Annotated in this window: 54 protein-coding genes and 2 pseudogenes (2 of these 56 running past the window's edge); 42 read left to right on the top strand and 14 right to left on the bottom strand. The window is 62.5% G+C overall.

The genetic code is table 11. The features are described from left to right. Both AMK02_RS02010 and murJ read left to right on the top strand, forming a co-directional pair. A protein-coding gene (locus AMK02_RS02010; RefSeq protein ID WP_064800448.1) for a [protein-PII] uridylyltransferase crosses the window boundary here: on the top strand, positions 1-2,872 show its 3' portion. Its footprint begins 32 nt before the window's first position; only the last 2,872 of its 2,904 coding nucleotides appear in the window; its start codon lies off the left edge, out of view; the stop codon is at positions 2,870-2,872. 10 nt (positions 2,873-2,882) lie between these two features. Continuing rightward, entirely contained in the window at positions 2,883-4,463 is a 1,581-nt protein-coding gene (gene murJ / locus AMK02_RS02005) for a murein biosynthesis integral membrane protein MurJ (RefSeq protein ID WP_064800447.1), read from the top strand. A 211-nt stretch (positions 4,464-4,674) separates the two neighbouring features. On the opposite strand, the gene AMK02_RS02000 is transcribed toward murJ, so the two are convergent. Beyond that, positions 4,675-5,103 carry a YcbK family protein gene (locus tag AMK02_RS02000; protein ID WP_064800446.1) on the bottom strand — a complete coding sequence of 143 codons (429 nt, stop codon included), beginning with the start codon at positions 5,101-5,103 and terminating at the stop codon, positions 4,675-4,677. A gap of 186 nt (positions 5,104-5,289) precedes the next feature. Here AMK02_RS02000 and AMK02_RS01995 point away from each other — a divergent pair, with 186 nt between their 5' ends. The 17 genes and pseudogenes from AMK02_RS01995 (at position 5,290) to AMK02_RS01915 (ending at position 19,763) form a co-directional block, all read left to right on the top strand. Further along, positions 5,290-5,697: a VOC family protein gene (locus AMK02_RS01995; RefSeq protein WP_064800445.1), complete on the top strand. Its 408-nt coding sequence runs from the start codon at positions 5,290-5,292 to the stop codon at positions 5,695-5,697. Between the two features lie 87 nt (positions 5,698-5,784). Continuing rightward, positions 5,785-6,849, top strand: coding sequence for a tryptophan--tRNA ligase (trpS, locus tag AMK02_RS01990; RefSeq protein ID WP_064800444.1), 1,065 nt, complete (start codon positions 5,785-5,787; stop codon positions 6,847-6,849). Between the two features lie 111 nt (positions 6,850-6,960). Continuing rightward, entirely contained in the window at positions 6,961-7,452 is a 492-nt protein-coding gene (locus tag AMK02_RS01985; protein WP_011423764.1) for a universal stress protein, read from the top strand. Positions 7,453-7,561: 109 nt separating this feature from the next. Then, entirely contained in the window at positions 7,562-8,128 is a 567-nt protein-coding gene (locus tag AMK02_RS01980; protein WP_064693562.1) for a NifU family protein, read from the top strand. An 89-nt stretch (positions 8,129-8,217) separates the two neighbouring features. Continuing rightward, positions 8,218-8,880 carry a tRNA (adenosine(37)-N6)-threonylcarbamoyltransferase complex dimerization subunit type 1 TsaB gene (gene tsaB, locus AMK02_RS01975; protein ID WP_064800443.1) on the top strand — a complete coding sequence of 221 codons (663 nt, stop codon included), beginning with the start codon at positions 8,218-8,220 and terminating at the stop codon, positions 8,878-8,880. A 2-nt stretch (positions 8,881-8,882) separates the two neighbouring features. Then, positions 8,883-9,377: a GNAT family N-acetyltransferase gene (locus AMK02_RS01970; RefSeq protein WP_064800442.1), complete on the top strand. Its 495-nt coding sequence runs from the start codon at positions 8,883-8,885 to the stop codon at positions 9,375-9,377. A gap of 81 nt (positions 9,378-9,458) precedes the next feature. Beyond that, positions 9,459-9,887: a Fur family transcriptional regulator gene (locus tag AMK02_RS01965; protein ID WP_064800441.1), complete on the top strand. Its 429-nt coding sequence runs from the start codon at positions 9,459-9,461 to the stop codon at positions 9,885-9,887. Positions 9,888-9,914: 27 nt separating this feature from the next. Continuing rightward, positions 9,915-10,712, top strand: a complete 798-nt coding sequence (locus tag AMK02_RS01960; RefSeq protein WP_064805853.1) for a lysophospholipid acyltransferase family protein — start codon at positions 9,915-9,917, stop codon at positions 10,710-10,712. A gap of 48 nt (positions 10,713-10,760) precedes the next feature. After that, positions 10,761-12,170, top strand: a complete 1,410-nt coding sequence (miaB, locus tag AMK02_RS01955; RefSeq protein WP_064800440.1) for a tRNA (N6-isopentenyl adenosine(37)-C2)-methylthiotransferase MiaB — start codon at positions 10,761-10,763, stop codon at positions 12,168-12,170. Between the two features lie 18 nt (positions 12,171-12,188). Then, positions 12,189-13,241 carry a PhoH family protein gene (locus tag AMK02_RS01950; protein ID WP_064800439.1) on the top strand — a complete coding sequence of 351 codons (1,053 nt, stop codon included), beginning with the start codon at positions 12,189-12,191 and terminating at the stop codon, positions 13,239-13,241. After that, complete coding sequence (ybeY, locus tag AMK02_RS01945) at positions 13,241-13,756, top strand: rRNA maturation RNase YbeY (protein ID WP_064800438.1); 516 nt, start codon at positions 13,241-13,243, stop codon at positions 13,754-13,756. The genes AMK02_RS01950 and ybeY overlap by 1 nt, the downstream gene beginning before the upstream one ends. Continuing rightward, on the top strand, positions 13,753-14,898 hold the full coding sequence (locus AMK02_RS01940; RefSeq protein WP_064800437.1) for a hemolysin family protein: 1,146 nt from the start codon (positions 13,753-13,755) through the stop codon (positions 14,896-14,898). Before ybeY ends, AMK02_RS01940 begins: the two co-directional genes overlap by 4 nt. 110 nt (positions 14,899-15,008) lie before the next feature. Then, entirely contained in the window at positions 15,009-16,613 is a 1,605-nt protein-coding gene (lnt, locus tag AMK02_RS01935; protein WP_064800436.1) for an apolipoprotein N-acyltransferase, read from the top strand. Between the two features lie 147 nt (positions 16,614-16,760). Continuing rightward, positions 16,761-17,180, top strand: a complete 420-nt coding sequence (locus tag AMK02_RS01930; RefSeq protein ID WP_011423753.1) for a helix-turn-helix domain-containing protein — start codon at positions 16,761-16,763, stop codon at positions 17,178-17,180. A 178-nt stretch (positions 17,181-17,358) separates the two neighbouring features. Then, on the top strand, positions 17,359-18,612 hold the full coding sequence (gene metK / locus AMK02_RS01925; protein WP_064800435.1) for a methionine adenosyltransferase: 1,254 nt from the start codon (positions 17,359-17,361) through the stop codon (positions 18,610-18,612). After that, positions 18,609-19,310, top strand: a complete 702-nt coding sequence (gene trmB / locus AMK02_RS01920; protein WP_064800434.1) for a tRNA (guanine(46)-N(7))-methyltransferase TrmB — start codon at positions 18,609-18,611, stop codon at positions 19,308-19,310. The genes metK and trmB overlap by 4 nt, the downstream gene beginning before the upstream one ends. Before the next feature lie 189 nt (positions 19,311-19,499). Then, positions 19,500-19,763 (top strand): annotated as a pseudogene (locus AMK02_RS01915) (DUF2277 domain-containing protein). 293 nt (positions 19,764-20,056) lie between these two features. Here the strand turns inward: AMK02_RS01915 and AMK02_RS01910 are convergent. Next, positions 20,057-20,935 (bottom strand): alpha/beta fold hydrolase, encoded by an 879-nt coding sequence (locus AMK02_RS01910; RefSeq protein WP_064800433.1) that lies wholly within the window; start codon positions 20,933-20,935, stop codon positions 20,057-20,059. Positions 20,936-21,148: 213 nt separating this feature from the next. On the opposite strand from AMK02_RS01910, the gene AMK02_RS01905 reads away from it, so the two are divergent. Beyond that, entirely contained in the window at positions 21,149-21,703 is a 555-nt protein-coding gene (locus tag AMK02_RS01905) for a methyltransferase family protein (protein WP_064800432.1), read from the top strand. Positions 21,704-21,790: 87 nt separating this feature from the next. Here the strand turns inward: AMK02_RS01905 and AMK02_RS01900 are convergent, their stop codons facing one another. Together AMK02_RS01900 and AMK02_RS01895 are read right to left on the bottom strand one after the other, a co-directional pair. Further along, positions 21,791-22,048: a DUF1150 family protein gene (locus AMK02_RS01900; RefSeq protein WP_008524631.1), complete on the bottom strand. Its 258-nt coding sequence runs from the start codon at positions 22,046-22,048 to the stop codon at positions 21,791-21,793. Between the two features lie 47 nt (positions 22,049-22,095). Beyond that, a complete protein-coding gene (locus AMK02_RS01895) occupies positions 22,096-22,521 on the bottom strand; it encodes an Hsp20 family protein (protein WP_010032703.1) in 426 nt (141 codons plus the stop codon). Positions 22,522-22,802: 281 nt separating this feature from the next. Between AMK02_RS01895 and AMK02_RS01890 the strand changes: the two genes are divergently transcribed. After that, on the top strand, positions 22,803-23,747 hold the full coding sequence (locus AMK02_RS01890; RefSeq protein ID WP_064800431.1) for a nucleoside hydrolase: 945 nt from the start codon (positions 22,803-22,805) through the stop codon (positions 23,745-23,747). Between the two features lie 38 nt (positions 23,748-23,785). Here AMK02_RS01890 and grpE read toward each other — a convergent pair whose 3' ends face one another. Both grpE and hrcA read right to left on the bottom strand, forming a co-directional pair. Continuing rightward, positions 23,786-24,421, bottom strand: coding sequence for a nucleotide exchange factor GrpE (gene grpE, locus AMK02_RS01885; protein ID WP_064800430.1), 636 nt, complete (start codon positions 24,419-24,421; stop codon positions 23,786-23,788). A gap of 111 nt (positions 24,422-24,532) precedes the next feature. Continuing rightward, on the bottom strand, positions 24,533-25,621 hold the full coding sequence (gene hrcA / locus AMK02_RS01880; protein ID WP_064800429.1) for a heat-inducible transcriptional repressor HrcA: 1,089 nt from the start codon (positions 25,619-25,621) through the stop codon (positions 24,533-24,535). 126 nt (positions 25,622-25,747) lie between these two features. On the opposite strand from hrcA, the gene rph reads away from it, so the two are divergent. The 4 genes from rph to hemW are packed head-to-tail and all read left to right on the top strand — an operon-like array spanning position 25,748 to position 28,746. Further along, positions 25,748-26,467, top strand: coding sequence for a ribonuclease PH (gene rph, locus AMK02_RS01875; RefSeq protein ID WP_064800428.1), 720 nt, complete (start codon positions 25,748-25,750; stop codon positions 26,465-26,467). Beyond that, the gene (locus AMK02_RS01870) at positions 26,464-26,889 is read left to right on the top strand and encodes a VOC family protein (RefSeq protein WP_064800427.1); all 426 of its coding nucleotides are present in this window, start codon (positions 26,464-26,466) and stop codon (positions 26,887-26,889) included. Before rph ends, AMK02_RS01870 begins: the two co-directional genes overlap by 4 nt. After that, positions 26,890-27,534: an RdgB/HAM1 family non-canonical purine NTP pyrophosphatase gene (gene rdgB / locus AMK02_RS01865; RefSeq protein WP_064800426.1), complete on the top strand. Its 645-nt coding sequence runs from the start codon at positions 26,890-26,892 to the stop codon at positions 27,532-27,534. Positions 27,535-27,543: 9 nt separating this feature from the next. Next, the gene (gene hemW / locus AMK02_RS01860; RefSeq protein WP_064800425.1) at positions 27,544-28,746 is read left to right on the top strand and encodes a radical SAM family heme chaperone HemW; all 1,203 of its coding nucleotides are present in this window, start codon (positions 27,544-27,546) and stop codon (positions 28,744-28,746) included. Between the two features lie 61 nt (positions 28,747-28,807). On the opposite strand, the gene AMK02_RS01855 is transcribed toward hemW, so the two are convergent. The 5 genes from AMK02_RS01855 to mutM all read right to left on the bottom strand — a co-directional run bounded on the left by AMK02_RS01855 (position 28,808) and on the right by mutM (position 34,599). After that, the gene (locus AMK02_RS01855) at positions 28,808-29,890 is read right to left on the bottom strand and encodes a saccharopine dehydrogenase family protein (protein ID WP_064800424.1); all 1,083 of its coding nucleotides are present in this window, start codon (positions 29,888-29,890) and stop codon (positions 28,808-28,810) included. Positions 29,891-30,053: 163 nt separating this feature from the next. Next, positions 30,054-31,604 carry a chromosomal replication initiator protein DnaA gene (gene dnaA, locus AMK02_RS01850; RefSeq protein WP_011423742.1) on the bottom strand — a complete coding sequence of 517 codons (1,551 nt, stop codon included), beginning with the start codon at positions 31,602-31,604 and terminating at the stop codon, positions 30,054-30,056. Positions 31,605-32,441: 837 nt separating this feature from the next. Continuing rightward, the gene (gene rpsT, locus AMK02_RS01845) at positions 32,442-32,720 is read right to left on the bottom strand and encodes a 30S ribosomal protein S20 (RefSeq protein WP_064800423.1); all 279 of its coding nucleotides are present in this window, start codon (positions 32,718-32,720) and stop codon (positions 32,442-32,444) included. Positions 32,721-32,911: 191 nt separating this feature from the next. After that, positions 32,912-33,685 (bottom strand): enoyl-CoA hydratase, encoded by a 774-nt coding sequence (locus AMK02_RS01840; RefSeq protein ID WP_064800422.1) that lies wholly within the window; start codon positions 33,683-33,685, stop codon positions 32,912-32,914. A gap of 23 nt (positions 33,686-33,708) precedes the next feature. Next, complete coding sequence (mutM, locus tag AMK02_RS01835) at positions 33,709-34,599, bottom strand: bifunctional DNA-formamidopyrimidine glycosylase/DNA-(apurinic or apyrimidinic site) lyase (protein WP_064800421.1); 891 nt, start codon at positions 34,597-34,599, stop codon at positions 33,709-33,711. 147 nt (positions 34,600-34,746) lie between these two features. On the opposite strand from mutM, the gene ubiE reads away from it, so the two are divergent. The 10 genes from ubiE (at position 34,747) to AMK02_RS29880 (ending at position 46,283) form a co-directional block, all read left to right on the top strand. Beyond that, positions 34,747-35,523: a bifunctional demethylmenaquinone methyltransferase/2-methoxy-6-polyprenyl-1,4-benzoquinol methylase UbiE gene (gene ubiE, locus AMK02_RS01830; RefSeq protein WP_064800420.1), complete on the top strand. Its 777-nt coding sequence runs from the start codon at positions 34,747-34,749 to the stop codon at positions 35,521-35,523. Between the two features lie 48 nt (positions 35,524-35,571). Then, positions 35,572-37,146, top strand: a complete 1,575-nt coding sequence (gene ubiB, locus AMK02_RS01825; RefSeq protein WP_064800419.1) for a 2-polyprenylphenol 6-hydroxylase — start codon at positions 35,572-35,574, stop codon at positions 37,144-37,146. 88 nt (positions 37,147-37,234) lie between these two features. Continuing rightward, positions 37,235-38,803 carry an aromatic amino acid lyase gene (locus AMK02_RS01820; RefSeq protein WP_064800418.1) on the top strand — a complete coding sequence of 523 codons (1,569 nt, stop codon included), beginning with the start codon at positions 37,235-37,237 and terminating at the stop codon, positions 38,801-38,803. Positions 38,804-38,940: 137 nt separating this feature from the next. After that, complete coding sequence (locus tag AMK02_RS01815; RefSeq protein WP_064800417.1) at positions 38,941-40,320, top strand: dihydroorotase; 1,380 nt, start codon at positions 38,941-38,943, stop codon at positions 40,318-40,320. Then, positions 40,317-41,597: a Zn-dependent hydrolase gene (locus AMK02_RS01810; protein ID WP_064800416.1), complete on the top strand. Its 1,281-nt coding sequence runs from the start codon at positions 40,317-40,319 to the stop codon at positions 41,595-41,597. The genes AMK02_RS01815 and AMK02_RS01810 overlap by 4 nt, the downstream gene beginning before the upstream one ends. Next, a complete protein-coding gene (locus tag AMK02_RS01805) occupies positions 41,578-42,675 on the top strand; it encodes a DUF917 domain-containing protein (protein WP_064800415.1) in 1,098 nt (365 codons plus the stop codon). Before AMK02_RS01810 ends, AMK02_RS01805 begins: the two co-directional genes overlap by 20 nt. 3 nt (positions 42,676-42,678) lie before the next feature. Next, positions 42,679-43,008: a TfoX/Sxy family protein gene (locus AMK02_RS01800; protein ID WP_064800414.1), complete on the top strand. Its 330-nt coding sequence runs from the start codon at positions 42,679-42,681 to the stop codon at positions 43,006-43,008. Positions 43,009-43,380: 372 nt separating this feature from the next. After that, positions 43,381-44,331 (top strand): IS110 family transposase, encoded by a 951-nt coding sequence (locus AMK02_RS01795; RefSeq protein ID WP_064800413.1) that lies wholly within the window; start codon positions 43,381-43,383, stop codon positions 44,329-44,331. A gap of 59 nt (positions 44,332-44,390) precedes the next feature. Next, entirely contained in the window at positions 44,391-46,052 is a 1,662-nt protein-coding gene (locus AMK02_RS01790; RefSeq protein ID WP_064800412.1) for a urocanate hydratase, read from the top strand. 54 nt (positions 46,053-46,106) lie between these two features. Further along, positions 46,107-46,283, top strand: coding sequence for a hypothetical protein (locus AMK02_RS29880; RefSeq protein WP_442966361.1), 177 nt, complete (start codon positions 46,107-46,109; stop codon positions 46,281-46,283). A gap of 15 nt (positions 46,284-46,298) precedes the next feature. Here AMK02_RS29880 and AMK02_RS01785 read toward each other — a convergent pair. Further along, positions 46,299-47,538, bottom strand: a pseudogene (locus AMK02_RS01785) (MFS transporter). Between the two features lie 33 nt (positions 47,539-47,571). Next, the gene (locus tag AMK02_RS01780) at positions 47,572-48,477 is read right to left on the bottom strand and encodes a LysR family transcriptional regulator (RefSeq protein ID WP_064800411.1); all 906 of its coding nucleotides are present in this window, start codon (positions 48,475-48,477) and stop codon (positions 47,572-47,574) included. Positions 48,478-48,599: 122 nt separating this feature from the next. Between AMK02_RS01780 and AMK02_RS01775 the strand changes: the two genes are divergently transcribed. Continuing rightward, positions 48,600-49,364 (top strand): SDR family oxidoreductase, encoded by a 765-nt coding sequence (locus AMK02_RS01775; protein ID WP_064800410.1) that lies wholly within the window; start codon positions 48,600-48,602, stop codon positions 49,362-49,364. A gap of 219 nt (positions 49,365-49,583) precedes the next feature. Beyond that, the gene (coaBC, locus tag AMK02_RS01765; RefSeq protein WP_064800408.1) at positions 49,584-50,792 is read left to right on the top strand and encodes a bifunctional phosphopantothenoylcysteine decarboxylase/phosphopantothenate--cysteine ligase CoaBC; all 1,209 of its coding nucleotides are present in this window, start codon (positions 49,584-49,586) and stop codon (positions 50,790-50,792) included. 35 nt (positions 50,793-50,827) lie between these two features. On the opposite strand, the gene AMK02_RS01760 is transcribed toward coaBC, so the two are convergent. Beyond that, positions 50,828-51,640, bottom strand: a complete 813-nt coding sequence (locus AMK02_RS01760) for a class II glutamine amidotransferase (RefSeq protein ID WP_064800407.1) — start codon at positions 51,638-51,640, stop codon at positions 50,828-50,830. Between the two features lie 505 nt (positions 51,641-52,145). Here AMK02_RS01760 and AMK02_RS01755 point away from each other — a divergent pair. From AMK02_RS01755 to AMK02_RS01735, 5 genes are all read left to right on the top strand, one after another. Continuing rightward, positions 52,146-52,823 carry a FadR/GntR family transcriptional regulator gene (locus tag AMK02_RS01755; protein WP_064800406.1) on the top strand — a complete coding sequence of 226 codons (678 nt, stop codon included), beginning with the start codon at positions 52,146-52,148 and terminating at the stop codon, positions 52,821-52,823. Next, a complete protein-coding gene (locus tag AMK02_RS01750) occupies positions 52,820-54,109 on the top strand; it encodes a CynX/NimT family MFS transporter (RefSeq protein ID WP_064800405.1) in 1,290 nt (429 codons plus the stop codon). The genes AMK02_RS01755 and AMK02_RS01750 overlap by 4 nt, the downstream gene beginning before the upstream one ends. An 87-nt stretch (positions 54,110-54,196) precedes the next feature. Next, a complete protein-coding gene (locus AMK02_RS01745) occupies positions 54,197-55,729 on the top strand; it encodes a S10 family peptidase (RefSeq protein ID WP_064800404.1) in 1,533 nt (510 codons plus the stop codon). 10 nt (positions 55,730-55,739) lie between these two features. Next, on the top strand, positions 55,740-56,141 hold the full coding sequence (locus AMK02_RS01740; protein ID WP_064800403.1) for a GFA family protein: 402 nt from the start codon (positions 55,740-55,742) through the stop codon (positions 56,139-56,141). Between the two features lie 632 nt (positions 56,142-56,773). Continuing rightward, positions 56,774-56,835, top strand: partial view of a DUF5801 repeats-in-toxin domain-containing protein gene (locus AMK02_RS01735; protein WP_064800402.1) — the 5' end (the start) only. 3,511 nt of this gene lie beyond the right edge of the window; only the first 62 of its 3,573 coding nucleotides appear in the window; it begins with the start codon at positions 56,774-56,776; its stop codon lies beyond the right edge, outside the window.

The raw sequence follows: 56,835 nt of genomic DNA, 5'->3' as shown, positions 1-56,835 counted from the left end.
GGCAGCCCGGCATGAACAGGAAACCAGCCCTGTGAGCGCGACGCGCAACCTCGATTTCTCGGAGATCCTCGACGCCGAGCTCTTGCAGAAGCAGTGCGACGCCGTTGCCGAGGCCAATCGGAACCGGCCCGACATCATGCGCGCCGATCTTCTCGCGGCGCTGAAAAAGGCGAGCACGGACGGCCGGCAGAAGGCGCGCGCGGCCCTTGCCGCCGACGGCAGCGGTCTCAATTGCGCCTATCGGATTTCCTGGCTGCAGGACCAGATCATCACCGTCCTCTATAATTTCGCCACTGCCCATATCTTTCCGCTGCAGAAGGACAAATTCGCGGTGACCGCCGTCGGCGGCTACGGCCGCGACACGTTGGCGCCGGGCTCCGATATCGACCTGCTCTTCCTCTTCCCGCCGAGGCCGGCGGAGGAGACGCACAAGGCGGTCGAATTCATGCTTTACGTGCTCTGGGACATGGGCTTCAAGGTCGGCCACGCCACCCGCACGGTGGAGGAATGCATCGCGCTGTCCAAGTCCGACATGACGATCCGTACCGCGATCCTCGAGATGCGCTATATCTGCGGCCTGCAGCGGCTGGAAACCGAGCTCGAGGCCCGCTTCGACAAGGAGATCGTCACCGGAACCGGCCCCGAATTCATCGCCGCCAAGCTGGCGGAGCGCGACGAGCGCCACCGCAAGGCAGGCGACACGCGTTACCTGGTCGAGCCGAACGTCAAGGAAGGCAAGGGCGGGCTGCGAGACCTGCACACGCTGTTCTGGATCTCGAAATATTACTACCACGTGCGCGACCAGGCGGAGCTGATCAAGCTCGGCGTCTTGTCGAAACACGAATATCGCCTGCTACAGAAAGCCGACGATTTTCTCTGGGCGGTGCGCTGCCATATGCACTTCCTGACAGGCAAGGCCGAGGAGCGGCTGTCCTTCGACATCCAGCGCGAGATCGCCGAGGCCTTCGGTTATCACACCCGCCCCGGCCTCTCGGCGGTCGAGCGCTTCATGAAGCATTATTTCCTCGTGGCCAAGGATGTCGGCGATCTCACACGCATCCTCTGCGCCGCACTCGAAGACCAGCAGGCGAAATCGATCCCGGGTCTCACCGGCGTTATCAGCCGCTTTACCCATCGCACCCGCAAAATCGCCGGCAGCGTCGAATTCGTCGAAGACCGCGGCCGCATCGCTCTCGCCGACGCCGATGTCTTCAAGCGCGACCCGGTCAGCATCCTGCGGCTCTTTCACGTCGCCGACATCAACGGGCTGGAATTCCATCCCGACGCGCTGAAACGCGTCACCCGTTCACTCGCGCTGATCGACAACAGCTTACGGGAAAACGACGAGGCCAACCGCCTCTTCATGTCGATCCTGACGTCGAAGCGCGACCCGGCGCTGATCCTGCGCCGCATGAACGAGGCCGGCGTGCTCGGCCGCTTCATCCCCGATTTCGGCAAGATCGTCGCGATGATGCAGTTCAACATGTATCACCATTATACGGTCGACGAGCATCTGATCCGCACCGTCGAGGTTCTCTCGGAGATCGACAAGTCGCGCTCGGAGGATCTGCATCCGCTCGCCAACAAGCTGATCTCGGGAATCGAGGATCGCGAGGCGCTCTATCTCGCCGTTCTCCTCCATGACATCGCCAAGGGCCGCCAGGAGGATCATTCGATCGCCGGCGCCCGCGTCGCCCGCAAGCTCTGCGCCCGCTTCGGACTGTCGCAGAAGCAGACGGAACTCGTCGTCTGGCTGATCGAGGAACATCTGACGATGTCGATGGTGGCGCAGACCCGCGACCTCACCGATCGCAAGACCATTATCGACTTTGCCGACCGCGTGCAGTCGCTCGACCGGCTGAAGATGCTTCTAGTCCTGACGATCTGCGATATTCGCGCCGTCGGCCCCGGCGTCTGGAACGGCTGGAAGGGCCAGCTGCTGCGCACGCTCTATTACGAAACCGAGCTGCTCCTGGCCGGCGGCTTTTCGGAGGTCTCCCGCAAGGAGCGGGCCAATGCCGCCGCCGAGGCGCTGCGCGGCGCCCTTTCCGACTGGAGCCAGAAGGACCGCAACACCTATACGAAGCTGCATTACCAGCCCTACCTGCTCTCCGTGCCGTTGGAAGACCAGCTCCGCCACGCCGATTTCATCCGCCAGGCCGACAAGGCGGGCCAGGCGCTCGCCACCATGGTGCGCACCGACAGTTTCCATGCCATCACTGAAATCACCGTGCTGTCGCCCGACCATCCGCGCCTTCTCGCCGTCATTGCCGGCGCCTGTGCTGCGGCGGGCGCCAACATCGTCGACGCGCAGATCTTCACGACCTCGGACGGACGGGCGCTCGATACGATCCATGTCAGCCGTGAGTTTGCCGACGATGCCGACGAGCTGCGCCGCGCCGGCACGATCGGGCGGATGATCGAGAATGTTCTGGCCGGCCGCAAGCGCCTGCCCGAGGTCATCGCCACGCGCACGCGCAACCGCAAGAAAAGCAAGGCTTTCGACATTCCGCCCTCGGTCAATATCACCAACAGCCTGTCGAACAAGTTCACGGTCATCGAGGTCGAATGCCTCGACCGACCGGGCCTCCTCTCCGAGATCACCGCCGTGCTCTCCGATCTGTCGCTCGACATCCAGTCGGCGCGCATTACCACCTTCGGCGAGAAGGTGATCGACACCTTCTACGTCACTGACCTCGTGGGACAGAAGATATCGGGCGACAGCAAGCGCGCCAATATCACCGCCCGCATGAAGGCCGTGATGGCGGAGGAGCAGGACGAACTGCGCGAGCGCATGCCCTCCGGCATCATCGCGCCCGCCGCCACCCGAACATCGCCCGCAGCCGAAAAGAAAGCCGATTCCCCCGCATGAGCCCCAAAGCATGAGCCTCGTCAAGAAATTCGCGACCGTCGGCGGCGCCACTCTCGGCAGCCGGATTTTCGGTTTCGCCCGTGAAACGCTGATGGCGGCGGCGCTCGGCACCGGGCCGATGGCCGACGTCTTCTACGCCGCCTTCCGTTTTCCGAACCTCTTCCGCCGGCTGTTTGCCGAAGGGGCCTTCAATGCCGCCTTCGTGCCGCTCTTTGCCAGGGAAATCGAGGCGAACGGCACGGACGGCGCCAAGCGCTTTTCGGAAGAAGTCTTCGGCGTCTTGTTTTCGGTGCTGCTCCTCATCACCATCGTGATGGAGCTTGCCATGCCGCTCTTGGTGCGCTTCATCATCGCGCCGGGTTTTGCCGACGATCCCGACAAGTTCTCGATCACGATCCGCATGGCGGCCGTGATGTTTCCCTATCTGATGTGCATGTCGCTGACGGCGATGATGAGCGGCATGCTGAATTCGCTGCATCATTTCTTCGCCGCCGCCATCGCCCCCGTCTTCCTCAACGTGGTGATGATCGGGGCGCTGTTTTATTCGCTCTATACCGGCGCCGATCCGCTCGCGACAGCCTGGTATCTCTCCTGGGGCGTTCTTGCCGCCGGGGTGCTGCAGCTCGCCGTCGTCTATATCGGCGTGCTGGCGGCCGGCATGAGCATCGGCTTGCGCTTCCCGAAAATGACGCCCAACGTCAAGCGGCTGCTAATTCTGGCCGTGCCGGCCGCCGTCACCGGCGGCATCACCCAGATCAACCAGCTGATCGGCCAGGCGATCGCCTCCTCCCGCGACGGCGCGATCGCCGCCTTGCAATATGCCGACCGTATCTATCAGCTTCCGCTCGGCGTCGTCGGCGTCGCCGTCGGCGTCGTGCTGCTGCCGGAGCTTGCCCGGGCACTGAAGGGCGGGGCGCTGCGCGAAGCGGCAAACCTGCAGAACCGCTCGATCGAATTCGTGCTGTTCCTGACCATCCCCGCCGCTTTCGCGCTCTGGATCCTCTCCGACGAGATCATCCGCGTGCTCTATGAGCGCGGCGCCTTCCATCAGCAAAACACCGCGGTGGTCGGCTCGATCCTGGCGATCTACGGCATCGGCCTGCCGGCTTTCGTGCTGATCAAGGCGCTGCAGCCGGGCTTTTATGCCCGCGAGGACACCAAGACGCCGATGCGCTTCTCGGCGATCGCAGTGGGGACCAACTGCGCGACGGCGCTGACCCTCTTTCCTTTTATGGGCGCGCCTGGCATCGCCGTCGCCGAAGCCACCGCCGGCTGGATCAGCACGTTTCTGCTGTTCACCACGCTTCTGCGCCGCGGCCATCTGACATGGGAATGGGCATTGGCAAAACGCGCCGCCCTGCTGATCGTCGCCTCGGCCGTCATGGGCGCGGCGATCGTCTTCCTCAAGCAATATTGGGCGCCATGGCTCGCCTCCGGCGCGCCGCTTCTGAGCAAGGTTGGTACGCTGGGGCTGCTGATCGCAATCGCCATGCTCATCTATTTCGCCGCCGCTTTCCTGATCGGCGGGGCGGACCTCGGCATGATCCGGCGCAATCTGAACCGCAAGCCGGTGCCGGCGAAGGATGCGTGAAACCAGGGTAATTGCCAATATACCAGCCCCTCATCCGGCTGCCGCCACCTTCTCGCGTTCTGACGGGGAGTAGGGACTTGCCGCACCGTCATGCCTCTCTCAAGACTCTCGTAGGGCATGTCCCCTCGCCCCGTTTACGCGAGAGGGTTAGGGTGAGGGGCAAAAGCCACCATCGCAAATGCACAAACCCCTGCACATTTTCCTCGGTCGCTTAACAATCGACCCATCGCCGTTGCGGGCCGACATCGACATGAATGATGCCGTTGCAATAGCTGCCGATGCCGCCGATGCCAGGAGCTGTCCTGGCGGCAGCAATGATTGTTTGTTCCGAGAGGCCCGGCACCCTGATATCGGCCGCCAGGCATTTTCCATGCAGGGAGCCATGACGGCGGGGATGCGGCCGGAGGCCGGAGGTGACGATCGGGCGGCGTCCGGTCTTTGCGGCGATATGCGAGAGGATCGCTCGCAGGCGCACTGGAAAACAGCCGGCGCGCACGCTGACGGTCTGGACCGCATAGGCGAGACGCGCCTCATGCTTGGGAAGATCAACGGCCGGCCTCTTGCTGTCTTGACCCGCGGCGTCGGTTGCGGATTGTAGGGCGAAAAGGCCTGCCATGGCGAGCAAACTGACGTTCTGCATGGTCCCTCCGGGCGGTTGGGCTGGCGATCAATGGACTGGCCAGCACTGCCGAGGATTTTCAGTTCAATAAAAGCTTTTCTGTGAAATTTTATACTCAATTTGAACTAAGAACGCTGATCAATTCGGCTTAAAAATGAGCATCCTTCGCGTTCGAGGTGGAATAAACATCCAAATGCAGGAGATCACATGACCGTCCAGTCTCTTTTTCTCGTCACTCTGGTCGTCGACGATTACGACCGCGCCAAGCGCTTTTATTGCGGCACCCTCGGTTTCGATTGCCTTCAAGACGAAAAGCAGCCTGAGGGCAAACGCTGGGTGGTGGTGAAGCCGAAAGGCGGAGATGGCGCCGCCTTTCTGCTGGCGCAGGCGGCAAACGAAACGCAGCGCGCGGCGATCGGCAACCAGACGGGCGGCCGCGTGGGCTTCTTCCTGAAGACCGACGATTTCGCCCGCGATTATGCCGCGATGATCGGCGCCGGCGTGTGCTTCCTGGAGGAGCCCAGACATGAGGTTTACGGCACGGTTGCCGTCTTTGCGGATCCTTACGGCAACACCTTCGACCTGATCCAGCATGCCGCAGCCCGAACCTCTTGATTGCGACCGGCCGCCCGTGCATAAGCCGCGGCGTTAGCAACACAGGCGAGAAGCCTTGGGGCCCTCCACCAGCCTATTGAGGACGACATGAGCGAATTCAAGAAACTCGTATTCTCCGGCGTACAGCCAACCGGCAATCTACATCTCGGCAATTATCTCGGCGCGATCCGCCGCTTCGTGGCGCTGCAGGAAGGCAATGACTGCATCTACTGCGTCGTCGACATGCATGCGCTCACCGCCCAGCTGGTGCACGAGGATATGCCGAGCCAGACGCGCTCGATCGCCGCCGCCTTCATCGCCGCAGGCATCGATCCGGAAAAGCACATCGTCTTCAATCAATCGGCCGTGCCGCAACATGCGGAACTCGCCTGGATCTTCAACTGCGTCGCCCGGATCGGCTGGATGAACCGCATGACGCAGTTCAAGGACAAGGCCGGCAAGGACCGCGAGCAGGCTTCGCTCGGCCTCTACGCCTATCCGAGCCTGATGGCCGCCGACATTCTCGTCTACCGCGCCACCCATGTGCCCGTTGGCGAGGACCAGAAGCAGCATCTGGAGCTTGCCCGCGACATTGCGATGAAGTTCAACCTCGATTATGCCGAGCATATTCGCAAGAGCGGCTACGGCATCGACATCACCGTCGGCGACGAGCCGGTGCATGCTTATTTCCCGATGGTCGAGCCGCTGATCGGCGGGCCGGCGCCGCGCGTCATGTCGCTGCGCGACGGCACCAAGAAAATGTCGAAATCCGATCCCTCCGATCTTTCGCGCATCAATCTGATGGACGACGAGGAGGCAATCTCCAAGAAGATCCGCAAGGCCAAGACCGATCCAGACGGTTTGCCGAGCGAGGTCGACGGGCTGCAGGGCCGGCCGGAAGCCGACAATCTGGTGGCGATCTATGCCGCGCTCGCCGACAAATCGAAGACCGAGGTGCTGGCCGAGTTCGGCGGCCAGCAATTCTCCGTCTTCAAGCCGGCGCTGGTCGATCTCGCCATCCATGTGCTGGCGCCGATCACCGGCGAGATGCGGCGGCTGATGGACGATACCAGCCATATCGACGCGATCCTGCGCAAGGGCAGCGAACGGGCGAGAGCCCGCGCTGAAGTGACGATGAGCCAAGTGCGCGACGTCATCGGCTTCCTCTACTGAGGCAGATCTCCTCTTCTGCCCTTCTGGGGGAGAAGGGGATCTCCTTCCGAGCGCGAGGCGCCAAAAAACTGCACTTGCAATTTTTCCGCTTCGGGTGTCAGAGTCCGCGCCATGGTATCGAAGCGACTCTCACGGCTCGAAGGTCACCGGCGCAAATTCATGGCGGTGATCGACGGGACACCCGAATGCCAGCGCGCCGTTCATTATGCCGGCCGGCGCGCGAAGAACTCCAATGGCGGCCTGGTGCTGCTCTATGTGATCCCCAACGGCGATTTCCAGCAGTGGCTCGGCGTCGAAGAGATCATGCGGGCCGAGGCGCGCGAGGAAGCCGAGGCAACCGTCGCAAAGATCGCCCAGATCGTGCGCGAGACGATCGGCATCGAGCCTGAGGTCGTCATCCGTGAAGGCAGTGCGGCCGAGCAGATCAACGCCGTCATCGAGGAAGACCGCGATGTGGCGATCCTCGTTCTTGCCGCCGGCTCGGCGAAAGAAGGCCCGGGACCACTGGTTTCGTCGGTCGCCGGACGCGCGGCGGCGTTTCCGATCCCCGTCACCGTCCTGCCGGATACGCTGACCAACGAGGAAATCGACGCCCTCTGCTGAGCCTATTTCTTGAGTACAAGTCTCTTGATTAGGCCAGGCAATGGGCTTATCTTCTTTTGAAGAATTCTAAAGACGGCCGAGGTCTCGAGCCTGTCACATGGAGAGCCAGATGTTCATTCAGACCGAAGCCACGCCGAACCCCGCCACACAGAAGTTCCTGCCGGGTAAGGTCGTCATGGAAAACGGCACCGCCGAATTCCGCAGCGCCGAAGAGGCTGAAGCCTCGCCGCTCGCCGCTCGGCTGTTCGAAATCCCTGGCGTTACCGGCGTCTATTTCGGCTATGATTTCATTTCCGTCTCCAAGGACAACGCCGAATGGCAGCATCTTAAGCCGGCTATCCTTGGCTCAATCATGGAGCATTTCATGTCCGGCAAGCCGGTCATGGGGGATGCTTCCATCCTTTCCGAGGATGCCGATGCCGGCGACGAGTTCTTTGACGAAGGCGACGAATCGATCGTGCTGACCATCAAGGAGCTTCTGGAGACCCGCGTGCGCCCGGCCGTCGCCCAGGACGGCGGCGACATCACCTTCCGTGGCTTCAAGGACGGCAAGGTCTATCTGAACATGAAAGGCTCCTGCTCCGGCTGCCCGTCCTCGACGGCGACGCTGAAGCACGGCGTCCAGAACCTGCTGCGCCATTTTGTTCCAGAAGTGCAGGAAGTCATTGCCGCTTAAGAATTTGGAATTCGCTCCGGCCGTTCATCTCAGGTTCGGTTGGACGGTTTATGGTTAGGCGACAAACAGTTTATTCGGAAATTGATGGCATGATCGTTCTGGCGCTCGACACGGCAGGTGTGGATTGCGCTGCCGCCGTTTATGACAGCGGCAGGAATACGGTGCTGGGGGAGGCATCGGACATGATCGGCAAGGGGCATGCTGAACATCTGATCGGTATCGTCGATCGCGCGCTGGATCAGGGGGGAGTGACACTTTCTCAGATCGACCGCCTTGCCGTCACCATCGGCCCTGGCTCCTTTACCGGTATCCGCGTCGGCGTTGCTGCAGCCCGCGGTTTTGCGCTTTCCCTCAATGTGCCCGTCGTCGGCGTCACCACGCTCGAGGTGATGGCCGCCGCGCAGCGTGAGAAGACGCCCGGCCGCGCCGTGCTGGCGGCGATGGACGCCAAGCGGGACGAAATCTATCTCCAGTCCTTCGCAGCCGATGGTTCCCCGCTCGATCAGCCGCGGGCGGCAAGTCTCGCCGAGGCCCAGGCTTTCGCCGCCGGCTTCGATGGTGAAATCACCGGTTCGGCAACGCCGCTCCTGAAGGCCGGCACCCGTGGCGATCACCCCAACGTCTTTCCGATTTCGATTGTCGCGCGTCTGGGGGCTGCCGCCCCTGCCGATGTCGGAAAGCCCAAACCCCTTTATCTGCGCGGACCGGATGCCAAGCCGCAGGCCGGATATGCGATTGCGCGACGAGTGTGACGATGCTGGAAGCCTATCTGACGCTGAAGCCGGAATTCGAAATCATCGCCATGGAGCGCGAGGATTGCCGCGACGTCGCCGTCCTGCATGGCGAGCGTTTCGCCCGGCCCTGGGGCGACGGCGAATTCCACAGCCTGCTGTCGCAGGAGACTGTTTTCGGCTTCGTCGCGCGCCAGACCAACGCCATCCTGAAAAAGTCGCTTCCCGGCTTTATCCTTGCGCGTGAGGTCGCCGGCGAGGCCGAGATCCTGACGATTGCCGTGCAGGCGAAGGTCGCCCGCGCCGGGCTGGGCTGGCGGCTGATGCAGGCAGCAATGCGCGAGGCGCGGGCGCGTGGCGGCGAGAGCATGTTTCTCGAGGTCGACAGCGGCAATACGGCCGCACTCGGCCTCTACCGCAAGCTCGGCTTTGAAAAGGTCGGCGAGCGCCAAGGCTACTACAAGCAGGAAAACGGCGCCCGCTCCACGGCGCTTGTCATGAAGCGCGTTCTTCGATAGTTCCGTGGCAGAAAGATGACATCCGCACCGGCACGAACGCCGTGCAGGCATGTCGAAACACGAATATCTCTAGAGGCGGCCATGACCGATGTAGCCAAGACCCTTGAGGAGCTTTGCGCCGAACGCGGCATGCGCATGACCGAGCAGCGCCGCGTGATCGCACGCATCCTCGAAGAGTCGGAAGATCATCCTGACGTCGAAGAGCTTTACCGCCGTTCGGTGAAGGTCGATGCGAAGATCTCGATCTCCACAGTCTATCGCACCGTCAAACTGTTCGAGGACGCCGGCATCATCGCCCGCCACGACTTCCGCGACGGGCGCTCGCGCTACGAAACAGTGCCGGAAGAGCACCACGACCACCTCATCGACCTGAAAACCGGCACGGTCATCGAATTTCGCTCGCCGGAGATCGAGGCGCTGCAGGAGCGCATCGCCCGCGAGCACGGCTTCCAGCTGGTCGACCATCGCCTGGAGCTCTACGGCATTCCGTTGAAGAAGGACGATCTCTGAAGCGATGGCAGCCCGGGAGTGCCGCATTTGATCGCCTGGCTGCGCATTGCCTTCGCTGCGGTCGTGATCCTTGCCGTCAGCATCGTGCTCATGCCGCTGCAGGTGTTGGCCCTGCGTTTCGACTGGCGGCTGCGCCGCAGACTTCCGCGCGTCTGGCACCGTATCATCTGTTATTGTCTCGGCATCAGCGTCCGGGTGACCGGCAGGCTGGAAGACCGTCGGCCGCTGATGCTCTGCTCCAACCATTCGTCCTGGCTTGACATCATGGTCCTGTCGGCGGTCGCCGACGTCGCCTTCATCGCCAAGATCGAAGTCAGCGACTGGCCGATCTTTGGCACCCTCGCCAAGCTGCAGAAAAGCGTGTTCGTCGTGCGCGAGGAGAGGCGCAAGACCGGCCATCAGGCAAATGAAATCGCCGGACGCATGGCCGACGGGGAAATCGTCGTGCTTTTTCCGGAGGGCACGACATCGGACGGCAACCGGTTGCTGGAGGTCAAGTCGTCGCTGTTCGGCGCTGCCGCGATGGCGGTGCCTTATTCGCCGACGGGAACCGTCGTGGTGCAGCCGGTGGCCGTTGCCTATACCAGGGTGCACGGCATTCCGATGGGACGCTACCACCGGCCGCTCGCCGCCTGGCCTGGGGATATCGAGCTCCTACCGCATCTGATCGACATCCTCAGATGCGGCGCCATCGACGCGGAAGTTTCCTTCGGTGAGGCGGTGGAATACCGCGCCGACAGCAATCGCAAGGAGGTGAGCGCGACGATCGCCTCGCGCATCCGCAGCCTTCTCAACACAAGCCTGCGCGGACGCAGTGTCGGGTGAGCCGAGAGTCTCTTTTCTCGGACGGCAAAAACCACTAAATAGCGCGCCATGACACAGGATAACGCCCTCCTTCAGGCCCCAGAGGTTTCTCTCCGTGACGGCAGCAACAGCCGCAAGGTCTTCATCAAGACCTATGGCTGCCAGATGAACGTCTACGATTCCATGCGCATGAGCGATGCGCTTGCTCGCGACGGCTACGAACCGACCGAAGACATGGAACAGGCGGATCTCGTTCTGCTCAACACCTGTCATATCAGAGAGAAGGCGGCCGAGAAGGTCTATTCGGCGCTCGGACGGCTGCGCGAGATGAAAAAGAAGAAGGCAGCCGAGGGCCAGGAGATGATGATCGGCGTCACCGGTTGCGTCGCCCAGGCCGAAGGCGAGGAGATCCTGCGCCGGGCGCCCGCCGTCGACGTCGTCATCGGCCCGCAGACCTATCATCGCCTGCCGGAAGCACTGCGCCGGGTCCAACAGGGCCAGCGCGTCGTCGACACCGAATATGCGATCGAGGACAAGTTCGAACATCTGCCGATTGCCGAGAGCCGGAAGATCCGCGCCCGCGGCGTTACCGCTTTCCTGACGGTGCAGGAGGGCTGTGACAAGTTCTGCACCTTCTGCGTCGTGCCCTACACACGCGGCTCGGAAGTGTCGCGGCCGGTTTCCCAGATCGTCGAGGAAGCCGAAAAGCTGGTCGAAGCCGGGGTGCGCGAAATCACCCTGCTCGGCCAGAACGTCAATGCCTGGCACGGCGCCGGACCGCGGGGCGAGGCATGGAGCCTCGGCGACCTGCTGTACCGTCTTGCCGAAATCCCCGGCCTTGCCCGACTGCGCTACACCACCAGCCATCCGCGCGACATGGACGACCGGCTGATCGAGGCGCATCGCGACCTGAGGGCGCTGATGCCCTATCTGCACCTGCCGGTGCAGTCGGGCTCCGACCGCATTCTGAAAGCGATGAACCGGCGCCACACGGCCGCCGAATATCTCAGTCTGATCGACCGCATCCGCACCGTGCGGCCCGACATCGCGCTGTCGGGCGATTTCATCACCGGCTTTCCGGGGGAGACAGACGCGGATTTTGAGGATACACTGAGGCTTGTGGAGGAGGTGCGCTACGCGCAGGCCTTCTCGTTCAAATACTCGACACGGCCGGGCACCCCCGGCGCGGAACTGAAGGACCAGGTGCCGGAAGAGATCAAGGCAGAACGGCTGGAACGCCTGCAAGCGCTTCTTTTGAAGCAGCAGCAGGAATTTGCCGAATCCTGCATCGGCAAGGAGATCGATCTGCTGCTCGAAAAGCCGGGCCGCATGCCGGGCCAGCTGATCGGACGTTCTCCCTGGCTTCAATCCGTGAATGTTGATGCAAAAGCATCGCAAATCGGTGACATTATCAAAGTGCGAATCACCGGAACCGGAACGAACAGCCTGTTTGCCGAACGCGCAGAGGCTGCGGTTTAACCCAAGGAGCCCGACCGCTTGAACGGACAAGAATTGGTTTCTTCTTCACCGCGCCACCCCCGCACGCCGAGCGACACCAATCACTTCGTCCTGACGTTCGAGAACAATCGGTTCGCCAGCGAACTCTTCGGCCAGTTCGACCAGAACCTCAAGCTGCTCGAGGAGCGGCTGAACATCGATGCGCGGGCGCGCGGCAATTCCGTCGTCATATCGGGCGATGTCGTGACCACCAATCAGGCGCGGCGCACGCTCGATTATCTCTATGAAAAGCTTCAGAAAGGCGGCAGCGTGGAACGATCAGACGTCGAGGGCGCAATCCGCATGGCGGTCGCCGCCGACGATCAGCTCAGCCTTCCCACCATGGAGCGCAAGGCCAAGCTGACAATGGCGCAGATTTCGACGCGCAAGAAGACGATCATCGCTCGCACGCCGACGCAGGACGCCTATATCAGGGCGCTGGAGCGCGCCGAGCTCGTCTTCGGCGTCGGCCCGGCCGGCACCGGCAAGACCTATCTCGCCGTCGCCCATGCCGCCCAGATGCTGGAGCGCGGCGCGGTCGAAAAGATCATCCTGTCGCGCCCGGCCGTCGAGGCCGGCGAGCGCCTCGGCTTCCTGCCCGGCGATATGAAGGAAAAGGTCGACCCCTATCTTCGCCCGCTCTATGACGCGCTCTACGATATGATCCCGGCCGACAAGGTCGATCGGGCGATCACCGCCGGCGTCATTGAAATCGCCCCGCTCGCCTTCATGCGCGGCCGCACGCTCGCCAACGCCGCCATCATCCTCGACGAAGCGCAGAACACGACGTCGATGCAGATGAAGATGTTCCTGACGCGCCTCGGCGAAAATGCCCGCATGATCGTCACCGGCGACCCGAGCCAGATCGACCTGCCGCGCGGCGTCAAATCCGGCCTCGTCGAGGCCCTGGAGCTGCTGAACGGCGTCGAGGGCATCTCGATCGTGCGCTTCAAGGACACCGACGTCGTGCGTCATCCGCTGGTCGGCCGCATCGTCAGAGCCTATGATGCCACCTATCTTGTCGAAGCCGAAGACGTCGGTCGGCAGGGCTGATGGCCGAACTCGATATCCAGATCAGCATCGAGGACATCGGCTGGCCCGGCGAGGAAACGCTGCTGGTTTTTTGCGAGCGCGTGCTCGGAGCCGCCGCGGTCTATCTGCGCGACAATGAGAAGCAGCCCTTTCCGACGATGCCGCCCGAGGTTTCGCTGGTCTTTACCGACGATGCCTCGATCCAGGACATCAATGCCGAATGGCGCGGCAAGGACAAGCCGACCAATGTGCTCTCCTTCCCGGCCTTTCCGGTTCAGCGGGGCAAGCTGCCCGGGCCGATGCTCGGCGACATCATCATCGCCCGGGAGACGGTGGAGCGGGAAGCCCAGGAACTCGAAAAGAGCTTCGACGACCACCTGACCCATCTGCTGGTGCACGGTTTCTTGCATCTTCTCGGCTACGACCATATGAATAATGCCGAAGCCGAAATTATGGAGGCGCTGGAGACTCGCATTTTGGCGCAGCTCGGCCTATCTGATCCCTACGAGGGTCAAGACCTTAAAATGGAACCATGAGCGACTTTACGACGAAGCCGGCGGCAGACGCCAAGGACTCCGAGCCATCCTCATCTTCGGATGAGGTCGGCAGTAGTAGTCGGCCATCCGGCCGATCCCAATCCTTCTGGTCGCGCGCCGCCCGCATTCTCCGCCCGCAGCAGGGCTCGCGACTGCGTGAGGATCTTGCCGATGCGCTGATGACCGATGCGGCCGGCGACGACGCTTTTTCGCCCGACGAACGGGCGATGCTGCACAATATCCTGCGCTTTCGCGAGGTGCGCGTCGCCGACGTGATGGTACCGCGCGCCGATATCGAGGCGGTGGACCAGAACATCACCATCGGCGAGCTGATGATCCTTTTCGAGGAATCCGGCCGCTCGCGCATGCCTGTTTATGCCGATACGCTCGACGACCCGCGCGGCATGGTCCATATCCGCGACCTGCTCTCCTATGTCGCCAAGCAGGCGCGCAACAAGCGCCGCGGTCCGGCAAAGCCGGCCGCTGCAGCGCCGGCGATCGAGGTCGCGCCGGAGAACATTCAGAAGCCGCCGCGCTCGGCCAAGCCGAATTTCGATCTTGCCCGGGTCGATCTGCAGAAGACGCTGGCCGAAGCCGGCATCATCCGCAAGATCCTGTTCGTGCCGCCGTCGATGCTGGCCTCCGACCTCTTGCGCCGGATGCAGGTGAACCGTACGCAGATGGCGCTCGTCATCGACGAATATGGCGGCACCGACGGGCTCGCCTCGCATGAGGACATCGTCGAGATGGTGGTCGGCGACATCGACGACGAACATGACGACGAAGAGGTGATGTTCAAGCGCGTCGCCGAAGACGTCTTCGTCGCCGACGCCCGTGTCGAGCTGGAAGAGATCGCCGAAGCGATCGGACCGGATTTCGACATCAGCGAACAGGTCGACGAGGTCGACACGCTGGGCGGGTTGATCTTCTCCGCGCTCGGCCGCATCCCAGTCCGCGGCGAAGTCGTTCAGGCCCTGCCGAACTTCGAATTCCACATCCTCGACGCCGATCCGCGCCGCATCAAGCGGCTGCGCATCACCCGTAAGCGCCACGCGATCCGCCGCCGCGCCAAGGAGGCTGGCGACATCACGCCCGGATCCGAGACCGGCGACGACCGGCCGGCCGAATCGACCACCAACTAGGCATCGGTACGAAAATCGGAATCGCCTTTCGGGCCGATGCGGAACAGGACAAAGAGCCGCTTTTTTGAAAGACTGCGAATGGGTTGATTCGCGGTGTGATGGGAGTGCGCATGGAGCGGCTTGCGGACAGGGTTATCCTCGTCTGGGGGGTAAAACGGTCGTTGCTGGCCGTCGCCGCTGGAGCATTCGCCGCGCTGGCGCTGCCGCCTTTCGGCTTTTTCGCGGCGATGTTTCTCTCCTTCACGCTGCTCGTCTGGCTGATCGACGGGGCGGCGGCTTCTCCTGAAAGCGGCCTGATCGGCAGGCTATGGCCAGCCTTTGCCATCGGCTGGCTGTTCGGCTTCGGTTATTTCGTCGCCGGCCTCTGGTGGATCGGTCACGCCTTGCTGGTCGATTCGGAGGAATTTGCCTGGGCACTGCCCCTGGCAGTCCTCGGACTGCCGGCCGGCCTCGCGGTCTTCTACGGGCTGGCGACTGCACTTGCCCGGATCGTCTGGTCCGACGGCATGGGACGGATCGCCGCACTTGCGGCCGGCTTCGGCCTGATGGAATGGCTTCGAAGCACGATCCTCACCGGCTTTCCCTGGAATGCCATCGGTTATGGCCTGATGCCCGTTCCGCTGATGATGCAGTCAGCGCATGTGATCGGCGCGATGGGGGTGACGACACTTGCCGTCTTCGTCTTTTCCGTCCCGGCGCTGATCGGGACGCGACAGGGCGCGAAGCCTGGAATTGCGCTCGCCACCCTGCTGTTTACCGCCCATATCGGCTACGGAGCCTACGCTCTCTATCTGGCGCCGCGGCCCGCGCCGTTGCCTGAGGACAAGCGGCCCGTGGTGCGGCTGGTGCAGCCGGATATCGACCAGGCGGCGAAGATGGACAACGACGCCGATCGCAATGCGATCTTCGAGACGCATCTGAAGCTTTCCGCCGAGGCGCCGAGGAATGGCGGCCGCAAACCCAATATCATCGTCTGGCCGGAAACCTCGATCCCCTTCATCCTCACCGACAACCAGGATGCGCTGACGCGCATCGCCGATACGCTCGACGACGACCAGATCCTGATCGCCGGCGCGGTGCGCGCCGAGGAGATGGGGCCCGGCACCCCGGTGCGCTACTATAATTCCATCTATGTGATCGACGGCCGCGGCCAGATCATCGCCGCCTCCGACAAGGTGCATCTGGTGCCTTTCGGCGAATATCTGCCCTTCGAGGACATCCTCACCGAACTCGGCATCCAGAATGTCGTCGAGATACCGGGCGGCTTTTCGGCCGCCGCAAGTCGGCACCTGCTGGCGCTGCCGGGCGGCCTCAATCTTTATCCGCTGATCTGCTACGAGATCATCTTTCCGGGCGAAATGACCGGCGACATCGTGGATGCCAACGCGCTCCTCAACCTCACCAATGATGCCTGGTTCGGCATCACGCCCGGACCCTACCAGCATTTTCAGCAGGCGCGGGTGCGGGCAGTCGAGACCGGCCTGCCGCTGATTCGCGACGCCAACAACGGCATATCGGCACTCGTGAACGCACACGGGGAAATCATCGCAGGCCTCGATCTTGGTGAGACCGGCTTTATTGATGCAACTGTTGATGGGTTCGGCAATGCGTTCGGAACCTCATACCCCCTTCAGACATACTTCTGGTTGACCGAAGCACTGTTGATATTGATTGCGCTAATTTCACGCGGAGGTTTTATTTTAGGGTTGAATTGACCAAAAACCCCTAAAATTGCATAGTGGTGTCAATCGGCGTTCTTAACGTATGTTTATCGGCGGGTTCCCGCCGCTTACAACGTGGCGTTTTGGGATGGATCAGGGGCATGCCGGTTGGAAACAGAAATTCGTAGCTAGGGCACGACCATGATTGAAAATAAGAAGAAACCGAATCCGATCGACATCCATGTTGGCAGCCGCATTCGCCTTCGCCGAACGATGTTGGGCATGAGTCAGGAAAAGCTTGGCGAAAGCCTCGGCATCACCTTCCAGCAGATCCAGAAATATGAGAAGGGCACCAACCGTGTCGGCGCAAGCCGTCTGCAGAACATCTCGAGCATCCTCAATGTTCCGGTCTCCTTCTTCTTCGAGGATGCGCCCGGCGAACATGCCGGCGCCGCCGGCGGCATGGCCGAAGCCTCCAGCTCGAATTACGTCGTAGACTTCCTCTCCTCCTCGGAGGGCCTGCAGCTCAACCGCGCCTTCGTCAAGATTTCCGATCCCAAGGTTCGCCGCAAGGTCGTGGAACTGGTCAAGGCGCTCGCTGCCGAAGCCGACGCTGACTGATCCAGCTCTTATTGCGAAACAGAAAGGCGGTCGAAAGACCGCTTTTTTTGTGTTTTTGCGGCAAAATTTGTCACTTCGCCGCAGATATAAAGATATATTTATGTCCTTGTGCGCTTGTCATCGGCGCTCGAACTGAGTACCTACTAGCTGGCTTTTATTCTTTGAGGGGAATCCCGGAATGCGCGCGAATTATCTCTTTACCAGCGAATCTGTTGCCGAAGGTCATCCGGACAAAGTGTGTGACCGCATCTCCGACGAGATCGTCGATCTGGTGTACCGCGAAGCGGCCAAGACCGGCGTCAATCCGTGGGGTGTGCGCATTGCCTGCGAAACGCTGGCAACGACCAACCGTGTCGTCATCGCCGGCGAAGTCCGCCTTCCGCCGAGCCTGATGAAGAAGGACAAGGACGGCAAGGACGTCATCAATCCCTCGAAGTTCAAGGCCGCTGCTCGCCGCGCCATCAAGGATATCGGCTACGAACAGGACGGCTTCCACTGGAAGAAGGCAAAGATCGACGTGCTCCTGCACTCGCAGTCGGCCGATATTGCCCAGGGCGTCGACAGCGCCGCCGACCAGCAGGGCGACGAAGGCGCCGGCGACCAGGGCATCATGTTCGGTTACGCCTGCAAGGAAACGCCGGACCTGATGCCGGCGCCGATCTATTATTCCCACAGGATCCTGCAGCTGCTGGCGGCCGCCCGCAAGAAGGGCGACGGTGAAGTCGCCAAGCTCGGCCCCGACGCCAAGAGCCAGGTAACCGTGCGTTACGTCGACGGCAAGCCGTCGGAAGCAACCTCGATCGTGCTTTCGACCCAGCATCTCGACGAGAGCTGGGATTCCAAGAAGGTCCGCGCCGTCGTCGAACCCTATATCCGCGAAGCGCTCGGCGAACTGAAGATCGCCGAGGATTGCAAGTGGTACATCAATCCGACCGGCAAGTTCGTCATCGGCGGACCGGACGGCGATGCGGGCCTGACCGGCCGCAAGATCATCGTCGACACCTATGGCGGTGCGGCTCCGCATGGCGGCGGCGCATTCTCCGGCAAGGACACGACCAAAGTCGACCGTTCGGCCGCCTATGCCGCCCGCTACCTCGCCAAGAACGTCGTGGCCGCCGGCCTCGCCGACCGCTGCACGATCCAGCTCTCCTACGCCATCGGCGTCGCGCAGCCACTGTCGATCTACGTCGACCTGCACGGCACCGGCAGGGGTGTGTCGGAAGACCAGGTCGAAGCGGCGATCCGCCAGAATATGGACCTGTCGCCGTCGGGCATCCGTCGTCACCTCGACCTCAACAAGCCCATCTACGCCAAGACCTCGGCCTACGGTCATTTCGGCCGCAAGGCCGGCCGTGACGGCTCGTTCTCCTGGGAGCGCACCGACCTCGTCAAGGCGCTGAAGGAAGCCGTCAAGACCAAGGTCGCTGCATGACGGATATGGAACGCCGGGGACGGGCGACCGAAGCCTTTTTCGGTCGCCGCAAGGGCAAGGCCCTGCGCGAGCAGCAGGCCGAGACGCTAAACAGCCTGCTCCCGGCATTCCTCGTCGACCTCTCGGCGGCTCCTCCGGAGCCGCTGACCTCTCTCTTTCCGGTTCCTGTCGAAACGTTGCGGCTGGAAATCGGTTTCGGCGGCGGCGAGCATCTGATGCGCCGTGCCCTGGAAAGGCCTTCGACCGGCTTCATCGGCGTCGAGCCCTTCGTCAACTCCATGCAGAAGCTGTTGTCGCGTATCGGCGAGACGGGCGCGCGCAATATCCGTGTCTACAACGACGATGCGACGCAGCTGCTCGACTGGCTGCCGGACGCGTCGCTCGACCAGATCGATCTGCTCTATCCCGATCCCTGGCCGAAGCGGAAGCACTGGAAACGCCGCTTCGTCTCGAAGACCAATCTCGACCGCTTTCACCGCGTGCTGAAGCCCGGCGGCCTGTTCTGCTTCGCCTCCGATATCGACACCTATGTGAACTGGACGCTGATCAAATGCCGCGACCATGGCGGCTTCGACTGGATCGCCGACAATGCGGCCGACTGGCTGACCCCCTATGAGGGCTGGCCGAGCACCCGCTACGAGGCGAAGGCACGCCGCGAGGGCCGCTCTTCGGCGTATCTGACCTTCAGGAAGATCTGAGGCTGTCGGCAATTTCCGGCATCCGGCTCTAAAACCGACGACGACAACAAACCGAACTGAACGCGCTACGCTCTCACTTGTGGCGCGTAGAGTTCCGCCGTGGAACGGTTGCAATTGCCGCTGACGCGACTATTTCCGTGCTGGCCACCCTCCGCTCAAATGGAGGGAGAAAATGACCGGGAGCATGTCATGTGCCGAAATATAAACCCCTGTTCAATTTCGATCCGCCAGCGACGGACGACGAGGTCCACGATGCCGCGCTCCAGTTCGTGCGCAAGGTGAGCGGAACGACCAAACCGTCGAAGCGCAATGAGCTCGCATTCGAACACGCCGTCAGTTCGATCACGGCCTGTGCCCGCGAGCTGCTCGATTCGCTGGAAACGTCTCAACCTCCTCGTGATCGCGAAGAGGTTGCGGCAAAGGCGCGCGCGATCAGCGGTCCGGTTCGCGTAAGAGAGCTCCGTCACGCACGGGAGATCTCAATCAAGCCTCAAGTGGCCTACCTGACGGCTTTCGGTCCGAAGCGGACTATCAGTTCATTTCAGGTGGACGACCGCTATGCGCCCACAAGCGGACATGGGCGGCCCGCCGATCGACACCGTTTGCCAAATCCGCAATCTGAACCAGGCTGCTATGCATCAGAAGCCTATCAGCGCGAGAGGGTCACGTTTCCGACACGACAATCCGGCGGAGAGAGTCGCCGCCAATAGGTGATTGCCAAAGCCTTGGTTTCATCGTTGATGATCCTATATCTGGCTTCCACTGCGGCGACAGTGTTGATTTTTCAGATCGGTATTGGCTTCATGAGCGGCGACTGTGTTCAGGAACCGGTCGAGCATCGAGTTGAAGCTCTCCGGCTTCTCCCAGAAGGGCGCGTGTCCAGCCCCTTCTATTACATGCGCTTTGCCTTCGAAGAGCAACTGGATGTTCAGGCCCGAAAAATAGCTGAGTTTGACAAAGGGGTCATAAAATCCATTCACAAAAGCAATGGGTATATCAGCCTGTTCGACGGTGCGGCGCTGATCCACCCCCTGCCCCCGCAACATTGCGCGAGAAAAAACGCTCCTTAGTCTCCCGTCCGCGCGCGCTATGGCATCGCGAAAGGAGGGGTTACTCGTGTCTCCAAAGCAAAGAGACTGAAACCGCTCCACATCACGCGATGTAAAGTTCTCTTTTGATGCCAGAAGAATATCAAATGATGGATGGAATCCCCGCAGCATTCCGAGGAGACCGCTGTGGATCGGTGGCGTGCCGCACAACATCAGGCCCGAAATGCCGTTGCTGCTGCCCGCCATCTGAATCGCGACGTGACCGCCAAGCGACCATCCCAGCACGGGAAAGCGATGAAGTCCCAGGCGGGCTGCCACCTCTCCTATGCAGTCGGCAAGACCGGTGACGGTGTAAGTTGACTGCGGATCTCGAGCGTCGCTCGATTCGCCATGTCCCGGAAGATCGAGCGCAATCAGACGCCAATTCCGGGACAAATGGCTGTGTAGTTGCTGTGAAAAGACCGTCCGTGAGCTGCCCGAACCGTGTATCATAACCAGTGGTGCAGCGCCATCAATAGTGTCACTGATGCGCACAGCGCCGTGGCTGGTGTCGATTGTACAGTGAAATATGTCCATAAACTGCGACCCCTAACGCGCAGCCAAAGTCTTGCACGAAAATATCTATGGCAGGTGCATGATCATCGTAAACCAGATCTGAACCAGGTCGTGCAATCACGACACGTTTCGGTGCGGTTACGCATCAATACACAATCATTTGCCTTGGCGTTGTATACGGGTTAGGTCTGTCGCAGCAGCAATTGCAACCAACCTTTCAAGGTGGACATCACGATGCAATTTCTTCTGGACTTTGTTATTTCGATCACCAGCCTGAGTGTCGTCGGGTTCTACGCGTGGTCGTTGCGAGGCCACTTCAACTCGCCGAAGATGGAAGCCGGAGCAAAGCTGATCACCGTCGTCGTCATCGCGACGACGGCGTTTTTCCTGTACCTGGTTTGGTCCGGGACGCAGATGCTATGGGTACAGGTAGTCGGATTGGGATTTGAAATCGGGTCGGCGGGCTTGTTCTGGTGGGCGGTGTCGGCGTCGCGAGAGGCCAGGTTGCGCTTTGTGTTCACCCTCGATCACCCAGATAGTCTTGTCACCGACGGTCCCTATCGCTACCTGCGGCACCCTTTTTACACGTCCTACCTGCTCTTCTGGTCGGGGTGGGCGCTGGCATCTTGGTCGATATGGTCGATCCTGCCGGTCTTATTTTTTACGGTTGTCTACGTGATTGCAGCCCGCAACGAGGAGAGGAAATTCGCCCTATCACCGCTGGCATCCGAATATGAAGCCTATCGGCGCAAGACGGGCTTGCTGACGCCGTGGTTCGATTGGCGATAATGTCGCGACATCCGTCCCGACCGCAGCGAAAACGAATAGAGCGACCGTGCACCGCAAGCAGTGAAACGTAGCAGACGGTCTTGACGGTCAGTGCAGGCTGACCGTCTTCAATTCGTCCTCGGCCGCTTTGAAGAAGGTGCTGGAACGGTTGTCCGTCAGCAGAATCGGCGTGCCGTCGGCGCCGAAGAGTGCCCAGAGATCGACGTTCGGATCGATATCCGGCGCCTCTGGAAAGCACTTGGCGACCTCTTCGGTGCGCATCTTTCTGATGTAGGCGACCTCGCCGTTGCCGATGTGGGCAAGCTCGGATTTGGTCAAGTGAGACGTGGCTTCTTTCATCAACATTCCTGTTCCTCCGGAAGAAGGGACCAACGGTTTTGGAAACCGTTGTGCTACTGTGAGACCGAAATGTTAATTTTCTTGACCATGCGGGCGGGTTCGGGTCGAATTAGATCGACGGAGAGCAGACCGTTTTTCAGGCCGGCGCCAAGGACCTGCATGCCGTCGGCCAGCACGAAGGTGCGCTGGAACTGGCGGGCGGCGATGCCGCGATAGAGATAGTCCCGCTCGCCCTGCTCGACCTGGCGGCCGCGGATCACAAGCTGGTTCTCCTCGGTGGAGACATCGAGCTCCTCCTCGCTGAAGCCGGCAACGGCAAGGGTGATGCGCAGACGCTCGGGCGCGCCGCTGTCGGCGGCGATACGTTCGATATTGTAAGGCGGGTATCCGTCGCTCGCCTTGGAAATGCGCTCCAGCGTCTTTTCCATAGCGTCGAAGCCCAGAAGCAAAGGGCTGGCGAAAGGGGTAATGCGGCTCATCTCTTTTCAAGTCCTTGATGCAAGCGACCATCCCGGACCTAAAAGTGCAGCATCCGGATGCCGCTAATATGGGGGCATGATCACGGCGCTGCAAGGCGCGCGCGACCCTCCCGGATTTAAACATCTGTCAATTTCGAACGGCGGCGCCTGCCTCCTTGCTTGACAAAGGACCTGCTGCCTCGCATCAAAACATGCCCGCGCGGAATGTGCCGATTTGTGACGGGAAATGAAGAGATGGTGTCTGCCGGGACAAGCGGCATGCCGAGAACGGGACGATTGAAATGGCAAGCGCGAGAAAGATCATCATCGACACCGATCCCGGCCAGGATGACGCGGCCGCCATCATGCTGGCTTTCGGCAGCCCCGATGAGCTCGAGGTGCTGGGGATCACGACGGTCGCCGGCAACGTGCCGCTGTCATTCACCAGCCGCAACGCGCGCATCGTCTGCGAGCTCTGCGGCCGCACGGATGTGAAGGTTTTCGCCGGCGCCGACAAGCCGATCGCCCGCAAGCTGGTGACGGCAGAACATGTCCACGGCAAGACCGGCCTCGACGGCCCAGTTCTCGATGAACCGACTATGGCGCTGCAGCCCGGCCATTCCGTCGATTTCATCATCGAGACGCTGCGTCGCGAGCCGGAAGGCGCGGTGACGCTCTGCACGCTCGGGCCGCTCACCAATATCGGCATGGCCTTTGAGAAGGCGCCCGACATCATCCCCCGCATCCGCGAACTGGTGATGATGGGCGGTGGCTTTTTCGAGGGCGGCAATATTACGCCGGCCGCCGAATTCAACATCTATGTCGATCCCGAGGCGGCCGACATCGTTTTCCGCTCGGGCGTTCCGATCGTGATGATGCCGCTCGACGTGACGCACCAGCTGCTGACCCGCAAGGACCGGGTCAAGCGCATGGCCGAGATCGGCACGGCGCCGGCAAAGGCCATGGTCGAAATGTTGGAATTCTTCGAGCGCTTCGACATCGAAAAATACGGTTCCGACGGCGGGCCGCTGCACGACCCGACGGTTGTCGCCTATCTGCTGAAACCAGAGCTTTTTCAGGGCCGCGACTGCAATGTCGAAATCGAGGTCCAGTCCGAACTCACCGTCGGGATGACTGTCGTCGACTGGTGGCATGTGACCGAGCGCAAGCGCAATGCCAAGGTCATGCGCACCGTCGATGCGGACGGCTTCTTCGATCTGCTGATCGAACGCTTCGCCCGCATCTGAATTTTCTTCCTTCTCCGAGGCGGAGAAGGAAAACGACCTCAGGCGTCCTTCTCGTCGAAGACGGAATTGATTTCGGCCTCGACCGGCTTCGGGCCGCCCTTGGCAACGCCGACCATGGCCGGGCGCAGGACGCGTTCGCCGATGGTGAAGCCGGCCTGCACGACCTGGACGACGGTATTGTTCGGCACTTCGGAGTTCGGCACCTCGAACATCGCCTGATGGAAATTCGGATCGAATTTCTGGCCAACCGGCTCCAGCTTGCGAACGCCGTGGCGCTCCAGCGCCGAGAGCATCGAGCGCTCGGTCATCTCCACACCTTCGATCAGCGTGGTGAGGCCGGCATCGGCCGTGGCCTTGGTCTCCGGAGAGATGGCGTCCAGCGCCCGGCGCAAATTGTCCGAGACGGCGAGCATGTCCCGGGCGAAACCGGCGACGGAATAGGATTTCGCATCCTTGACCTCGCGCTCGGTGCGGCGGCGCAGATTATCCATCTCGGCGGCAAGGCGCAGATAGCGGTCACGCAGCTCGGCATTCTCGGCCTTCAGGAGGTCGAGCGGATCCGGCTGGTTTGCCTCCTCCTGCCCGACAGTGGCAGTCTCGACGTTGACGGCAGCGTCGGCTGCGGCGTTGGCCGCAGTTGCGTCAGGTCCGTTTTTCGTCGTTTCATCGGTCATGACGGTCTCCGGTTGGTATTTTCAGATGCGCCCGATATCGAGGTTTGACCGGAAAAAATCAAGTCTGCGTGACGAAGAAGCGAAAATTCCGCGGCTTCGTCAGTGATGACATCAAAGCGGATTGCGCGACAGGCGGGAGACGAGCTGGGCGGTATAATCCACCATCGGCACGATACGGGAATAATTGAGCCGCGTCGGGCCGATGACGCCAACGGCGCCGACGATCCGGTCGTCGTCGTCGCGATAGGGCGCGACGATGAGCGACGAGCCGGACAGCGAGAAGAGCTTGTTTTCCGAGCCGATGAAGATGCGCACGCCCGAACCGCTTTCGGCGAGGTTGAGAAGCTCGATCAGGCTGTCCTTCTTTTCGAGATCGTCGAACAGCATGCGCAGCCGGTCGAGATCTTCGGCGCCGGCGAGGCCTTCGAGCAGGTTGGCGCGGCCGCGGATGATCAGCTGAGCAGGCTTTCCCTCGTCCGGGCTGCCGGCCCAGACGGCGATGCCGCGCTCGACAAGATCGCGCGAGAGCGCATCGAGTTCGTGACGGACATCATCCTTCAGCCGGCTTAACTGTTTGCGCAGCTCCGGCAGCGTCTGGCCGGACATGTGCGCGTTGAGGAAATTCGCCGCCTCCGTCAGCTGCGAGGAGGTGACGCCCGCCGGCAGTTCGATGATGCGGTTTTCCACCTGGTCATGATCGCCGACGAGCACAGCGAGCGCCTTTGTCGGTTCAAGCCGGATGAACTCGACATGTTTCAGCACCGGATCGCTTTTCGAGGTGATGACGAGGCCGGCCCCGCGCGAGATGCCCGAAAGCATGCGGCTCGCTTCGTTCATCATCGATTCCACCGGATTGCCGCCGCTTTCGGCCCGCACCTGGCGATCGATATTGGCGCGCTCCTCGGCGGAGAGGTCGCCGATCTGCATGAATGCATCGACGAAGAAGCGCAGCCCGATCTGGGTCGGCAGCCGGCCGGCGCTGACATGCGGGGAATAGATGAGACCGAGCTCTTCGAGATCGCTCATGACGTTGCGCACCGAGGCCGGCGACAGCGACATCGGCAGCAGGCGCGACAGATTGCGCGAGCCGAGCGGCTCGCCGCTTTCGAGATAACCTTCGACGATGCGGCGAAAAATTTCCCTGGAGCGCTCGTCCAGTGCAGCAACGGCATCCGAAACCGACGTCGACCTGATGCCCATGAACCTTTTCAAACCCGCGCTGATGATGCTCCCGAAAATATAGTCAAACTCGCACCCGTGGCAAAAGGGAATTTGCAAATGGGCGCCGCCAATCGTAGAAGCGGTCAACAACTCCAGGAGATGAGAATGCGGCCTTCAGGCAGAAAAACCGACCAGATGCGCAAGGTCTCGTTCGAGCGCAATTTTTCCAAGCATGCGGAAGGCTCCTGCCTGGTGAAATTCGGCGATACGCACGTGCTTTGCACCGCAAGCCTCGAGGAAAAGACGCCGCCGTGGCTGCGCAACACCGGCAAGGGCTGGGTGACGGCCGAATACGGCATGCTGCCGCGGGCGACCGGCGAGCGCATGAAGCGCGAGGCCGCCGCCGGCAAGCAGGGCGGCCGCACCCAGGAAATCCAACGGCTGATCGGCCGGTCGCTGCGCGCCGTCGTCGACCTGCAGGCGCTCGGCGAAAAGCAGATCACGCTCGATTGCGACGTCATCCAGGCCGATGGCGGCACACGGACGGCCTCCATCACCGGCGGCTGGATCGCGCTTTACGACTGCCTGAAATGGATGGAAAGCCGCAACATGATCAAGGTCGACCGGGTCCTGAAGGATCACGTCGCAGCCATCTCCTGCGGCGTTTTCGCCAGCCAGCCGGTCATCGACCTCGATTATCTCGAGGATTCCTCGGCCGAGACCGATGCGAACTTCGTCATGACCGGCGCCGGCGGCATCGTCGAGATCCAGGGAACTGCCGAACGCACGCCGTTCAGCGAAGAGGAATTCAGCTCGCTGATGCGGCTTGCCAAGAACGGCATCGGCGAACTCGTCGCCCTGCAGAAAGAGGCGATTGCGGGATGAACGCCATGCTGGAAGGCATGTTGGAAACCGCGCTCTATGCGCGCGATCTCGATCAGGCCGAGACGTTCTACGAGGGCGTTCTCGGGCTTGAAAAGATCGCCCGCGCCGGCAACCGTCATGTCTTCTTCCGCTGTGGGCCAGGCGTTCTCCTCATCTTCAACCCCGAGGAAACGATAAAGCCGCCGGCACCCGACGCGCTGCAGGTGCCGCCACACGGCACGACCGGGCAAGGCCATGCCTGTTTCCGGGTATCTGGCCGCAACATAGATGCGATGGCCGAACAGCTGAAAGCAGCTGGCGTTGCGATCGAATCCGAGGTGCACTGGCCAAATGGCGGCCGCTCGATCTATTTCCGCGACCCTGCCGGCAACAGCCTGGAATGCGCGGAGGCTAAAATCTGGGGCATCGAACAGGATATTTGAATGCGCAAGCTCGAAACCAAAACCATCGTCGTCGCCAGCCACAATGCCGGCAAGATCCGCGAGATCCAGGAATTGATCGGGCCGCTCGGCTTCACCGCCAAATCCGCCGCCGAACTGAATTTCGTCGAACCTGACGAAACCGGCACGAGCTTCGAGGAGAATGCGACGATCAAGGCGGTCGCCTCGGCCCATGCCGCCGGCATGCCGGCGCTTTCGGATGATTCCGGCCTGGTGGTCGACGCGCTCGGCGGCGATCCCGGCGTCTACACCGCCAACTGGGCGGAAAGGGCAGACGGCACGCGCGACTTCGACATGGCGATGGCCAAGGTGGAAAAGGCGCTGCAGGACGCCGGCGCTACGACGCCGGAACAGCGCGGGGCGCGTTTCGTCAGCGTGCTCTGCCTTGCCTGGCCGGACGGGCATACCGAGCTTTTCCGCGGCGAGGTGGAAGGCCATGTCGTCTGGCCGCCGCGCGGCACCCAAGGCTTCGGCTATGATCCGGTTTTCCAGCCCGAGGGTTATGCCGTCACCTTCGGAGAAATGAGCGGCGAGGAGAAACACGGCTGGAATGTCGGCAAGCCGCAGGCGCTGTCGCATCGGGCCCGTGCCTTCAAACTTTTCGTCGAAACCTGCCTGGAGGCATAAGATCTGTTCGTGGGCAATTTCGATACGCCAAGCCTCTCGCGCGACGCCGCGCTGCTGCCCGATACCGGCGAGCCCGGCTTCGGCGTCTATGTGCATTGGCCCTTCTGCGCGGCGAAGTGCCCCTACTGCGACTTCAACAGTCATGTGCGCCATCAGCCGGTGGATCAGGAGCGCTTTGCATCAGCCTTTCTGAAGGAGATGGCGGCAGTCCGGGCGATGAGCGGTCCGAAGACGGTGACAAGCATCTTCCTCGGCGGCGGCACGCCGTCGCTGATGAAGCCGGAGACGGTCGATGCCATTCTCGACGGCATCGCGCGGCACTGGCATGTGCCCGCCGGCATTGAAATCACCATGGAGGCCAACCCGTCGAGCGTCGAGGCTGAACGGTTTCGCGGCTACCGGGCGGCCGGCATCAACCGCGTCTCGCTCGGCGTGCAGGCGCTTGATGATCGCGATCTGAAATTCCTCGGCCGGCTGCATGACGTCGCCGACGCCCTGAAGGCGATCCGGCTGGCGCGCGAGATCTTCCCGCGCATGTCCTTCGACCTCATCTATGCCCGGCCGGACCAGACGGTCGAGGAATGGGAGAAGGAACTGAAGGAAGCGATCTCCTATGCCGTCGACCATCTGTCGCTCTATCAGCTGACCATCGAGGAAGGCACGCCCTTCTTCGGTCTGCACAAATCAGGCAAGCTGATCGTGCCGGACGGCGAGCAATCGGCCCTGCTCTACGAGGCGACGCAGGAGATCACGGCGCGTGAGGGCATGCCCGCCTACGAGGTCTCCAATCATGCCCGGCCGGGTGCCGAAAGCCGACATAATCTGACCTATTGGCGTTACGGCGATTATGCCGGCATCGGTCCGGGCGCGCACGGCCGGCTGACGCATGGGCATGAGAAGCTTGCGACGGCGACCGAGCGCAAGCCGGAAGCCTGGCTCGAGATGGTCGAGCGCGACGGCCACGGTATTATCGACCAGGAGCGGCTCGGTTTCGAGGAACAGTCGGACGAACTGCTGCTGATGGGACTGCGGCTGAGGGAAGGCGTCGATCTCGCCCGCTGGCAGCAGCTTTCGGGCCGTGAGCTCGACCCGAAGCGCGAGGAATTCCTGCTCGAACACAAATTCGTCGAGCGGATCGGCAATTCGCGCCTGCGCTGCACGCCATCGGGCATGCTGATCCTCGATTCCGTCGTCGCCGATCTCGCCTGCTGACATCCAACGAGGTTGATCCGGGCGCGACAGCGACATCGCCGTCCGCGCCGGAAAACATGTCTCAGCCGTGGCTGGTCGCGCCCGCCTTGAACAGGCTGCCGGTCGGCGTCTTCAGGAACGTCTCCAGTGGAATGTGCTCCTGGTGCAGGAAGCCCGTCGCCGGCAGGAGGCCGTCGCGGACCATCTCGATGACGGCAACGACGGAGGCCGAGGTCGTCCAGGCAATTGCCGTGCGGCGCGCGCCGGCAATCTCGATCGGATAATAGGCGCGCACGAATTCCTTGCGGCGCAGGCTGCCATTCTCCGTTCCCTCGGCCGCGACATGGACGTAGACGACATCGTCTTCGACAGGCGGCTTGGCATTGGTCAGGATCTCGCCGGCGAGCTTGCGCTTGTCGCGCATCAGGAGCTCATGGAAGAAGAAGTTCATCAGCTCCATATGGCCGGGATAACGCATGGTCTTGTAGTCGAGATTGTCGACCTTGCCGAGCATGGTGTCGCACATGGTGCCGAGGCCGCCCGAGGTCGTGAAGGCTTCGAGCTTGACGCCGCCGACATAGACCGTCTCATGCCATTCCATCGGCGAGACCAGCTTGCGCACACCGCCCTCGATGACCTCGCAATCGTTCAGATATTCGTTGACGACGCCTTCCGGCGACCAGTTGAAGGCATAGCCGAGAAGGCCGGTCGGATGCTGCGGCAGTGCGCCGACGCGCATGCGGATCGAGCGGCAGCGCTCGAAGCCGTCGGCAAGGCTTGCGCCGACGATGCCGACGAAACCCGGCGCCAGTCCGCATTGCGGCGCCATCAGGCCGCGGGCGGTCTTCGACAGTTCGATGATGAAGTTGGTGGTCGCAACGTCTTCGGTCAGATCGAAATAATGGATGCCGGCAAGATGGGCGGCGCGGGCCAATTCGATGTTGAGGTGATAGGGAAGGCAGGAAAGCACCGCCTCGACGGTGGAGAGCAGCTCGCCGATCACCTGAGCGTCGGAAATATCGCCGGTGCGGCACTTGAACGGGACCTCACCCAGCGGCAATTGCGCGTCGACACCGATGACCTCGAAGCCGCCTTCATGCAACAGCGTCGCCGCCAGCCGGCCGACCTTGCCCAGGCCGAGAACGGCAACCTTTTTAAAACTCATGCATATCCTCCCACGCGCCCGCTTCGACGCTTTCGTTTTTATCCGATGCGCGTCGCTCCAAATCGGACGTGCACGGGATGGCTGGAGGTATAGAATAAAAAGCTTATAAAGGAAAACGGCCGGAATCGCTCCCGGCCGTCGAATTCCCTCGAAAATCCACCAATTATTCGTTGATCAGCCGCTTCAGCAGCTCGATTTCGTGCGAAAGCTTGGTGTCTCCTGATATCAGCTCTTCGATCTTGCGCACGGCGTGCAGCACCGTCGTGTGATCACGCCCGCCGAAACGGCGGCCGATCTCGGGGAAGGAGCGCGGCGTCAGCGTCTTCGACAGATACATGGCGATCTGGCGCGGCTTGACGATGACGCGGGTGCGGCGGTTGGAGACCAGTTCCTGGCGCGAGACGTTGTAGTGCCTGGCGACGATGCGCTGGATGTCTTCGATGCGCACGCGGCGCGGCTCGCCCGAACCGACGAGATGGGCGAGCAATTCGTCGACGCGCTCGATCGACAGGTTCGGCTCGAAGGAGCGGCGGAAGATCAGCTGGTTAAAGGCGCCTTCGAGTTCGCGTCCGCTGGCCGTGATGTTGCGGGCGACATGCTGCAGCAGATCTGCCGGAATTTCGAGCGACGGATCCTCGAGACGGGCCGCGGCCAGACGCCGCTTGAGGATTTCGAGGCGCATTTCGTAATCCGGCGCGTCGAGTTCGATGGCAACGCCGCCCTGCAGGCGCGAGCGGACGCGCGGATCGAGAGACTCCAGCTCCCATGGCGCCCGGTCGGCGGCGACGACGACCTGCTTGGCGCTGTCGAGCAGCATATTCAGGAGATGGCAGAATTCGTGCTGGATCATCTTGCCCTGCAGGAACTGCATGTCGTCGATGATCAGGAGATCGATGTTGCGCAATGAATCCTTCAGCGTCAGCGCGTCGTTGTCGCGGATCGCCGTGGCGAAGCGCCACATGAAATATTCCGCCGTCAGATAGACGACGCGCAGAGCCCGCGGGTTCTGCACCGCCGCATTGGCGATCGCCTGCAGAAGATGGGTCTTGCCGAGGCCGACCGTCGAATGGACGAAGAGCGGATTGAAGCGCACGGCGCCGGAGCCGACTTCCGCGATTGTCTTGGCAGCCGCAAGCGCGACGCGGTTCGAGCTGCCTTCCACGAAGGTATCGAAGGTGAAGCGGCTGTCGAGCGGCGAGCCGAAGAGCGGCGTGCCGAGGCTTGCGGGCCTTGCGGCGGCAACGGCCGAAACCGCCTGCTGGACGGCCTGGCCAGCCGGCTGGGCGCTCGGCGGACGGCGCATCTGCGCGGGAGCAGCGGGCTCAGGCTGGACCACCTCGTCGGCGGCCTTCATGCCGCTGCGCGTTGCCGTGCGCACGAGGATTTCGATCTTCATGATTTCCGGATCTTCGGCCTGGAACAGACCGGTGATAAGGTCGAGATAACGATTGTTGATCCACGACTTCAGGAAGGTCGTGGGAACTGACAGGCGAACAACGCTCTTCGATACCGAATGCAGCTTCAACCTGGCAAACCAGCTGGCATAGACGTCAGGACCGACCTGGGCCTTCAAGCGCGCGCTGACGCGCTCAAACAAAATGCTCTGCTTCATTTCCGCCTTTGCTTCCCCCACTTCCTGGCGAATGGAGCCGAACGCCTGCGGTGCCGCATCCCCATTGTCGAGCCCGCCCGCCATCATCGTATTCATCTGCATAATGCCGCCTTTCAATTCCACCGGGCGGCCTCCGCTAAACAGCCGCCCGATCATTCCCCGCTTTGACGGGCTGGCGGCATCCTCATGAAGCCACTCGCCTGCCGGTTCACTCAAACACGGCACGGAAGCTCGTTGCAGGTACCGCATTCATGCGGCGCCTTCATCGGCTTTCGGTGCCAGGCTTGTCGGTCAATCCTCGTTTTCGGCCGACCAGCCCGAACGCAATATTACTATCCCTATCCAGCATCCTCACGTTAAACGTGTGGTTGCCATAGGCACAAAACATCCCTGCCCGTAACAGCCACGTTACGGCCCAAATCCGTCAAGTGCTTGAAAAAACGGAAGCGCAAGGCTCCGTAACAGATGGCACAAACGTATCGCCCTGCCGACGTGGCAGTTAAGACCGAACTCTGCAGGTGATGTCCGCGCCCTCTGTTGGACGCCATTTAGGCAGGATCAAATGGCAAGATCAACGATGAATTTTACGCAAAATTAAGATGCGACCATTGACTCCGGCCGCCCTTTTCGGGCGTCACACCAGCGTCAAAAAAGAATCGCAGTTGAATCAAAGAGATTCCCCGTTCGGGCTATTTTGACACGCAAAGAAAGAAAAAAAATAAAAATCTTCTTGACTCGCCCGTGATCCGCAAAGGTTTGGCCAGAGTCGCGCGATGGGAAAGCATCCTTGCGCAAGCCATTGTTTTTAAATGACTTTTCCTGTCATGGCGCTGACACGAAACAGTCGTGAGATTCACCATGCAGAGGTCGTTCGGCAGAATCGAAAAAGCCCGGTAAAATTACCGGGCTAATCATAACGAGGAGGTCGTTAATGGATTATTACGCGGTCGTGGAGACCGACAGAGCCTTCACACGAGCGGCCAGGCGAGAGACCTTGCGCGATGCCGTGTTGGAGTGCAGCACGCCCTTGCTGGCGGCGCGGGCGAGTTCCGGCTGAGCGGCCAGGAAAGCTGCCTTCGCCTTGTCGGCGTCACCGGATGCGATGGCCTCTTCGACCTGGCGAACGAAAGTACGAACGCGCGAGCGACGAGCCTTATTGACGTCGGTACGGCGGGCGATCTTGCGGGTCGCTTTTTTCGCCGAAGTTGTATTGGCCATGGATGCCTCTCTCAAGAATTCGAACAAACTCCGCCATTACCGCGGGCCCTGCGGCCACCAAATCCAGCAATACGGGAGCAATCGCGGAAAACCAGAGCGGCTTTCCGAACCGTGGGCGGGCATATAACCCTAAAGCCGGCCCACGTCAACGCGGATTTTCAAGCTTTCCGGCGGCAAGCGCCGAAAAGCATTCAACGGTGCTTAAAGGCAGGTTTGCGCTTCTCGATGAAGGCGGTCATGCCCTCTTTCTGATCGTCCGTGGCAAAGAGACTATGAAACAGGCGGCGTTCGAACCGCAACCCTTCCTCCAGCGTCGTCTCAAAGGCGCGGTTGACCGCCTCCTTGGCCATCATGACCGAGGGCTGCGAAAGCGAGGCGATCTTTTCGGCCGCGGCAAGCGCCTCGTCGAGAAGACGCTCGGGCGCCACCACACGCGAAACGAGTCCGGATCGTTCCGCCTCGGCCGCGTCCATCATGCGGCCGGTCAGGATCAGGTCCATGGCCTTCGCCTTGCCGACGGCGCGCGTCAGCCGCTGCGAGCCGCCCATGCCGGGAATGACGCCAAGGGTGATCTCCGGCTGGCCGAACTTCGCGGTCTCCGAGGCGATAATGAAATCGCACATCATGGCGAGCTCGCAGCCACCGCCGAGGGCAAAACCGCTGACGGCAGCGATCACCGGCTTGCGCGCCTTGGCGACGTCATCCCAGCCGCTGATGAAATCACTCTTATAGATATCGGCGAACTGAAGCGACTGCATCTCCTTGATGTCGGCGCCGGCGGCAAAGGCGCGTTCGGAGCCGGTGAGCACGATCGCACCGACGGCATCGTCTTCATGGAAAGCGGCATAGGCCTGCTTCAGTTCCCTCAGCACGGTGGAGTTCAGCGCGTTCAGCGCCTGCGGGCGGTTCAGCGTGACGAGGCCGACAGGGCCTCGGGTTTCGACGATCAAGGTCTCGTAAGCCATGCTGTTCTCCCGATTTCTTACTGTTATTTCTGACAGGCGGCGCAATAGAAGGTGGAGCGGCCCGCCTGCACGACACGGGCGACCGTAGCGCCGCAGCCGGGCGTGCCGCAAGCCTCACCTTCGCGATCATAGACGGAGAAGGAATGCTGGAAATAGCCGAGCGATCCGTCGGCCTGGATATGGTCTCGCAGCGACGATCCGCCGGCGGCGATTGCATCGGCGATGACGTCGCGGATCGACGCGACCAGCATGTCGAGCTCATGCTTCGGCCGGCCGCCCGGCGTCACCAGCGTGCCGGCAGCACGAAGCGGCGACAAATGCGCGCGCCACAGCGCCTCGCATACATATATATTGCCGAGACCGGCAATGTTCTTCTGGTCGAGCAGCGCGCTCTTCAGCGGCTGCGCCTTGTCGCGAAAACGTTCGGCCAGATAAGCGGCGCCGAGTTCGTTTCCCGTTGGCTCCGGGCCGAGATCGCGGAAGAAGGGATGGGCGGCGAGATCGGCGCGTCCGACCATATCCATGAAGCCGAAACGGCGCGGGTCGTTGTAGATGACGCGGCGTGCGCCGTCCGGACCCTGCAGATGAAAGACGACGTGATCGTGTTTCTCATCCTTCGAGCTGGCGTGGTGGAACTCGCCCGGCATTGCGGAGGCGGAGTTCTCCTCGATGCGAAAGGAACCGGACATGCCGAGATGGGAAATCAGCGTGTTGCCGTCATCGAGATCGACCAGCAGATATTTGGCGCGGCGACCAAGGCCGATGATGGTGCGGCCGGAAACCTTGTCGGCCAAGGCATCGGGAAAGGGGAAGCGCAAATCCTTGCGCCGCAGTTCCAGCCTGGCAATGCGAGCGCCTTCCATCGCCGGCGCAAGGCCGCGCTTGACCGTTTCGACTTCTGGCAATTCCGGCATCTTAACCCATCTCTATCGAACGTGTTTCAACCGAGGACGATGTGCGCTATAGCGCCATGTGCCGCGGAGAGCGCGGTCCAGTGATAACGTCGCGCGCGGTCTTTCGCTACGGTCGCCGCGCCGATCTTCAAGGAACGGAGCAGCCTGATGTCAGAAAGCCGCACTTCCGCCGATGGCGGCATGGAGACCTCCTACGGCTTCCGCGAGGTGCCGGGCGGCGAGAAACAGGGTCTGGTCAATCAGGTGTTCCACAAGGTCGCCAAGCGCTACGACATCATGAACGATGTGATGTCGATGGGCATGCACCGGGCCTGGAAAGATGCGATGATCTCGGCGCTCAACCCGCGCAAGGAGCCGGGTTACAAGGTGCTCGACGTTGCCGGCGGCACCGGCGACATCGCCTTCCGCATCATCGAGGCCTCGGGCCGGCAGGCACATGCGACGGTGCTCGATATCAACGGCTCGATGCTCGGCGTCGGCGCCGAACGGGCGGCAAAGAAGAAGCTTTCCGACAATCTCACCTTCATCGAGGCGAATGCCGAGGAACTGCCCTTCGAAGCCGCGAGCTTCGATGCCTATACGATCGCCTTCGGCATTCGCAACGTGCCGAGGATCGACAAGGCGCTGTCCGAGGCCTATCGCGTGTTGAAACGCGGCGGACGGCTGCTGGTCCTGGAGTTTTCGGAAGTCGATATGCCGCTTCTCGACAAGATCTATGACGCCTGGTCTTTCAACGCCATTCCGCAATTCGGCAAGGCGATCACCGGCGATGCCGAACCCTACCAGTATCTCGTGGAATCGATCCGCAAGTTCCCGAACCAGGAGAATTTCGCGGCGATGATCCGCCAAGCCGGATTTTCGCGCGTCACTTATACGAATTATACCGGCGGCATCGCCGCGCTGCATTCCGGCTGGAAGCTCTGAGGGAATGAACGAAAAAAAGACGGACCTCCCTCGATGGGGCACTTCAGCATGAGCACTTTCGGAGCCTATTTCCGCCTTTGGCGTGTCGGTTGGGTGCTCGTGCGTGAGGGTGTCGTATCGGCCCTGCCGTCCGAAGGTCTGCCGCCTTCGGTCGCCCTTGCCAAATCCTTCGTCACGATTTTCGAGCGCAGCAGGGCGCGGCATCAGAAGCGCAGCGATCGGCTGGCGCAGGCGGTCGAGCGGCTCGGCCCCTCCTATGTCAAGATCGGCCAGTTCCTGGCGACACGGCCCGACGTCGTCGGCGTCGAATTCGCCAACGACCTGTCGCAGCTTCAGGACCGGATGGCCTTCTTCCCCTCGGCTGCCGCAAAGGCGAATATCGAAGGATCGCTCGGCCGGCCGATCGACGAACTCTATGTGAGCTTCGGCGAGCCCATCGCCGCCGCCTCGATCGCGCAAGTGCATCCGGCCGAAGTCGAAACGGCAGAAGGCCGAACGAAGGTCGCCGTCAAGGTCGTCCGACCGGGCGTGCGCCAGCGTTTTGTCCATGACATCGAGGCAATGTATCTGGTCGCCCACATGCAGGAGCGGTTCATGCCGTCCAGCCGGCGGCTGCGGCCGATCGAGGTGACGAAGACGCTGGAACAGACGACGAAGGTGGAGATGGATCTTCGCCTGGAGGCGGCAGCGCTTTCGGAGATTGCCGAAAACACCGACAGCGATCCCGGTTTTCGCGTGCCGAAGGTCGACTGGGAGCGCACGGGCCGCGACGTCATCACCATGGAATGGATCGACGGCACGAGAATGTCCGACGTCGAGGGCTTACGCGCTGCCGGCCACGACCTCAACCTGCTCGCCGATACGCTGATCCAGTCCTTCCTGCGCCATACGCTGCGCGACGGTTTCTTCCATGCCGACATGCATCCGGGCAATCTCTTCGTCGATGCCGGGGGCATGATCGTCGCCGTCGACATGGGCATTGTCGGGCGGCTCGGCAAGAAGGAGCGACGGTTCCTCGCCGAGATCCTCTATGGCTTCATCACCCGCGATTACATCCGTGTTGCAGAGGTGCATTTCGAGGCCGGCTACGTGCCCGGCCACCACAATGTCGAAAGCTTCGCCCAGGCGATCCGGGCAATCGGCGAGCCGATCCACGGGCAGCCGGCCGAAACCATCTCGATGGGCAAGCTCCTGACGCTGCTGTTCGAAGTGACCGAACTCTTCGACATGGCGACACGGCCGGAGCTTGTGATGCTGCAGAAGACCATGGTCGTGGTCGAAGGCGTGTCGCGCATGCTCAACCCGCGTTTCAATATGTGGAAGGCTTCCGAGCCCGTCGTCGGCGACTGGATCCGCACCAATCTCGGCCCGAAGCGGATCGTCACCGACCTCAAGGACGGGCTGAAGGCGGCGGTCAAGCTCGCCGAAGCCGCGCCCGAGATCGCGGCGAAAACCGAGAAATTCCACCATCAGCTGCTGCATATGAGCGAACATGGCCTGCGTTTCGACGACCAGACGGCCGAGGCGATCGGCAAGGCCGAGGCGCGTCACAACCGCTCGGCCAGGATCGCGCTCTGGGTGATCGCATTGACGCTTCTCTATATTGCCTGGATGCTGAGCTGACCGCTCCGATAACATGCTGTGTTCGGCATTTAGGATATCCCATGTGACGGAGGGCTCGCTTAGTCTCGCAGTTTAGGAGATACGGCACATGCAGCACGAACGCCCCGGCATCGAACTTTCCGGACGACCGCTCGGTTTTGCCGAGATGGTGACGATTGGTGCCGGCAAGGCGAGGATTTCGGCTTCACCGACCGGCATGGCCCGCATCGCGATTGCCCGCGAGATCGTCGAGGACGCGATTGCCGCCGGCACGCCCGTCTACGGATCGACGACTGGCGTCGGCGCCATGAAGGACGTGGAGTGGTCGGCCGACGAACTCGACACCTTCAATCTCGGCCTGGTGCGTGCCCATCACTTCGGCACCGGCACGCCGTTTTCCTGCAATGTCGTGCGCAATGCCATGGCGATCCGCGTCAACACGGCGCTGACCGGCCAGGTCGGCTGCACGCCGGAGCTGATCGAGGCCTATATCAGGATGCTGGAGGCCGATCTCATCCCGGTCGTGCGCCGCACCGGCTCGATCGGCTGCGCCGATATCGGCCTGATGGGGCAGATCGGCGCGGTGCTGACCGGTGTCGGTGAAGCGGTCTATCGCGGCAACCGGATGCAGGCGGCCGACGCTTTCCGGGCGGCGGGACTGGAACCGGTGCGGATGGCGCCGCGCGACAGCCTCGCTTCGCTGAGTGTCAACGCGGTGAGCTTTGCGGCGGCGGCGGAAACGACGCGCAATGCCGCGGCCTCGATCCGTATTCTGCTCGCCACCGGGATGATGGCATCAGGTGCGCTCGGCGCCTCCCGCGATCCGTGGAAGGCAGTCCGCCACGTCGGCACGGCGCGCGAGGCGCTGATCGGCGCCTGGCTCTGCAACGCCTCGGACGAATGGGACTGGCCGGTTGCAACGCATGTGCAGGATCCGCTCAGCCTGCGCATGATCGCCCAGGTGTTCGGCGCCGTCATCGAAAATCTGCTTTCGACCGGCCACAAGATCCTTGCCGCCACCGGACGCTCGGACGACAATCCGGTTGTGGTCGAGGGCCGGGTGATGACATCAGGCGGTTCGCTTCCGCTCGATGTGACGATCCTGCTCGAATCGGCCGCACTCTGCATGGCGCATGCGGCGCGCAACGCCTTCAACCGCTGCGTCATTCTCGGCAACGGTCAACGGCGCGACCTGCCGGTCAACCTCGTGCCGCCGGGCCGGATTGCCACCGGCTTCGGGCCGATCATCAAGCTTGCCGGCGAAATCTTCTCGCGCGTCCTGTCGATGTCAGGTCCCGTTTCGGCGCAGTCGCTTGTCGTTGCGGCCGGGCTGGAGGACGAGGCCGCCTTCCTGCCGCTGGTCATCGAGCGCTTCGAGCGGCAGATGCAGGCGCTGAAGCGCCTCGCGGCACTCGAGGCGCTCTTGTCTGCCCAGGCGATCGACATTCTCGGCGATGAACCGAAGGGCGTGGCCGGCATGCTCTACGACGTCGTGCGCAAACATGCGGCCTTTTATACCGTCGACCGGCCGCTTTCGGCTGAGGTGGAGGCGATCGAGGAAGAACTCGGATCGGACACCTTTCTCGCGAAGCTGACCGAACAGGTTCCGATCGCCTCCTTCGACGATTTTTTCGCACTCGGTTCGCCGGAGCCCATCGAGGAGCGGCTGGCCAGCTGAACAGGATGATGTCCGGCCAGGGACTGAAAATCTGGATCCTGTTCTACATTAACCGGTCGGGGCCGTGCGAAAGACGCTCGCGCTTTTGGCGTTCTGCCCCGGCCGGCAACGGTGACTTCAGTCTAGGAGGAAGCGGCATGGACTTCGATCTCGTTCTGCAGGGCACGGTGGTGCTGCCGCATCGCATTCTCGACGAAGGCTATGTCGCTGCCCGCGACGGCAGGATCGCCGAGGTCGGCCTCGGCGTACCACCTTCAGCGCGTGAAAGGCATCTGCTCGGCAAAGCACTGATCCTGCCCGGTGCGATCGACGCCCAGGTGCACTCGCTTTCGCAGAAAGACCAGGAAGACTTCATCTGGTCGACGCGTTCGGCGGCGGCCGGCGGCGTCACGACGATCGTCGACATGCCCTATGACGAGGGTGATCTCGTTTGCTCGGCGGCGGCGGTCAAACGCAAGATCGACCATGCCGGGCAGCAGGCGCGTGTCGACTTCGCGCTTTACGGCACCGTCGATCCGGAAGAAGGCCCGGCGCGGATCGGCGAGATGGTCGAGGCGGGCGTCGCCGCCTTCAAGTTTTCCACTTTCGGCACCGACCCCAAGCGCTTTCCGCGCATTCCGCCGGCCCTGCTCGACGCCTGCTTCGCGGCGATCGCGCCGACGGGGCTGACGGCGGGCGTGCACAATGAGGACGACGAGGCGGTGCGCAGCTATATGGCTGAGGTGAAGGCGAGCGGCATCACCGACTGGCGGGCGCACGCCCTGTCGCGACCGCCGATCACCGAACTTCTGGCGATGCACACGATCTTCGAGACGGGTGCGGCCACCGGCTGCCCGGCGCATGTGGTGCATTGCTCGCTCGGGCGCGGCTACGATATCGCCCACGCCTATCGGCGTGACGGTTTTGCGGCGACCGCCGAATGCTGCATCCATTATCTGACGCTCGACGAAGAGAATGACGTGAAGCGCCTCGGCGGCAAGGCGAAGATCAATCCGCCGCTACGGCCGCGCGCCGAGGTGGAGAAGCTCTGGCGGAAGGTGGCGGAGGGTGATGTCTGGCTGGTTTCGACCGATCACGTCAGCTGGTCGGAGAACCGCAAGACCAATCCCGACATGCTCGCCAACGCATCCGGCGTGCCGGGTCTCGAGGTCATGGTGCCGCTTTTCGTCAAAGGCGCGATCGAGCGCGGCATTCCGCTGACTTGGGCGGCCCGGCTGATGGCCGAGAATCCGGCCAAGCATTTCCGGCTCGACCATATCAAGGGGGCGCTGACGCCGGGCAAGGACGCCGATATTACCGTGCTGGAACCGCGGGAAAGCGTCTATGATGCATCGGCCAGCGGCAACAATGTCGTCGGCTGGAGCCCCTATAACGGCATCCGCCTGCCGTGGACGGTTACGGCTACCTATCTGCGCGGCGAAAAGATCGCCGAAGGCGGCAAGGTGCTGGCCAAGCCCGGCACCGGCCGGTTCGTCCGGCCGCCGCCGCGCCACCTCATTGCGGGGGCCAGTGCATGAATCGCAATCTTCCCGTCAATGCCAGCCGGATCGCTGAGGATATCGTGGCGCTGGCCGAAATCACCGAGCCGGGGCACCCCTGGACGCGGCGGGCCTTCTCGCCGCTCTTTCTCGAAGGCCGGGCCTATCTCGAAGCGCGGATGAAGGCGGCCGGACTGGAAACGCGGATCGACGCGGCTGGCAATCTGATCGGCCGGCGCACGGGTCGCAAACCGTGGCTCGGCACGATCATGCTCGGTTCGCATTCCGACACGGTGCCCGACGGCGGCCGCTTCGACGGCGTTGCCGGCGTGATTGCGGCGCTCGAGGTGGCGCGGGCGCTGCATGACCAAGGCCTGGAACTGGACCACGATCTGGAGATCGTCGATTTCCTTGCCGAGGAGGTCAGCATCTTCGGCGTCTCCTGCATCGGCAGCCGCGGCATGACCGGGCAGTTGCCGGAAGCCTGGCTGTCGCGGGCAAGCGGCGGCCTCGATCTTGCCGGCGGCATCGCCCGGGTGGGCGGCGAGCCCGGCGTGCTGGGACAGCAGAAGCGGCCCGATCTGGCAGGCTTTCTGGAGCTTCATATCGAGCAGGGGCCGGTGCTCGAAGCCGAAAGGGAGGATATCGGCATCGTCACGGCAATCTCCGGCATCACCCGCATCGAGATCACCGTCGAGGGACGGGCCGACCATGCCGGCACGACGCCGATGGACAGGCGGGCGGATGCGCTGGTCGCGGCCTCGCAACTGGTGCTCGACATCCGCAATGCTGCCGCCGAGCTTGCCAGGACGCCGGGACATTTCGCGGCGACGGTCGGTGAGTTCAGGATCGAGCCGAACGCGGCCAATGTCGTCCCCTCGAAGGTCGTGCTGCTGATCGACGGGCGCGCGGAAATCCGCCCCGACATGGAAGCCTTCTGCCGCTGGCTCGACGGCCATGTCGAAAAGCTGGCGACCGCTTACGGCGTGACGATCGAGGCGCCGAACCGGGTTTCCGACAATCTGCCAACGCCCAGTGATGTCGCGCTCCTTTCGACGCTGGAGACCGCCTGCGAACGCGTCGGCGCAAAATACCGGCGCATGGCCTCCGGCGCCGGGCACGATATGGCCTGGATCGCCAAGGTGGCGCCGGCGGCAATGATCTTCGTGCCCTGCCGCGGAGGTCGCAGTCATTGCTCCGACGAATGGGCCGACAATGAGGATATTGCGCTCGGCGCAGCCGTGCTTTTCGAGGCGGTGCGCGAGATGGACAAGGATTTGAAGCGGGAGAAGGCCGATGGGACGCATACTGGTTGAGAAGGACGTCGAGGCGGGTGTCAAAGGCGGCTCCGTCTATGCCGCCGGCGGCGGCGGCTGGGCCGATCACGGCCGGATGCTCGGGCTTGCGGCCGTCACCATCGGCAAGCCGGAGCTGGTATCGGTCGACGAATTGAAGGATGACGACTGGATTGCCACGGCGGCGGCGATCGGCGCGCCGGCCTCCACCACGCCCTGGGAAATGCAGGGCGTCGATTATGTGAAGGCGGTGCAATTGCTTCAGGAGGCGCTCGGCGAAAGACTTTCCGGGCTGATCATCGGCCAGAACGGCAAATCGTCGACGCTGAACGGCTGGCTGCCATCGGCGATTCTCGGCACCAAGGTGGTCGATGCCGTCGGCGATATCCGCGCCCACCCGACCGGCGACATGGGCTCGATCGGCATGGCCGCCTCACCCGAGCCGATGATCCAGACCGCCGTCGGCGGCAACAGGGCCGAGAACCGCTACATCGAGCTGGTGGTGAAGGGTGCGACGGCCAAGATCTCGCCGGTGCTGCGCGCCGCGGCCGATCAGTCCGGCGGCTTCATCGCCAGCTGCCGCAATCCGCTCCGGGCTTCTTACGTGCGCAGCCATGCCGCACTTGGCGGCATCTCGATGGCGCTTGCGCTCGGCGAAGCGATCATTGCGGCGGAGAAGCGTGGCGGGCCAGCGGTCATCGATGCGATCTGCAAGACGACGGGCGGGCATATCCTCGCCGAAGGAGTCATCAGCCGGAAGGACGTCGTCTACACCAGGGAGGCCTTCGACATCGGCACCATCACCGTCGGCTCGGGCAATAAATCGGTGACGCTGCATGTGATGAACGAATATATGGCCGCGGACGATGCGGGTGGCGGGCGGCTTGCCACCTTTCCCGCCGTGATCACCACGCTGTCGCCTGAGGGCGAGCCGCTGAGCGTCGGGCAGTTACAGGAAGGCATGCAAATCTTCATCCTGCATGTGCCGATGGATATCATTCCGCTATCGGCTAGCGTACTCGATCCGACAGTTTATCCCGTCGTCGAAAAGGCGATGGGAATCGAGATCGCGCGTTATGCACTGGCGGCGAAGGCCTGAGCCATGGCACGCGATCCCGGCCTTGAAGAACTGCTGCGTGAGGAACTCGGCGATCGTCCTGGGCTCAGCGAAAAATCCATGTTCGGCGGCCGCGCCTTCCTGCTGAACGGCAATCTTCTCTGCGGCGCCCGCAGTGACGGCATGCTGATCCGTCTCGGCAAGGGCAACGATGATTGGGCGCTGGCGCTGCCGGGCGTAATCCGGATGCTGATGGGCGAGCGTGTCATGCACGGCTGGCTGCGCGCCTCCGCCGAGGCTTACGGCGACGATGCCCTGAGACGGCGTCTGCTCGATGCGGCGCTTGCCTATGTGGAATCGCTGCCGGGCAAGTGACGCCATTTCCCTTCTCCCCAGTGGGGTCCGAAGGACGGGTCGAGACCTGCGGCTAGACCCCGGTCAGATGTCCGAAGGACAGATGAGGAGGTGAGCGACGCCAGGAGCGAATGCGCTGAGCGCAAGCGAAGAGCAATGGAGGGCGTGCCGTGCGGCCCCCTCATCCGACCCTTCGGGCCACCTTCTTGGATGAGCAAAATGTAGGATACTGATGCCTGCCGGGCGGGTGGCCGCCCGCCCGGCAGCTGGTTGTCGGATCGTCACCTTCTTAGCCGTTAGGGGCTGTGGGGAGCAGGATCGCAACCGGCTCTTCATCTGGCCCGTGTGGTTGCAGGAACCTTGGGGTTCGTATCCAAGACAGGGACGACGAAGATGACCGATAATAGCATGATTTGTGCCGGAATCGATGTCGGCAAAAGCCATCTCGACATTGCCCTCCATCCCGGCCGCGCAAGGCTGAGGGTCACTTATGACGCTGCTGGCCTGAAGGCGCTTGACGCCTTTCTTCAAGAGCATGACGTCAGCCGCATCGGCTTCGAAGCCTCCGGCGGCTATGAATGGCGGTTGCTGGCGCATCTGCGGGCCGGCAAGCGGCCGGCGGCGCGTCTGCAGCCGGCGCAATTGCGCTTCTTTGCCAAGAGCCGGCTCAAGCGAGCCAAGAACGATCGCCTCGATGCCGTGCTGATTGCGCTCTTCACGGCAAGTCTCGAGCAGTTGCCGGCGCTGCCGGATGCACGCCTCGACAAACTGGCGGCCGAACTGACCTATCTGGAACAGATCGAGCAGCAGATCGCCCTGATCAAAACCTTTGCCGAGACCGCCTTGTCGGAGGCGATCAAGCGCCGTCATGCGCGCGAGGTCGCCCGCCTCGAAACCTGCCGAAAGGCCCATCTGCTGCGGCTCGAAAAGATGGTTCGCGACGATTGTGACCTTTCGCAACGGCTCGATCTGCTGACCTCTATTAAGGGCATCGGGCTGCGCAGCGCCCTGTGCCTGATCATTCGGCTGCCCGAGCTCGGCCATGCCAGCCGCGCCGAGATCGCCGCCCTTGCCGGCGTCGCACCCTATGACGATGATAGCGGAAAATATCATGGCAGACGCCGCATCCAGGGTGGTCGCGAACGCCTGCGAAAGAGCCTGTTCATGTGCGCGTTTACGGCAACCCGGCACAATCCGGATCTCGCCTCTTTCTACGCCCGCTTGCGTCAGAACGGAAAGGATCACCTGTGCGCCGTCATAGCCGTCGCACGCAAACTCATCGTTCTCGCCAACACAATCCTCTCTCGAAAGACCGAATGGACGCCACAATACCAGCAAAAATGAAACATGGTTGCTCCCCGCTGGGGAGAAGGGAAAAGCAGAAACCAAGCGAGGAACCCACGATGCCGAAGGCCAATCCACGTCATCCGAAATTTCCGATTCCCGGCGGGCCGGAGTTGCGCGCCAAGGGCTGGCGGCAGGAGGCGCTACTGCGGCTGCTCGAAAACGTGCTCGCCGTCGGCGAGGATCCCGACAATCTGATCGTCTATGCCGCGCTCGGCAAGGCCGCCCGCAACTGGGCGGCGCACAAGGGCATTGTCAAGGCGCTGACGGAGATGGATGAGGACCAGACGCTGCTCATCCAGTCCGGCAAGCCGATCGGGCTCGTAAAGACCCATGCCAGGGCGCCCCTTGTCATCATGGCGAACTGCAACATCGTCGGGCAATGGGCAAAGGCCGAAGTGTTCTACGAGCTGCAGCGCAAAGGGCTGATCTGCTGGGGCGGGCTGACGGCCGGGGCCTGGCAATATATCGGCAGTCAGGGCGTCATCCAGGGCACCTACGAGATTTTCATGCGCATTGCCGAACGTCGCTTCGGCGGCGATCTCCAAGGCCGCTTCGTGCTGACGGCCGGCCTCGGCGGCATGGGCGGGGCACAGCCGCTCGCCGGCCGCATGGCGGGCGCGGCGATCCTCTGCGTCGACATCGATCCGGAGCGGGCGCGCAAACGCCAGCAGATCGGCTATCTCCAGGAGATCGCGCCGGATCTCGATACCGCCCTTCAAATGATCGATAGGGCGGTGAAGGACAAGCGGGCGCTCTCCGTCGGGCTCGTCGGCAATGCGGCGGAGGTTTATCCCGAGATTGCCCGGCGCGGCATCGTGCCCGATATCGTCACCGATCAGACCTCGGCGCATGACCTCGTCTATGGCTACGTGCCGAAGGGCATGAGCCTCGATCAGGTCAAAGGCTTGCGCGACGATGGCCAGGGGCAATTGATGGCGGCAAGCCGCGCCTCGATCGTCGAGCATGTGACGGCGATGCTGGAGTTCCAGAAGAAGGGCTCCGAAGTCTTCGACAACGGCAATCTCATCCGCACGCAAGCCCGCGAGGGCGGTGTGACCAACGCCTTCGATATTCCGATCTTCACCGAAGCCTATCTGAGGCCACTCTTTGCCCGGGCGATCGGACCGTTCCGCTGGATGGCTCTGTCAGGCGAGGAAAGCGATATCGCGCGGATTGACGACCTGCTCATCGAGATGTTCCCCGACAACAAGATCATTACCAACTGGATCCGGCTGGCGCGCGAGCACGTCCCCTTCGAAGGGCTGCCGGCGCGCATCGCCTGGCTCGGCCACGGCGAACGCACGATGCTGGCGCGGCGTGTCAATGCGCTGGTTGCGAGTGGCGAACTCAAAGGGCCGGTCGCCTTCTCGCGCGACCATCTCGATGCCGGCGCCATGGCGCATCCGAATATCATGACCGAGCGGATGAAGGACGGCTCCGATGCGATCGCCGACTGGCCGCTGATCGATGCGATGATGCTCTGCTCCTCCATGGCCGATCTCGTCGTCGTCCATTCCGGCGGCGGCGGCTATGCCGGCTATATGACGAGCTGCGGCGTCACCGTGATCGCCGACGGAACCGATGCCGGAGACGAACGCCTCGACCACGCGCTGACCAACGACACGGCGCTCGGCGTCATGCGCTATGCCGATGCCGGATATGACGAGGCGTTTGATGAGGTGGCGAGGAAGCAGGTGCCCTATCTCGGGCTTGGTTGAAACGGACCGAGGATTGCTAAATATCATTGTCATATCTCATTCGGAGCGAATGACATGGAACGCAAAGCGGGGGAAATCCGCGCCGCTCTGCATGCATCGGGAACGCCGATCGGACTCTATCGCGTGTTGATTGCCGGCCAGGCCACCGCCCGCCGCCTCACCCTGATTACCCGTAATCTCAAGGAGTTCGAACGAGTGGCAGAGTTGCGGGTGGAGAATTGGGAGCGTTAGCTCTCGCACTCCAAATTATCGCACATTTCTCGCAAAGTGCTGGGCGACACAGGCCGAGATAAAGGCCAGCGCCAGCATGGCAAGGGGTGAAGACGACGACAGCTGCCCAGCCTTCGACCGCGAAGAACCAGCCGCCGGCCGAGCCTATCAGGCTGGAGCCGACGTAATAGGCCAGCATGTAGATCGATGAAGCGTGCCCCTTATTGCCAAAGGCAAGTTTGCCGACAAGGCCGCTGGCGATGGAATGGCTCATGAAGAAGCCGGTCGTCAGCACGATGATACCGAGGATGATCGACGGCAGCGAGGCGAAGAGCGTCAACGCGCTGCCGGCAGCCGTCATGGCGAGGCCGAAGAGAAGCACCGGAAAGTGACCGATCCGGTCTCCCAGCAGCCCGCCGGTCGAGGCGGCGCCGATGCCGAAGAGATAGACGGTGAAGATCAGGCCGAGTTCGGTCTGGTTGAGGCCGTAGGGCGGCGCTACCAGGCGGAAACCGGCATAATTATAGATCGTCACGAAGGAGCCCATCGCCAGGAAGGCGATGGCGAAGAGGAAGGGCAGCGCCGGATTTCTGAGATGGCCGAGCCAGGCTTTCGCGTGAAAACGCGGATCAAAGCCGGGCCGGCGAACGAAATTCCGTGATGGCGGCAGAAGGGCGATGAAGCCAATCGCCGCGGCAAGTCCGATGGCGCCGACGAGGAAGAGCGCCGGGCGCCAGCCAAAATATTCGGCAGAAATGCCGGTGAGCACGCGACCGGACATGCCGCCGAAGGCCGTGCCGCCGACGTAGAGGCCCATGGTGGCGCCAAGGCCGCGCGGATCGATTTCTTCGGCAAGATAGGCCATGGCGACGGCCGGCACGCCGCCGAGAACGAAGCCCTGCAGGGCGCGGATGACGAGCAGCAGGTGCCAGTCCGGCGCAAAGGCGGTAGCGATCGTCAATAGAGCCGCTCCAAGCAGCGATATCGACATCAGGCTGCGGCGGCCGATTCCTTCCGAAACGGCGGCGGCGCAGACGATGGCGACGGCGAGAAAGCCGGTGGAGAGCGACAGCGACAGCGAGCTTTCGGCCGGACTGACGGAAAATTCCTGCGAGAAGACCGGCAATAGCGGCTGCACGCAATAGAGCAGCGAGAAGGTGGAAAAACCGGAGAGAAAAAGCGCCAGGCTGGCGCGGCGGTAAGCGCCTGTACCGCGCGTCAAATAATGCTTTTCTGCTGCGATCGCGGTCTTCGCGGTTTGCGCTGGCGGCGGCATATCTTCATTCCCGTGAGCCTTCGAACTCATGCGTTAACCCGCCGGATCCCAATAGGGCGGGTCCCCGAAGCTCTTCCTCAAGTGATCGGCGATAGCACGTAGCTTGGTCGAGGGATTTCGGCCCTCGGGATGGGCCATATAGATGAATTCGGCCTCCGGCCTGTGACCGACATCGATTTCGGCAAGCCGGCCCTCGCGGATGGCCGGGCCGGCGATGAAGGCCGGCAGCAGGGCGATGCCGAGGCCGGCAATCGCGGCATCGCGCAGCATGTCGCCATTGTTGATGCCGAGCGCCGGTTTGGCGCGGACGACGACCGCTCCCTCCGACGTCTGGAAGCGCCAGTCGGCAACGCCGCGGTTGGTGTAGAAGACGCCGCGATGGCGGTTCAGGTCGGCAAGCGACGATGGCGTTCCCTCGCGGGCGAGATAATCCGGCGAAGCGCAGAGAAGACGGCGGCTGCGGGTGAGCTTCCAGGCGACCAGCCGGCTGTCGGCGATCGGGCCGTTGCGGATGATGGCGTCGTAGCCGTCCGAGGCCGCATCGACGCGGCGGTCATCGATGTCGAGCGTCAACTCGATATCAGGATGATCGGCAAGAAAGGGGTAGAGCGCCGGGCCGAGATGCATGCGGCCGAACGTGACCGGGGCGGCGATGCGGATCGGGCCGGACAGCGTGCCGCGCCGCTCGGCCATATCGGCGGCAGCCTCGTCAATCTCACGCACGATGCGCGCGGCGCGCTGCAGAAATGCAGCTCCGTCCTCCGTCAAGGTGAGCTTGCGTGTCGTTCGGTGCAGCAGTACGCCGCCCAAGGACTTCTCCAATTCCGCCAACCTTTCGCTGACGACGGATTTGGAGAGCCGCAGCCGCCTGGCCGCCTCGCTGACCGAGCCTGCCTCCGCCACGGCGACGAAAGCCGCAATGCCTTCTATTCTGATCATCGTTCGGCATTTCCGAATTCGAGTTCCTTAATTTGGAGACTAATCCGAACGAAAGGAAAGTGCCATCTTCTGATCAATGAAAGGGACGGCAGGGGCCGCCCGCTCAAACAGGAGATGGAACCATGAACCGCTTGAACAACAAGGTCGCAATCGTCACCGGCGCAAGCTCCGGCATCGGCCGCGTCACGGCAAAGCTTTTTGCCGCCGAAGGCGCCAAGGTCATCGTCGGCGCCCGACGTCAAGCCGAACTCGACGCCCTGGTGGCGGAGATTAAGGCCGAGGGCGGCGACGCCGTGGCCGTTGCCGGCGACGTCCGGTCGGAAGAATATCACCAGGCGCTTGTCGCGGCCGCCGTGACCCATTACGGCAAGCTCGACATCGCCTTCAACAATGCCGGCATCATCGGCGAAGCGGGTCCGAGCACCGGTGTCTCCGAAGCGGGATTCAGCGACGCACTGGCCGTCAATCTGACCGCCTCCTTTCTCGCTGCCAAGCACCAGATCGGCGCGATGACCGACAGTGGCGGCGGTTCGGTGATCTTCACCTCGACCTTCGTCGGCTACAGCTTCGCCTTTCCCGGCGTTGCCGCCTATGCCGCCAGCAAATCCGGCCTGATCGGCCTGACGCAGGCGCTGGCCGCCGAGTTCGGACCGCAGGGCGTGCGCGTCAACGCCATCCTGCCGGGCGCCGTCGATACCAATATGTACCGCGATGTGAACGATACGGCGGAGAAACAGGCTGCCATCACCAATATGCACGCGCTGAAACGCGTCGCGACACCTGATGAAATCGCCCGCTCGGTTCTCTACCTCGCCTCCGACGATGCAAGCTTCGTCACCGGCACGGCTTCGCTGGTCGACGGCGGCGTTTCGATCAGCCGCAGTTGAGACGGCGGGGGCTGCCGCCATCCACGGGGGGTTCAGCCAAGGTTGAAAGACTCCTCCCCAACCCCTCCCCCTTGTGGGGACGGGTTGGGGAGGGATCGTTCACCGACGCACCGGTCGCCCGTCTCGAGCAGATCCGATACCTGCCGTCCGCGCGATTGCATGTTCTCCGCCAAAGGCTTAGGGTCGGGGCAGGTCAGAAAAGGCAACGGGTAGAAGGCCATGGCTCTCAGCGGCAAACGCATCCTCCTCATCATCTCGGGCGGCATTGCCGCCTATAAGAGCCTGGATCTGATCCGCCGGCTGCGCGAGCGCGGTGCCAGCGTGCGCCCGGTCATGACCAAGGGTGCGCAGGAATTCGTCACGCCGCTTGCGGTCGGCGCGCTGGCGGCAGACCATGTCTTTGTCGATCTGTTTTCGCGGCAGGACGAACAGGATGTCGGCCATATCAGGCTGGCGCGCGACTGCGATCTTGTGCTGATTGCCCCCGCCAGCGCCGATCTGATGGCGAAGATGGCGAACGGCCTTGCCGATGACCTCGCCTCGACCGTGCTTCTGGCGACGGACAGGCCTGTGCTGGCCGCACCGGCGATGAACCCCAGAATGTGGGCGCATCCGGCAACACGGCGCAATGCGGCGAGGCTCAGGGAAGACGGCGTGCGCTTCGTCGGGCCGATGGCCGGTGAGATGGCGGAAAGCCAGGAGGCGGGGATCGGTCGGATGGCGGAGCCCCTGGATATCGTCGCGGCCGCCGAAACCATGCTCGACGAGGGGGAAAAGCCGCTGAAGGGACGCAAGGCGATCGTCACGTCAGGGCCGACCCATGAGCCGATCGATCCGGTGCGCTACATCGCCAACCGCTCCTCCGGCCGGCAGGGGCACGCGATCGCCGCAGCGCTGGCGAAGCTCGGGGCCGACGTGACGCTCGTCTCCGGGCCGGTGACGATCGCTGATCCGGTTGGCGTCAACGTCATCCACGTCGAGCGGGCCGAGGAAATGCGCGATGCCGTGCTGGCGGCGCTGCCGGCCGATATCGCCGTGATGGTGGCGGCGGTGGCGGACTGGCGGGTGGCCTCGGCCGCCGACCAGAAACTGAAGAAACATCCGGGTGAATCCATTCCGACGCTGGCGCTGACCGAGAACCCCGACATATTGAAGACCCTGGGACATCACACGATGCGGCCGAGGCTGGTGATCGGCTTTGCCGCCGAGACCCAGGACGTGGAAAGCAATGCCAGGGCGAAGCTCGAGCGGAAGGGCGCCGACCTGATCGTCGCCAATGACGTTTCTCCTGCGACCGGCATCATGGGCGGCAGCCGCAACAGCGTCAAACTCATTCGCCACGACGGCGTCGAGCAATGGCCAGACCTGACGAAGGAACAGGTCGCCGAAAGGCTAGCGGCGCTGATCGCCAAACGCTTCCGCGCATAGCCGCCTCGGAAATCGATCCCGTTTTCCGGAAAGGATTATGCCGAGATCGCCAGGCGCTGTGATTTGGCGGCGCTCGGCTTTTCCGGCCGGAATTCCGCGACATCGATACCGTTTTTGCCGACGATGACGGCGCTGCCGTCAGGAATCTCCGCCCAGGCGTCGACATCGTCGTTCAAGGGTTCGGAGACGAGGCAGTAGCCGGCACCGACGGGCGAGGCGTAGAGCGTCGGCGCCTTGCGATCCGTGGCATAGCGGATCGCATAGAGCGACTTGCCGTCGGAGAAGGCGGCGGTGAAGCGCAGCAAGATCGAGCCGATCGTGCTTTCGGCGAGATCTTCGACGAAGCCGACCATATCAGCCATCGCAGCGATCGGCGCCTCGCGCAGGCCGAACTGCAGCGCCAGCAGAAACATCAGCTCGGAATCGGTCGTGCCGCTGCGGGCATTGAACAGCTCGTCGTCAAGCATCGCCTCCATCGGCCGGCGCAAGCGCTCGAAGCCCGATATCTGGCCGTTGTGCATGAACGACCAGATATCGTGGGTGAAGGGATGGCAATTGTCCCGGCGCGTGCCGCCACCGGTGGCGGCACGGACATGGGCGAGGAAGAGGGGCGAGCGGATCTGCCGCGCCAAGCTCTTCAGATTGCAATCCGACCAGGCCGGCAGGATGTCGCGGTAGCGGCCGGGCTCGGGCCGGTCGCCATACCAGGCGATGCCGAAGCCGTCGCCATTGGTCGCGGTCTTGGCGCGGGTGGCGCAATGGGACTGCTCGATCAGCGAATGGGCCGGCGAAGATACCAGTTCCTCGAGGTAGAGAGGGTCTCCGCGATAGGCTGCCCAGCGACACATGGCTCTTTGCTCCGGAACCCGCGGCATCGGCGGGCATGCTCTAAATTGTCGAACGTCACGGCTAATAACAGCTTAACGCGCGACCGATTTGTATACCGATCATGACGGTTTGGTGACCGGGTGGAACTTCAAATTCGGCGAAAGCCTGTGTTCTTTTGTGAACGCGGCTCCGACCCAGAGGGATGCCTCGAGTGCAATTTCTTCTTGCATCCGGCGCGAATCGTCCTACCTTTTCCCTATCGGCAACAGAACGAAAGGAAGGTGATCCAATGTCTAATGAGATTTCGGACCTCGTATCGGGCATGGAAGTGGTGATGAAAGCGAGGCAGCCCTCGCTCTAAGACCCGCCTTCCTGGGCCTGCTTTGACAGTCCAGGCCAGTTCGAGGCCAAACTCATGGAAAGGGTCGCCGAGGCGGCCCTTTTTTATTGCCTGAGTCCCCAAGATTGACAGAAGACGACAATTCTTCTACTCATAAAGTCATCTGATGACTTTATGAGTAGAAGATGCAGGCGCTCAGCAAGACCAATCTCGCCGATGAGGCGATCGAGGCAATTCGCAGCGACATTGTCGGCAAGCGCTGGGCGGTCGGCGACAAGCTGCCGAACGAGGCCTCGCTGTCGGCCATGCTCTCCGTCAGCCGCGGCACGGTGCGCGAGGCGGTGCGGGTGCTTGTCTCCCAGGGTTATCTTGAAACCCGGCAGGGGTCGGGCACCTATGTGCGTTCGACCAGCGACGCCGGCCGGCCGCTGACCATGGCGCGGCGCGCGAGCCTGCGCGATCAGTTCGAAGCGCGCTTAGCACTCGATGTCGAAGCGGCACGACTGACGGCGATGCGCAAGACGGCGGAGACGATTGCCGAGCTGCGCCGGCTGCTGAACGAACGCGGCAGTTACGCCGGCGGCGATGAAGCCGCCTTCATCGAACGGGACCTCGCCTTCCACAAGGCGGTCATCGCTGCTTCCGGCAATCGGGCGATGATCGAAATCTACGCTTTCTTTTCGGCCTCGATCGCCGACACCATTGCGGCGACGCTCGGCAGGGATATTCCCGAACCCGACATGCAGGCGCATGTCGATATCGTCGATGCGATCGACACCGGCGATCCCGACCAGGCGGATGCCGCGGTGCGCCGCTTCATGGCGCCCGTTCTTGCGGCACTCGACCGGATGATCCTGTCATGAATACACCTTCCAACGCTGCCGCCATCACGCTTGATGTGGCCGACGAATTGCTGATCGATGCCGAGGCCGGCAGCCTTCCCGCCCAGCAGGCAACGCCGGTGCGGAATGGTGCGGCCAGTTTGCTGCTCGGCGCGAGCCTGGTGCTGATCGCTTTCAACCTGCGCCCGGTCTTTTCGAGCGCCTCGGCGCTCCTGCCGGAGATCCGCTCCGAACTCGGGCTGAGCGCGCTCGGCGCCAGCCTGCTGACGACGCTTCCGGTCGTCTGCCTCGGCGTCTTCTCGCCGCTTGCGCCGCGTCTTTCCCAACGCATCGGAACCGAACGCACACTGCTCGGCGTTCTCCTGCTGCTTGCGCTCGGCACAGCCTTGCGCGGGCTTTCCTCCGTGCCGCTGCTCTTTATCGGCACGGCCCTTGCCGGTGCCTGCATCGCCGTCGGCAACGTGCTGCTGCCGGGACTGGTGAAGCGGGACTTCCCCACGCGCGCCGCGCTGATGACCGGCTTTTATACGATGGCGCTCTGCGCAGGCGCTGCCGGCGCGGCGGGGCTGACGCTGCCGATCGAACATGCGCTCGGCGGCTCTCTCGGCGGCGCGCTCGCCGCCTGGGCGCTGCCGGCGCTCGCCGTCGGCCTGATCTGGCTGCCGCAGGTCCTTCGCAGCGGCGCCGGAGCAAGGCGAAACGGCTTTCGCGTCGACGGACTCTGGCGGGACCGGCTGGCCTGGCAGGTTACGTTGTTCATGGGCCTGCAATCGGCGCTTGCCTACTGCGTCTTCGGCTGGCTCGTTCCGATCCTGCGCGAACGCGGGCTCGACGGCGTCACGGCCGGGGCGATCGTATCGCTCTCGGTGATGGTGCAGGCGGCCTCCTGCCTCGTCGTGCCGCATATCGCCGTGCGCGGCCGGGATCAGCGATTGATCAATGCCGGCCTCTGCGGCGTCGCCGTCATGGCTCTGCTTGGACTGCTCTTTGCGCCGCTTTCGAGCGTCTGGCTATGGGCGGTGCTGCAAGGCATCGGCCAGGGCGGACTGATCGCGGCCGCCATGACGACGATCGTGCTGCGCTCGCGCGATCCCGATGTTGCCGCCCATCTCTCCGGCATGGCGCAATGCGTCGGCTATCTGCTCGCCGCAATCGGCCCGCTGATCGTCGGCCTCATCCGCGGCTGGACCGGAAGCTTTTCCTGGTGTGCGGTTCTCTTCATCGCGCTCGGGCTCGGGGCCGCGATCAACGGCTGGAGGGCCGGCCGGGCGCTGGAGGTGAATGTGCATGCGGTCGAGAAAGTCTAGGCTCACCGGCCCATCACCATCTCTTGATGCCGGTCGCCAGGCGCGGATGCTACGCTATCTCAGCCTGCATCCGCCGGAGGACAAGTCGTGCGCATACGAACCCTGTTTCTGCTCACCGCGTTGATGGCATCGCTGGGGCCTGCCTTTTCCCCGGCGCAGGAACGCGGCGGGCGCCAGGCAAATGTCGAGCGCAGTGCGCGCGACGGCGTGCTGAAGCTGCTGCCGGCCGACTCCGTCACGGAGCACGAGCTGACGGTCGACGGCCGGAAGATCGCCTATACCGCGACCGCCGGTACTCTTGATCTCTTCGGCCAGGACGGAGCGCAGACCGGCGCGATCTTCTACACCGCCTATGTCGCCAAGGGTGGCGGGCCGGATCGGCCGCTGACCTTTGTCTTCAACGGCGGGCCGGGCGCCGCCTCCGCCTTTCTGCATCTCGGGCTGGTTGGGCCCAAAGTGCTCGATTTCGGGCCGCAGGCACGCGACGGCGCCCATGCGAAACTCGTCGATAACGAGCATAGCTGGCTCGACTTTACCGATCTCGTGCTGATCGATCCGATCGGCACCGGCTGGAGCCGGACGGCGAAGGCCGACGACGCCTCCAACTATTACAATGTCAACTCGGATGCCCAGAGCATCGCTAAGGCGATCGCGCTCTATGTCGCGCATAACAACCGTTCCAACTCGCCGAAATATCTGCTCGGCGAAAGCTATGGCGGTTTCCGCGCCGCCAAAGTCGCTTCCACCCTGCAGGAAAGCCAAGGCATTGTCGTCGCCGGCGCCGTGATGCTCTCGCCGCTGCTCGAAGGGCAGCTGATGTTCGATGCCGACCAGTTCGCGCTCGGCGCGGCGCTCGAGCTGCCGTCGCTGGCTGCGGCCGAGCTCGACCGGCAAAATGGCTTTACCGAGGAGAAGCAGAGGCAAGCGGAGCGTTTCGCGCTCGGCGATTATTTGACGACGCTGGCCGGCCCGCCGCCGACGGGCGCCGATGCTGCAGCCTTCTATGGCAGGATCGCCGGGCTAACCGGCATCCCGCAGGATATCATCGCCCGCAACCGCGGTTTCCCAGGCAATTCCTTCGTCAAGCACTCGAACGGCGGCAGCGGCGAGCTGATGAGCCCCTACGACGCGTCCTTTGCAGCGCCCGACCCCTATCCGGAGTCGGATTACGACCGCGGCGACGACGCCATCCTCGACGGCTTCGCCCGCGCCTATGGCGGCGCCTTTGCCGACTATGCCCGCAACGAGCTCGGCTTCAAAACCGAAATGACCTATTCGCTGCTCGACAGCGATATCAGCCGGCGCTGGGAATGGGGCGGCGGCCGCGGCGGCGGATCACGCTTCCAGGCGAGCGCGACCGACGACATCAGGCAGCTGCTCGCCTCGAACACGGCCTTCCATCTGCTGATCGCGCATGGCTACAGCGATCTGGTGACGCCTTACAGCGTCAGCCGCTATGTGGTCGACCACCTGCCGCCGTCGCTCGCCGATGGCCGCGTTGGGCTGAAGCTCTATCATGGCGGCCATATGTTCTACACGCAAGCCGATCAACGGGCCGCCTTCACGGCGGATGCCAAGGCCTTCTATGCCGCACGCCCGGCCGCACAACCGGCGGATTGAGGAGTTGCCGATGCATATAACGGGAGGATGTCATTGTGGGGCGATCCGCTATCAGGCGGAAATCGATCCGGAGCGGGTCACGATCTGCCACTGCACCGATTGCCAGCGATTGACGGGCTCGGCCTACCGCGTCACCGCGCCGGCGCAACCGCAAAACTTCACGCTTATTTTGGGCGAACCGCACAGCTATGCGAAGCATGGCGACAGCGGCGCCCTCAGCCGGCAATTCTTCTGTCCGAATTGCGGATCACCGCTCTATCGCACGGATGGCGAAGGCGGTGCGATCGGCATTCGTGTCGGCGGCATCGACCAGCGGCGGGACCTGACGCCAAAAAAACAGATATGGTGCCGGTCGGCCTTGTCCTGGTCGGAAAATATCGAGCCACTGCCGCGGTTCGACGGCGAAGACTGAGAGACCTTGCACGCCCCATCTGAAAAGACGTGTCGCGCTGCAATCAGGAGTGCCATTTCCGACCCGCGTCCATGACACCCGCGTATACTCTCGCGGCGCCGCTTAGTGTTCTCTTGTCGCATCCAGACGCAGCGCCGGATGTCCGACCGTTCGCCGGGCCGCAGGTCTCCGGTGGGACTTGCGCGATATGCAAGGCGATGTATTCGTTGACGAATAACAGAACAATTGGTCGCGATATCTAATATAGATATGCCTTAGCTCGAATTGGCTAAGTGAAGTTTCGCCCAACTTGCAGTATACATCTAAATGGAGGGGAATTCTCGTGCCGCGTTTGATGGAAGCTTTTAGCCATAAATGCTGTATATGCGAGTTCACAAGCTTTGTCTTGCATTTATGAGAATGTAAACTTATGCGTGTCTTTATGGCGAGCCTCCATGTATAGGCTTTGGTCTTAATCCAACACCGGACTTCAGTCTTAATACCCTCCAACTGGGAAGGACCGGCGCTCTCCATCAGCGAGACAATCGCGATCGATGGGGAGCGGCAAGTCCGATACGCAAGGGGGTAGACCCACCGGGTGCATTCCGCGTCCGGGGCATGGCTCCCTGCGACTTAACGGAGGGAGAATCTCCATGGCACTCGACATCACAACCCAGGACCTCGTTATCGACGAGACCGGCGGCTTGCAGGACAA

It is taken from the genome of Rhizobium sp. N731, assembly GCF_001664145.1.
GTDB lineage: Bacteria > Pseudomonadota > Alphaproteobacteria > Rhizobiales > Rhizobiaceae > Rhizobium > Rhizobium esperanzae.
The sequence above is the reverse complement of the archived record's forward strand: the minus strand, read 5'-3'. Positions and strand labels throughout refer to the sequence as shown.

Coding starts and splice junctions, on each gene's coding strand:
- metK (WP_064800435.1), top strand. CDS start 17,359: ATGCGCGCGAATTATCTCTTTACCAGCGAATCTGTTGCCGAAGGTCAT.
- AMK02_RS01940 (WP_064800437.1), top strand. CDS start 13,753: ATGAGCGACTTTACGACGAAGCCGGCGGCAGACGCCAAGGACTCCGAG.
- AMK02_RS01965 (WP_064800441.1), top strand. CDS start 9,459: ATGACCGATGTAGCCAAGACCCTTGAGGAGCTTTGCGCCGAACGCGGC.
- AMK02_RS01790 (WP_064800412.1), top strand. CDS start 44,391: ATGCCGAAGGCCAATCCACGTCATCCGAAATTTCCGATTCCCGGCGGG.
- AMK02_RS01900 (WP_008524631.1), bottom strand. CDS start 22,048: ATGTTGATGAAAGAAGCCACGTCTCACTTGACCAAATCCGAGCTTGCC.
- AMK02_RS01750 (WP_064800405.1), top strand. CDS start 52,820: ATGAATACACCTTCCAACGCTGCCGCCATCACGCTTGATGTGGCCGAC.
- AMK02_RS01980 (WP_064693562.1), top strand. CDS start 7,562: ATGTTCATTCAGACCGAAGCCACGCCGAACCCCGCCACACAGAAGTTC.
- AMK02_RS01930 (WP_011423753.1), top strand. CDS start 16,761: ATGATTGAAAATAAGAAGAAACCGAATCCGATCGACATCCATGTTGGC.
- AMK02_RS01985 (WP_011423764.1), top strand. CDS start 6,961: ATGGTATCGAAGCGACTCTCACGGCTCGAAGGTCACCGGCGCAAATTC.
- rph (WP_064800428.1), top strand. CDS start 25,748: ATGCGGCCTTCAGGCAGAAAAACCGACCAGATGCGCAAGGTCTCGTTC.
- AMK02_RS01855 (WP_064800424.1), bottom strand. CDS start 29,890: ATGAGTTTTAAAAAGGTTGCCGTTCTCGGCCTGGGCAAGGTCGGCCGG.
- AMK02_RS01775 (WP_064800410.1), top strand. CDS start 48,600: ATGAACCGCTTGAACAACAAGGTCGCAATCGTCACCGGCGCAAGCTCC.
- AMK02_RS01780 (WP_064800411.1), bottom strand. CDS start 48,477: ATGATCAGAATAGAAGGCATTGCGGCTTTCGTCGCCGTGGCGGAGGCA.
- miaB (WP_064800440.1), top strand. CDS start 10,761: ATGACACAGGATAACGCCCTCCTTCAGGCCCCAGAGGTTTCTCTCCGT.
- AMK02_RS01995 (WP_064800445.1), top strand. CDS start 5,290: ATGACCGTCCAGTCTCTTTTTCTCGTCACTCTGGTCGTCGACGATTAC.
- mutM (WP_064800421.1), bottom strand. CDS start 34,599: ATGCCGGAATTGCCAGAAGTCGAAACGGTCAAGCGCGGCCTTGCGCCG.
- tsaB (WP_064800443.1), top strand. CDS start 8,218: ATGATCGTTCTGGCGCTCGACACGGCAGGTGTGGATTGCGCTGCCGCC.
- ybeY (WP_064800438.1), top strand. CDS start 13,241: ATGGCCGAACTCGATATCCAGATCAGCATCGAGGACATCGGCTGGCCC.
- murJ (WP_064800447.1), top strand. CDS start 2,883: ATGAGCCTCGTCAAGAAATTCGCGACCGTCGGCGGCGCCACTCTCGGC.
- AMK02_RS01805 (WP_064800415.1), top strand. CDS start 41,578: ATGGGACGCATACTGGTTGAGAAGGACGTCGAGGCGGGTGTCAAAGGC.
- AMK02_RS01840 (WP_064800422.1), bottom strand. CDS start 33,685: ATGGCTTACGAGACCTTGATCGTCGAAACCCGAGGCCCTGTCGGCCTC.
- AMK02_RS01970 (WP_064800442.1), top strand. CDS start 8,883: ATGCTGGAAGCCTATCTGACGCTGAAGCCGGAATTCGAAATCATCGCC.
- coaBC (WP_064800408.1), top strand. CDS start 49,584: ATGGCTCTCAGCGGCAAACGCATCCTCCTCATCATCTCGGGCGGCATT.
- AMK02_RS01815 (WP_064800417.1), top strand. CDS start 38,941: ATGGACTTCGATCTCGTTCTGCAGGGCACGGTGGTGCTGCCGCATCGC.
- hrcA (WP_064800429.1), bottom strand. CDS start 25,621: ATGGGCATCAGGTCGACGTCGGTTTCGGATGCCGTTGCTGCACTGGAC.
- AMK02_RS01795 (WP_064800413.1), top strand. CDS start 43,381: ATGACCGATAATAGCATGATTTGTGCCGGAATCGATGTCGGCAAAAGC.
- AMK02_RS01820 (WP_064800418.1), top strand. CDS start 37,235: ATGCAGCACGAACGCCCCGGCATCGAACTTTCCGGACGACCGCTCGGT.
- AMK02_RS29880 (WP_442966361.1), top strand. CDS start 46,107: ATGGAACGCAAAGCGGGGGAAATCCGCGCCGCTCTGCATGCATCGGGA.
- trmB (WP_064800434.1), top strand. CDS start 18,609: ATGACGGATATGGAACGCCGGGGACGGGCGACCGAAGCCTTTTTCGGT.
- AMK02_RS01740 (WP_064800403.1), top strand. CDS start 55,740: ATGCATATAACGGGAGGATGTCATTGTGGGGCGATCCGCTATCAGGCG.
- AMK02_RS01760 (WP_064800407.1), bottom strand. CDS start 51,640: ATGTGTCGCTGGGCAGCCTATCGCGGAGACCCTCTCTACCTCGAGGAA.
- AMK02_RS01890 (WP_064800431.1), top strand. CDS start 22,803: ATGGCAAGCGCGAGAAAGATCATCATCGACACCGATCCCGGCCAGGAT.
- AMK02_RS01910 (WP_064800433.1), bottom strand. CDS start 20,935: ATGGACATATTTCACTGTACAATCGACACCAGCCACGGCGCTGTGCGC.
- lnt (WP_064800436.1), top strand. CDS start 15,009: ATGGAGCGGCTTGCGGACAGGGTTATCCTCGTCTGGGGGGTAAAACGG.
- AMK02_RS02000 (WP_064800446.1), bottom strand. CDS start 5,103: ATGCAGAACGTCAGTTTGCTCGCCATGGCAGGCCTTTTCGCCCTACAA.
- dnaA (WP_011423742.1), bottom strand. CDS start 31,604: ATGCAGATGAATACGATGATGGCGGGCGGGCTCGACAATGGGGATGCG.
- AMK02_RS01905 (WP_064800432.1), top strand. CDS start 21,149: ATGCAATTTCTTCTGGACTTTGTTATTTCGATCACCAGCCTGAGTGTC.
- ubiE (WP_064800420.1), top strand. CDS start 34,747: ATGTCAGAAAGCCGCACTTCCGCCGATGGCGGCATGGAGACCTCCTAC.
- AMK02_RS01870 (WP_064800427.1), top strand. CDS start 26,464: ATGAACGCCATGCTGGAAGGCATGTTGGAAACCGCGCTCTATGCGCGC.
- AMK02_RS01755 (WP_064800406.1), top strand. CDS start 52,146: ATGCAGGCGCTCAGCAAGACCAATCTCGCCGATGAGGCGATCGAGGCA.
- ubiB (WP_064800419.1), top strand. CDS start 35,572: ATGAGCACTTTCGGAGCCTATTTCCGCCTTTGGCGTGTCGGTTGGGTG.
- AMK02_RS01800 (WP_064800414.1), top strand. CDS start 42,679: ATGGCACGCGATCCCGGCCTTGAAGAACTGCTGCGTGAGGAACTCGGC.
- AMK02_RS01895 (WP_010032703.1), bottom strand. CDS start 22,521: ATGAGCCGCATTACCCCTTTCGCCAGCCCTTTGCTTCTGGGCTTCGAC.
- rpsT (WP_064800423.1), bottom strand. CDS start 32,720: ATGGCCAATACAACTTCGGCGAAAAAAGCGACCCGCAAGATCGCCCGC.
- rdgB (WP_064800426.1), top strand. CDS start 26,890: ATGCGCAAGCTCGAAACCAAAACCATCGTCGTCGCCAGCCACAATGCC.
- AMK02_RS01810 (WP_064800416.1), top strand. CDS start 40,317: ATGAATCGCAATCTTCCCGTCAATGCCAGCCGGATCGCTGAGGATATC.
- trpS (WP_064800444.1), top strand. CDS start 5,785: ATGAGCGAATTCAAGAAACTCGTATTCTCCGGCGTACAGCCAACCGGC.
- grpE (WP_064800430.1), bottom strand. CDS start 24,421: ATGACCGATGAAACGACGAAAAACGGACCTGACGCAACTGCGGCCAAC.